Origin of the sequence: Saccharothrix sp. NPDC042600 (genome assembly GCF_040647305.1) — a bacterium.
Classification (GTDB): Bacteria; Actinomycetota; Actinomycetes; order Mycobacteriales; family Pseudonocardiaceae; genus Actinosynnema; species Actinosynnema mutabilis.
On record NZ_JBEZBW010000050.1, the window covers coordinates 1 to 57,671 of the forward strand.

The following is a 57,671-nucleotide window of genomic DNA, read 5'->3' on the forward strand; positions in this document are numbered from 1 at the left end:
CCCCTCGGGCTTTCTTTTTTTTAAGTCAGACCAACCCGCACAACTCCGTTCCCTTTTTATAAACACCCCCCCCCCCCGCGGCGGGGGGGCCGGGGCGCGGCCCCCCGGGCGGGGGCGGGGGGGGTGGCGCGGGCGGGCCGCGCCCGGGGGGGGGCCCCCCTCGTGCACCCCCCCGCGCGGGCCGCCCCCCGCCTCCGCTCTCAGCCGCCGTTCGACGCCCGGTAGGGCTGGGCCGAGTAGGCGCGCGGCTTGGCGGTGGTGATGCGCAGGACCGAGTCGTACAGCGTGCGGCCCAGTGCGGCGCGGGCACGCAGGGCCGGGTGGGTCGCGCTGTAGTTGTCCGCGTTCGCCGCCTGGTCCCCGGCGAACTGCCCCGACGCGAACAGCGCGTACGTCACGACCGCCTTGCCCGACGCGTCGAACACGATCCCCGCCTCGTTGCGACCGTCCGCGAACCACCCGGCCTTGGTCGCCACGTTCAGCCGTTCGGCGGACGACAGGTTCAGCCGGATGCCGTCCGTGAACGACGTCAGCGACCGCAGCACCTTCAGCAGGTGCTCCGTCGACCCGGCCGACAGCAGCTCACCCCGCACCAGCTTCTGCAGCAGCGTGAACGTCTCGCGCGGCGTCGTCGTCCCCAGGAAGAACCGGTTCGGGTTGGCCACCGGCACGACCTGCGTGTGCACGAACCCCTTCGCGCGCAGGATCTCGTTCAGCTCCAGCGCCGGCACGACGAGCCCGCACAGCCGCACCGCCGTGTTGTCCGACACGGTCAGCAGCGCCGCCAGCGCGTGCCCCACGGTCACCGAACTGGGGTACGCCCCGTCCAGCCCGAAGATCCCGTCCGTGTCCTGGATCACGATCGACGCGGTCACGTCCACCCGCTGGTCCAGGGTGATCAACCCCCGGTCGACCTTGTCCAGCACCGCGACGGCCACCGCGATCTTGTTCACGCTGTACGCGTCGACCACCCGGTCGGCGTGGTCCTCGACGGCGGTCTTCACGACGCCGTCCGGGTCGGCCACACCGATGTGGGACGACCACGTCCCGCCCGCGAAGTACGTCTCACGCTGGTACTTCCGCGCGATCTTGCGGCGCGCGAGGTCGGCGGTGGTCGGGATCAGCGCGTCCCACTCGGCGTCGGTCTCCTGCGCCGACGCGGGGCCGGCGGTGCCCAGGACGGCGCCCGCCGCCGCGACCGAGCCCAGACCCAGCGCGAACCTGCGGTTGATGTTCATGTGCCCCCAATCAGATGGTTGTCCGCCACTTAGACGCCATCGGTCGCGGTTTTGTTGCCTCCGGTGGCGCAGCGCGGTGCGCTGATCCAACCAGCAGTAGCCTGCCGACATGGGTGAAGGGGTATTCCTCATCACGGGCGCGTCCCGCGGCATCGGGCTGGCCACCGCGCAGGCCGCCGCCGAGGCCGGGTACCGGCTGGTGCTGACCGCGCGGGACGTGGACAGGCTCGCCGAGCACGCCGCGCGCCTGGGCGGACCCGACCGGGTGTGGGTGGCCGCCTGCGACGTGCGCAAGTGGGAGCAGGTCGCCGCGCTGGTCGGCCGGGTCGAGGAGGAGTGGGGGCGGCTGGACGTCGTGTTCGCCAACGCGGGCACCAGCGTGGTCACCTCCTTCACGTCCTCGCAGGGCGCGCCGCCCGCGCAGTGGGCCGACATGGTCCTGACCAACGTGTGCGGCCCGGCGTACACCGCCCGCGCCGCCCTGCCCGCCCTGATCCGCAGCGGCGGCCACCTGGTGCTGACCGGGTCCGCGGCCGGGCGCGGGGTGCGGCCGGGCAACCTGTACGCGGCGACGAAGTGGGCGGTCACCGGCCTGGCGCAGGCGATCCGGGCGGAGTGCGTCGGCACGGGCGTGCGGGTCACGCTGGTCCAGCCCGGCCTGACCGACACCGGCGGCATCCCGGCCTCCCGGCTGGGCGACCCGAAGCTCGCGCCCGCGGACGTGGCGCGCGCCGTGCTCTACGCCGTGTCCCAGCCGTCCACTGTGGACGTCAACGAGATCCTGGTCCGGCCGGTGGGCCAGGACGCGTACCGGTGAGCCGCGCGCCGACCTCCCGCAACGCCGCCACGACCTCGTCCGACGCCTCCAACGCGTAGTCCGCGCCGCACAGCAGCAGGTCCGCGGCGATCGGCTCGATCGCGTCCGCGCCCAGGTGCACCCGGCAGGTGGTCGCCGACACGGGCTCCACCTTGCCGGGCAGCGCCACCACCAGCCGCGCCTCCACGACCGCCGCCGGCGCCTGGACCAGCGCGGACGCCGTGTACCGGTAGGGCGCGGAGGTCAGCCGGCGCGCCACGAACGCGCCCGGCTCCTCGGGCGGTTCGCGCGGCGGGAACCGGTGCCCGGTGGTGCGCGGCGCCCCGATCCGGTCCACCCGGAACATCCGCCAGTCCCGCTTGGCCGGGTCGAACGCGAGCAGGTACCAGAGCCGGAACAGCGTGACCAGGCTGTGCGGCTCGACCTTGCGGTCCTGCCCCTTGTAGGCGAACCGCACCGCCTCGCGGTCCCGGCACGCCGCCGCCAGCACGCCCAGCGCCCTCGGGTCGGACTCGGGCGTCCCGCCGAACGGGATGCGCGCCACCGTCGAGCCCAGGGCGTCGATCTGGCGGCGCAACCGGTCCGGCAGCACGGGTTCCAGCTTGGCCAGCGCGCGGAAAGCGCTCTCTTCCATCCCGCGCGTGGCCGCCGCCGTCCGGAGCCCGATGGCCACCGCCACCGCCTCGTCGTCGTCCAGCAGCAGCGGCGGCAGGTCGCGGCCGGACTCCAGCCGGTACCCGCCCGTCGTGCCGGTCGCGCCGTGCACGGGGTAACCCAGCTCGCGCAGCCGTTCGACGTCGCGCCGCACCGTCCGGTCGGTCACGCCGAGCCGCTCCGCCAGGTCCGCGCCGGTCCAGTCCCGGCGGCTCTGGAGGAGTGACAAGAGTCGCAACATGCGGGCGGGCATGGTCATTACGGACATCCTATGTCCTAAAGCCGACCTACTGTCGATCACATGACGACATACGTGCTGATCGCGGGCGCATGCCACGGTGGCTGGTACTACGAGCCCATCACCGCCCAGCTGCGCGCCCAGGGCCACCAGGTGCACGCGCCCACGCTGAGCGCCGACGGCAACCTCAAAGAACACGTGGAGCAGGTGCTCGCCCTGCTCGACGGCCTGGACGACGTCGTGCTGGCCGGGCACAGCTACGGCGGCATGGTGATCACGGGGGCGGCGGACCGCGTGCCCGAGAAGATCAAGTCCCTGGTGTACGTGGACGCGCTGGTGCCGCGCGACGGCCAGTCCGCGTGGGACCTGGTGCACGGCTTCTGGCGGGACTGGTACATCGACGGCGTGGCGGCCGACGGCCGGGGCGTGGCCCCGATGCCGTTCTTCGACGACCGGGCGTTCGCGCACCCGATCGCGTCCCTGCTCCAGCGCTCCCGCCTGACCGGCGCGACCGACAACATCACCAACCGCTGGTACCTCTACTGCGAGCAGACCCGGGAAAGCCCCTTCACGCAGTTCCGCGACGCGTTCCAGGACGACCCGACCTGGCAGGTGCGGTCCCTGGACGTCGGCCACGACTTCCTCGACGGCGGCGCGGACGAGTTCCTGGACGTGCTGGCGAAGGCGGGCGCGTAGCCCGTCCGGTTCGGCCACGATGTCCGCGTGGACTTACGCAGGTGGTGGGTGGCCGGTGTGGCCTTCGTCGTGGCTGTCGGCGGAGTGCTGTTGTGGTTGTCGGGCTCCGAGGTCGCGCTGGACAGAGGTGACAAGCTCGCCGGCGTCGCCGGGGCGCTGCTGGCCACCGCCGGGCTCGTCACCAGCGTGGTCGCGGTGGTGGTGGCGATCCGGGGCAACCGGAGCGCCGACCTGCGCCAAGCCGCGAACCACCTGGCCGGCCTGGTCGCCGGGCAGTGGGAGCGGGAGGCCGCCGCGCGCGGGCTGACCCGTCCGCTGGAGGTCGGCTGGGCGTCCACCACCCTCCCGGTCGCGCCCGCCGCCGCCGACGTCCTCGGTGACCACGTGGTCCCGGGTCGTCCCACCCGGCTGAAGCTGCGCGGCGCGGTACCCGACCTGGCCGACGCCTTCCTGCGCCTGCCCGCCCGCCGCCTGGTGCTGATCGGCGCGCCGGGCGCGGGCAAGACCAGCGCCGCCGTCCTGCTGACCGCCGGCCTCGCGCGCCGGCGCACGGCCGACGACCCGGTGCCGGTGCTGGTGTCCCTGTCCTCCTGGGACCCGGAGCGGCAGGGCCTGGAGGAGTGGCTCACCGATCGCATCGCCGTGGACCACCCGGTGTTCGGCAAGCGCGGCACGTACGGCCCGGCGGTGGCGCGGGCGCTGGTGGACAGCGGGACGGTGCTGCCGGTCCTGGACGGCCTGGACGAAGTCGCGCCGGCGGCGCGGAAGGCGGCGGCGGAGGGCATCGCCCACGCCTTCAGCACCGGCCCCCTGCTGTTGACCGCGCGGTCGCGGGAGTACGAGGAGACCGTCCGCGTGCCGCTCGGCCGGGCCGCGGTCGTGGAGCTGGGCTCGGTGACCCCGCGGGCCGCCGCCGCCTACCTGCGCGCGGGACTCGCCGAGGGCGACCGGCGCTGGGACCCGGTGGTCGAGCGGTTGGCCGCGGACCAGGACGGCGCGCTCGCCCAGGCCCTGTCCACCCCGCTCATGGTCTACCTGGCCAGGACGGCGTTCACCGCGGGCGACCCGCGCGACCTGCTCGAACCCGCCACGGCCGCCGAGGTCGAGCAGCTCCTGTTGGACGCCTACCTGCCCGCGCTGTACCCGGCGGGGGAGCGGGTCGCGGTGGCGCGGCGGTCCCTGCGCTTCCTGGCGCGCCGGTCGGCGCTGGGCGCGGACCTGGCGTGGTGGCGGCTGTTCCTGCTGCTGCCCAAGCCGCACGCGGTGGTGGCGGCGACGCGGGGCGCCATCCTGGCCGCCCTGATGAGCGTCGTGTTCATGGTGACGTCGGTCCCGGCCGAGGTGTGGGCGAACGCTCCCCTGGAGCGGTTGCTGCTGGTTCCACTCGCCGTGATGTCACCGGTGACGCTCATCGGCGCGGCGGTCGGCGGCGTGCTCGGTCCGCTCTGGGCGGCGCTGGTCACGCGGGTCGGTCGCGGCGCGGACGCCGTCGTGCCGCTGCCGCGGTACCTGGACGTCCGGGCCGGGCGGGTGGTCGGGTTCGCGGTCGCCGGCGCGGCGGCCGGCGCGGTGACGTTCGCCGGCATGGCCCTCGCGGCGGCGCGGCCCGACGCGCTGGCCGCCGCGGCGCAGGCCGGGGCGGCCCTGGGCAGCGTGTCGTTCATCGGTGGCGAGGTGACCAAACGTTCGGCGCCGGACGTCCCGGTGCGGCCCGGGGACGGCCTCGCCGCGGACCGCTCGACCGCGATCCTGGTGGGTGCGCTGAGCCTCGTCGGCCTCGTCGCCGGCTTCTGGGGCTGGATCGCGGCCGTGGGCGACGTGGGCGAGGACGCGACGTTGTTGCTCGCGGCGTTGACCGGCGTCGTGGTCGTCTTCTTCCGGTACCTGTCGTGCGCCTGGGTGAAGTTCGAGATCGCCCGGTTCTGGTTCCGGGTGTCGCGCAAGACGCCCTGGCGGCTCATGGAGTTCCTGGAGGACGCCCACCGCCGAGGTGTGCTCAGGCAGGTGGGCGGCGGTTACCAGTTCCGGCACCTGCGGATCCAGGAGTTCCTCGCCGGGAGGTGAAGGGGCCGTCGACCGGGCGCTTGGTCGACGGCCCCCGCACCGAACGGTCAGCCCTTGGTGCAGCGCTGGCCGTTGACCGTGAAGTCGGTCGGTTCCGCGTGCGGCGGGGTCGAGGAGGCGTTCAGGCCCACCTGGACCGAGCCGCCCGCCGGGACGTTGCCGTTCCAGCCCACGTTGGTGCCGGTCACGACCTGGCCCGACTGCGACCAGTTCGCCGACCAGCCCTGCGTGATCTTCTGGCTGCCCGGCCACGTGAACTTCAGCGTCCACGACGACCACGGGCTGCCGCTGGTGTTCTGGATGGTGATGTTCGCCGACAGGCCCGTGCCCCACGTCGACTGCCGGTAGGTCACCTTGCAGTACGTCCCGCCGTCCGCCTTCGTGGTGAACGTGCCGATCGGCGACATGGCCGACCGCAGCCCCGCGCCGTTGCGCGCCACCACGGCGAAGCGGTACGCCGTGTCGGGGCGCAGGCCGGTCACCGCGTACGTCGTGCCGGTGACCGTGGCGACCACGCGCAGCGCGTCACCCTCGACCGCCACCACGTCGTAGTCCTTCACGCCGCTCTCCGCGTCCGACGAGGCCGTCCACGTCAGGGTCGCGCCGGTCGTCGTGATGCCGGACGCCACCGGGGTGCCCGGCACGGTCGGGGGAGTGGTGTCGGCCGGGGCCGAGGAGGACTTCTCCGCCGCCCAGTTGGCCACCCACGCGAACGCCGAGTTCCAGTTGACCGTGACCTCGTTGAGCGAGTACGCCTCGATGTGGTCCACGAAGCACTTCTGCGGCTTGCACCCGGGCAGCAGGCGCGCCGCGATCGGGTCCTGCAGGCCGCTGTTCGGGCCACCGGAGAGCACGCCCGGCGGAGCGGTCGGCAACGTGGCGTCGAGCTGGTTCGCCCAGTGCCGGTGGTGGACGTTCTTCACCGGCTGGCTGCCGTAGCCGGTCACGTACGAGTAGCTGACCGGGTTGCGCCCCAACAGGTAGTGCAGGATCTCGAACACGCCCTCGCGGTACTTCGCCGCGCCGGTGAAGTCGTGCGCCAGCGCCAGCACCGACGCGTTGTTCGCGATCAGGCCGTTGGAACCCCACTCGTAGCTGCCGTCGGTCGTGCGGTACGCCGCCGGGTAGGCCATCGACGCGAACTGCGAGAGCAGCCCGTCGGCCGTGGTGGTGAACGCCTGCCGGATGGCCGCGACGTCCGCCGCGGGCAGGCCGTTGGGCACGATCGCCAGCGTGATGTCACCCAGCGGACCCGTGGAGCCCCAGTCGAAACCGCGCTGGTTGAGCGACTGTCCCTTGTAGAGGGCCGAGCCGGTCACGTCGGCGCGGTAGGACGCCTCGCCGGTGGTCGCGAACATCTCCGCCGCGGCCCAGTAGAACTCGTCGGACAGCGTGTTGTCGCTGTACGAACCGCCGCCGGTGCCGTCGTTCGGGTCGGCGATCTTGTTCGGGTTCGCCTTCGCCGCCGCGTACGCCCTGACCGCCGCCGCCTGCGCCTTGGCCGAGAACGCCGGGTCGATCGTCTTCCAGATCCGCGCCGCCTGCGCCGCCACGGCGGCCAGGTTCAGCGTCGCCGCCGTGCTGGTCGCCGACAGCCGCCGTGCCTGCGGGTCCTGGTGCGGCAGCAGCGGCAGGCCGGTCCACGCGGCGTCGTGGATCTTGTGGTGCGCCATGCCGTCGGGCGCCTGCATCTTGAGCAGGAACTCGACCTCCCAGCGGGCCTCGTCCAGGATGTCCGGGACGCCGTTGGCCTTCTCCGGGATGTTCAGCTTGCCGTCGCCCAGCGCGGACGCGTCACCCAGGCGCAGCGCGCGCTCGTAGGTGTTGAGCACCTGCCACGCCGAGATGCCGCCGTTGACCACGTACTTGCCGTGGTCGCCCGCGTCGTACCAGCCGCCGCGCACGTCGAGCGTGTACCCGCAGGCCAGGTCGGACTTGCAGGGCACGTTGTTGTCACCCTGGTTCGGGGCGACGTTGAGGTGCCCGGCCGGGCGCGCGTAGGTCTCGCCGACGTACTGCGCCTGGATCTCGATGCCGCTGCGCTGGTGGTAGAAGAACGCCAGGGCGTCGTAGCGCAGCTGCTTGAAGCGGTCGGCGGAGATGTCGAACGGGAAGCTGGTCTCCGTGCCGACCGACAGGGTGTAGCCGGTGCCGGTGGTGTCGTAGGAGGAGAAGTCGATGACGTGCGTCGAGTCGCCCGACGCCGCGTCGACACCCTTGGGCGTGGTCTGACCGGTGGCGACGGTCGCGCCCGCCGCGTTCTTCAGCGTCCACGTCTGCGGGGTGGTCGCCGTCGAGGTCAGGGTGGCGCGCTTGGGCAGGCCGGGCAGGTAGGCGACCTGGTCGGCGTTGATCTTCTTCGGCGCCGGGCCGACGTCGCCGCCCGGCGGCTTCACGCCGCCGACCAGCGAGATGTTGTCGACGCAGATGGTGTTGTCGGCCGCGTTGCCGCCGAGCTGGAAGGAGATCTGCCCGTTGCCGGCTTCGGGGAAGTCCAGTTCCGGCGTGAAGGTGAAGCTGTAGGTCTGCTTGGTGGTGGTCAGCGTGACGCCGTGGCGCGCGATGCCCCGGTAGGGGGCGACCGCCTCGCCGGCGTTGGCGGCGATGGCCTGCGGCGCGGTGGCGTAGGCGTCGAAGGACATCCGGTAGGACTGGCCTGCCTCGAACGGCACGCCGTTCTGCCCGATCAGGGCGTCCCAGGGGTTCGCGGTGCCGCCGGTGACGGTCGCGCACAGCTCACCGCCGACCACGCGGTTGGTGACCCCGGCGCTGGACCACCACGGGTCCGCCGTGCCGCCGGAGAACGTGCCGTTGACGATCCGCTCGTAGTCGGCCGCGTGCGCGGTGCCGGAGGCCAATGCGCCGGTCAGGGCGGCGACGGCGAGGGAAGCGGTGGCCTGGCGGCGCCACCGGGGAGGGGGAAGCGATCTCATGGACAGGGCTCCTCCGTCTGCTCTGACGGTTGACGACGCTTCTGGGAGCGCTCCCTGGGAGCGCTCCCAGAGACTTTAGGGTGACCCGGCGCACATCCACAAGGGCGAAAGTTGACCTCCACTTAGCTGGAGGTCGCAGGCTGGTCCCACGAGTCGGAACGGCCCATGGGGGACGCGGTGCGCGCGGTGTGGATGAACGGGTTCGGGGGACCTGAGGTGCTGGTCGCGGGGGAGGCGCCGGACCCGGTGGCGGGTCCGGGGCAGGCGTTGGTCGAGGTCGCGTACGCGAACACGACCTTCGTGGAGACGCAGTACCGGCGCACCGGGCAGGGGCCGTTCCGGCTCGAACCGCCCGCGATCCTCGGCAACGGCGTGGGCGGCGTGGTGACCCGGGTCGGCGAGGGCGTGGACCCCGGCCTGGTCGGGCAGCGGGTGATCACCTCGACCGGCGGCCGGGGCGGTTACGCCGAGCGGGTCGCCGTGGACGCGGCGGGCCTGGTGGTCGTGCCCGACGGCGTGCCGCTGGACACCGCGGTCGCGCTGCTGGCCGACGGCCGCACCGCCCTGCTCAACCTGCGCACCGTCGGCGACGTCGCCGGGCGGCGGGTCCTGGTGCTCGCGGCGGCCGGCGGCGTCGGCACGCTGCTGGTCCAGCTCGCCAAGGCCGCTGGCGCGACCGTCGTGGGCGCGGCGGGCGGGGCGGAGAAGGGCGAGGTCGTGCGCGGCCTGGGCGCGGACGAGGTGATCGACTACACCGAGCCGGACTGGGGCGCCGACCCGGTGGACGTCGTGTTCGACGGCGTCGGCGGCCCGACCGCGCGGGCGGCGTTCGAACTGCTGCGCCCCGGCGGCCGGATGCTCAGCTTCGGCCTGGCCGGCGGCGAGTGGGCGGGCATCGACCCGGACCGCGCCGCCGAGCGCGGCGTCACCCTCGTCGAAGGCCGCCGGCCCACGCCGGAGGAGCTGGCCGACCTGGTCGCCACCGTCCTGCGGCACGCCGCCGACGGCACGATCCGGCCGGTGATCGGCCAGCGGTTCCCGCTGGACCGCGCCGCCGACGCGCACGCCGCCATCGAGTCCCGCGCCACCGTCGGCAAGACCCTGCTGGAGGTGCGGTGATGGACGTCGGCACGACCCTGCCCGGCTTCGGCCACGACGTGGTGGCGTTCGCCCAGCACGCCGAGGGCCTCGGGCTGGAGTCGCTGTGGCACGGCGACCACCTGATCCCGGTGAACCCCTTCCTGGACAGCACGCTCGTGCACGCCACGGTCGCCGCCGTCACCACGAAGATCAAGCTCGGCTTCGGCGTCATGGTGCTGCCGCTGCGCCAGCCCGCCTGGACCGCCAAGCAGGTCGCCACCCTGCAACACCTCTCCGGGAACCGCGTCCTGCTCGGCGTGGGCAGCGGCGGCGAGGCGCACGGCGAGGCGGCCTGGCACGCGGTGGACGTGCCGTTCGCCGAACGCGGCAAGCGCACCGACGCCATCCTGGAGGTCCTGCCCGGTCTCGTGCGCGGCGAGCGGGTCTGTTTGCACGGCAGGGAGATCGCCCTCTCGCCCGGCGCCGCCATGCCGCCGGTCCTGGTCGGCGGCGGTGGAAGACCCGCGCTGCGCAGGGCCGCCCGCTTCGGCGACCACTGGTACCCGGCGTTCACCACTCCCCACGCCATTCGAAGGGCGTTGGTGGAGCTGGAGGAACTGGCCGCCCAGCACAACCGTCCCCGCCCCGGTGTCACGGTGGGCGTCAGCGTGGCCCTGGGGGACGTCCCGGCCGCCGTGATCGACCAACGTGTCAAGGGGATGACCGACTACGGGGTGTCCGAGGAGCACGCGCGCGAGGTCATCGTCACCGGCACGCCCGAGCAAGCGGCACAACGGTTCGCGGCCTTCGCGGAGGCGGGCGTGGACCGGCTGGTCGCGATGCCGTTCACCGAAGACCGGTTTCGCCAGACAGAGCTGATCGCGGGGGCTGTGTCGATGGCGTGACTCCGTCACGCGGCTCGGCCGCCCTGCGGGTCGGCTCGTCGCGTCGCGTTTCCCGACGATCGCAAAAGCTGACCGTCGGGAAACGCGACGCGACAAGCCGACGGCGGCCTCGCTACGGTCCTGGTGTGACCGAGGAAGTGTTGCGCGCCAACGGCGTGGACCTCTGCGTGGAGACCTTCGGGGCGCCCGGCGACCCGGCCGTCCTGCTGATCATGGGTGTCACCGGGTCGATGGACCGGTGGGAGGTCGACTTCTGCCGGCCCCTCGCCGACGCCGGCCGGTTCGTCATCCGCTACGACCACCGCGACACCGGGCGTTCGACGTCCTACCCGCCGGGCGAACCCGGGTACGCGTTCCCCGACATGGTCGCCGACGCCGTCGGGGTGCTCGACGCCCTGGGCATCGCGGAGGCGCACGTCGTCGGGCTGTCGATGGGCGGCATGATCGCCCAGCTGCTGACGCTGGACCACCCCGACCGCGTGGCCACGCTGACGTTGATCGCCACCAGCCCGGGCGGTCCCGGCGAACCCGACCTGCCGCCGATGGCCCCGTCCCTGCTGGAGCACTTCGCCGCCGGCGGCACCCCGCCGCCCGACTGGTCCGACCGCGACTCGGTGATCGACCACCTCGTGGCCGCGCAACGGCCCTACCGGGGTTCGCGCCCGGTGGACGAGGTGGCCGAGCGGGCGTTGGCGGGCCGGATCTTCGACCGCTCGACCAGCATCGCGTCCAGCGCCAACCACCTCCAAGTGGTCGGGGGCGAGCCGTGGCGGGCCCGGTTGGGGGAGATCGGGGCCCCGACGCTGGTGGTGCACGGCGACGTCGATCCGTTGTTCCCCTTGGGGCACGCGGAAGCGCTGGTCGCGGAGATCCCGACGGCCGCGCCGCTCGTGGTGCTGCCGGACACCGGGCACGAACTCCCGCGCGGGGTCTGGGACGTCGTGCTCACCCGTCTGGTCGAGCACACGGAGCGTGGACCCGTGACTGCGCAGGGCTGATTCACCCGGACGGCCCGATCAGGGCGCGTTCCCACCGGACGACCCTAGATGGGGTGAACCGAACCGCCATCGCCCTGGTCGTCCTCGGCGCGCTGATCACCTTCCCCGCGCTGGCCCTGGTCCTCGCGCCCGGCGCGCCCGCCGTGGACGTGCGGGAGGTGGCGGTCGGCGCCGTGGAGAGCGCGCGCCGCTCCGCCGACCCGGTCGGGATCGCCGACGAGGTCGCGGCCGTGCTGCCGGCCGGCGCGCGGGCGGTCGTGGTGCGCCCGGCGCGGGGCAACGAGCCGCCGTCCCGGACCGCGACGCCCCGGGTGGCCGTGCTGGTGGGCGCCGTCGACCAGGCGGCCGTGGGGTTGCTGGTCGCGGGCGGCGGGATGGTCGGCGCGCACGCCACGCCCGACGGGTGGTGGGCGTCGGTGGCCGTGCCCGCGACCGTGCCGCCGCCGACCCTGCCCGCGCTGGCCCTGCTGGTCGGGGCTGTGCTGCTGGGCGCGGCGGCGACCGGCGTCAACCGCGGCCGGGCCGCGCCGCCGCCCGCGGCCCGCCAGAAGGACGTGCTGGTGCGCGGCCTGACCGACCTCATGCCCAAGCTGCCCGAGGGCGTGGCGTGGCAGGCGGAGAACCTGCTCGCGGCGGCCGGCGTGCGGGTGGTGGTGCCCGACGGCCGCCCGGTGGACCCGAGCCGGCACCACGTCGTCGCCACCGAGCCGACCGACGACGAGGACGCGGTGGACACCGTGGCGCGCACCGTGCGGCCGGGGTACGCCGACGGCGAGCGGATCGTCGTGTGCCCGTCGGTCGTCGCCTACGTGCGAGAACAGGGGTAGTTCACCCTTGACTGGTGTAGACCAATCCTGTTGAGTGGCCCGAGTCACGTCCGAGGGCGCTCGAACGGGAGAAGAGATCACGTGTCGAGATTCCGCGTTGTGGCGGCCATCGCCACCATCGTGGTCGGGGCGGCACTGACTGTCGCAGCCGCCACGACCTCCGCATCCGCCGCCGCGTGCGCGACGCCGTGGAGCGCGTCCGCCGTCTACACCGGCGGCATGACGGCATCGCACAACGGGCACAACTGGTCCGCGAAGTGGTGGACCCAGAACGAGACGCCGGGCAGTGCCCAGGTCTGGGCCGACCAGGGCGTCTGCGGCGGCGGCACCACCACCACCACGTCCCCGCCGTCGTCCTGCTCCTACCCCGCATGGGTGCAGGGCAAGTTCTACGCCGCCGGCAGCATCGTGAAGTACACCGACGGCAAGCACTACATCGCCGAGCACGACAACCCGGGCTACGACCCGACGATCAGCACCTGGTACTGGGACCCGTACAACTGCGGCACCAGTCCCACGACGACCACGACCTCCACCCCGCCGAACACCGGTGGTTTCGTGGTCTCGGAGGCGCAGTTCAACCAGATGTACCCGAACCGGAACCCCTTCTACACCTACAGCGGTCTCAAGGCCGCGCTGAGCGCGTACCCCGGTTTCGCCAACACCGGCAGCGACACGGTGAAGAAGCAGGAGGCGGCGGCCTTCCTGGCCAACGTCAACCACGAGACCGGCGGCCTGGTGCACATCGTGGAGCAGAACCAGGCCAACTACCCGCACTACTGCGACGCGAGCCAGCCCTACGGCTGCCCTGCGGGGCAGGCGGCGTACTACGGCCGGGGTCCGATCCAGCTGTCGTGGAACTTCAACTACAAGGCCGCCGGTGACGCCCTGGGCCTGCCGTTGCTGACCAACCCGTGGCTGGTGCAGAACGACGCCTCGGTGGCCTGGCGCACGGGCCTCTGGTACTGGAACACCCAGAACGGCCCCGGCACGATGACCCCGCACAACGCGATGGTCAACGGGCACGGCTTCGGCCAGACGATCCGCAGCATCAACGGCGCCCTGGAATGCGACGGCCGCAACCCGGCGCAGGTCCAGAGCCGGGTGGACGCCTACCAGCGCTTCACCGCCATCCTCGGCGTCTCGCCGGGGTCGAACCTGTACTGCTGACACGGAAACGCGGGACCCGCGCACGACACGGCGGGTCCCGCGTCCGTCAGCCCACGACGCGGCGGATCGTGCTGATCGGCCCGATCGAGTCGATGTCCGCGATGCGCACCGGAACGCCCTCGGTGGACGCGTGCACCGCCCGCACCCGACCGCGGCCTGCGTGTAGGTGGTGCGCGGGATCGCCACGGACACGCACGGCTTGCCGTCGGGCGTCTACGGCTGTAGACATACGGCGCGACACCTCGCCGCTGTCGGCGGCCGGCACGTCCAGTGCGCTCAACCGGTTCAGGAAGGCCTGCTGCGAGGTCGCGACCGGGAACGCGGACAGGGTGCCGAAACGTGCTCCCTCGTAGGAGGCTTCCGTGAGCAAGTCCACCCGACCGCGCAAGCGTTCCCGCTCGGTTCGGGCGTCGGCGCCGGTCCGCGTCACCGTCGCCGGCTCCGCCCCGCGTGCGCCCAGGTCGTCCTGGGCCTTGAGAGTTCCTCGTACCGCGCGAGCGCGTCCGTCGGCTGGGCCTGGGCCGGTGCGGCAACTGTGAACGTCGCGACGACCGCTGCCGCCGGCGCTGTCGCACGTTGGACCGGGTGTCGGGGCACATCGGGGGTTACGGGCGGCTGGACCAGTCGGTTCAGATCCTTGACCCGGATGACGTTGCCGATTATGGTCTAGACCACCATCGCCGAGTGTGGCTCTCCCGTCGCGGAGCGCGACCACACCCGGCGGGATCCGGCCGCCGCGGATATGGACCCTGCCCAGGAGACTCCTCGTGGGTCTCCTCCGAAGGAGCTGGACACATGAGCCTGAAACGCAAGCTCGCGGCGGTACTCGCCGGCGTCGGCGTGGCCCCGTTCATCGTCGTGGTGTCGGCGGGAACGGCGAGCGCGCACGGCTACATCTCGTCGCCGCCCAGCCGGCAGGCGAACTGCGCGCAGGGCCGCGTCTCGAACTGCGGCCCGATCGTCTACGAACCGCAGAGTGTCGAGGGCCCGAAGGGCCAGCAGAACTGCCACGCCGGCGACAGCCGCTGGGCTCCGCTGAGCGACGAGAGCAAGGCGTGGCCCGCCGCCTCGGTCGGCAACAACGTGACGTTCACCTGGACCATCACCGCCCGGCACGCCACCACCACGTGGCAGTACTTCATCGGCGGCAGCAAGGTCCACGAGGTGAACGACGGTGGCCGCCAGCCCGGTTCGACCGTGACCCACAACGTCAACCTCGGTGGCCGCACGGGCCGCATCAAGCTGCTCGCGGTGTGGAACATCGCCGACACCCCGATGGCGTTCTACAACTGCGTCGACCTCCAGGTCGGCGGTGGCGGCACCCCGACGACCACCACCACCCCGACCACGACCACCACCCAGCCCACCACGACGACCACGACCCCGCCCGCGGGCGGCACGTGGGCGGCGGGCACGTCCTACGCGGTGGGCGCGCAGGTCACGTACGGCGGCGCGTCGTACAAGTGCATCCAGGCGCACACGTCCCTGGCCGGCTGGGAGCCGCCGAACACGCCGTCCCTGTGGCAGCGGCTCTAGGCGACCTGTGCCAGAAAGCCCGTCCGCGCTGCCCTGTCACAGCGCGGGCGGGCCCCACCCAGGGAGGACGACCTTGCGACGCCTGATGGCGGTACTCGGGGGCCTGCTGCTCCCGGTGCTCCTGCTGACCGGCTGCGGCTCCGGCGGGTCGGGCCTGGTGCCCGCGCCGACCGGCCCCGTGTCGACGGTCGCGGAGACCAACGAGTTCAACCCCGTGGACGTGATGTTCCTGCAGATGGCGGTCTCCCACCACAGGGCCGGCATCGAGATCGTGAAGCTGGCGAAGGACAAGTCGGTCCGAACCGACGTCAAGACCCTGGCCGCGGCCATCGAGGTCACCCAACTGTCCGAAGTGGACTCAATGTTGAAGTGGCTGCGGGACTGGAACCGACCGGAGTCCCCGGGCGCGGACGCGCAACTGCACGCCAACCACGGTGGCGACCACTCCACCAGCCCGGAGGCCATCGCGGCACTGGCCGCAACAGGCCCGGGTGAGTTCGAGAAGGCCTTCCTGAACCTGCTGATCGCCCACCAGCACAACGCGGTGGAGATCGCGAAGTTCGAACGCGAGGGTGGCGTCAACCCCCAATCAAAGGCCTTGGCCGACCGCATCTTCCACTCCCGCACCGGCCAGATCTCCCAAATGCTCGGCTACCTCGACTAAGCCACCCAACCGCACGGAGTGCCCTTCACGGGCTGCCAAGCCACAGGAAGGGCCTCGGTTCGTCCGCCGTACGGAGAACGAACCGACGCCCTTCCACCCCCGAAGGCCTGTCGCGCGGCGAGCGCCGCTTTCAGCTTTTGATCTTCGAAGCGTCAGACCGAAAGCGACAGAGAGCTCACGAACCGCCGAGAAGCCCCAGTGACGGGATCGGTGAACGCCAGAACCTTGGCGAGCAACTGCAACGGGTCGGTGAAGTCGTCCAAGGGCTTCTCGCGCAACACCGGGTAGAAGTCGTCGTTCCGGATCGGCACACCCAACGACGCCATGTGCAACCGAAGCTGATGCGTCCGCCCGGTCAACGGCAACAACCGATACCGCCCCCACCCGCCACGAACGTCGACCCGCTCGACCAGCTCCACCCGCGTCTCCGCGTTCACCGGCCCAGGAACCTCCTGCGCCGTGATCACACCCTTCTCCTTGACGATCCGGCTGCGCACCACCACCGGCGTCGCCAACTCGGCCCGGTACGGCGCGATCGCCTCGTACTCCTTGTGCACCAGGCGATCCTTGAACATCGTCTGGTACTTGCCGCGCAACGCGGGATCGACCACGAACAGCACCAACCCGGCCGTCACCCGGTCCAACCGGTGCGCCGGCGACAGGTGCGGCAGGCCCAACTCGGTCCGCAACCGCACCAACGCCGTCTGCACGACGTGCTTGCCGCGCGGGATCGTCGCCAGGAAGTGGGGCTTGTCCACCACCAGGATCGCGTCGTCCCGGTACACCACCCGGAGGTCGAACGGGACCGGCACCTCCTCGGGCAGGTCGCGGTGGAACCACACCGACGTGCCGGGGGCGAACGCCGCGTCCGGGGCGACCGGGCCGTTCAGGTCGTAGATGCGGCCCTCGGCCAACATCGTGTCGATCCGCTCCGGCGCGACCCTCGGCAGCCGCTCGACCAGGTGGTCGCGCAGCGTCGCCCACGACCCCTCGACGGGCAGTCGCAGGCGGGCGGGGTCCAGGCCGTGGCGCTGGGGCAGCGGCGGCCGAAGCTTGCGTCTCATGGCCCGGTCAGCCTAATCGGACGGGCGCCGGTCGGCCGCGTCCGGCCCTAGTCAGCCGGGCGGAACGTCACCGAGTACCCCAGCGCCTGCAGCATCCCCGTGAGCATCTTGCGGGTGTTCTCCTCGGCCCGGTCGGTCAGGCCGGACTCGCGGGCCGCGTCGGCGATCTTCTGCTCCGCCGCCACGTAGAACGGCTGCTGGTCCCGCGTCTCCACCAACGCCGCCAGCCGGTCCACCAACCCCCGCTCCTGCGCGAACACGTAGCTCCGCTCCTGGTGCAGGTTCGGCTTGTCCAGCACCGGCGCGGGCAGGGTCAGCTCCACGGTCTTGTGCTCCGGCGACACCTTCATCGCGTCCTCGGCCAGCGACCCGAACTCGACGTAGGCGTTCACCGTGCCCGCCGCCACGAACAGCGTCCGCTGCCCGGCCAGCACCGCCGGCACGTACCGCACGTCGTGCTCGATGTCGAGCACCACCTGGTACTCGCCCGCCGCCGCGTGGAACTGGCTCAGGTCCCGCAACGCCTGCAACACCGCGGGGCCGCTCCGGTCGACGGTGTCCGTGCCGAACCTCGGCACCACGACGAACACCCCCACCAACGCCACGACCGCCACCACCACCGCACCGATCACCGCGCCGCGCCACTTCATGCCACGCGGGTACCCCACTCACCCCACCCCGCAACCCGCCCCCGCACCACCTCGCACCCCACCCCGCACCGCCCGAGCGCCGCCACTGACGGTCCGCTACCAGGGAACCCTCCGCCCGTCCCGGAAGAAGCCCCCGGTAGGCCCGTCATCGGGCAACGTCACCCCCCACACCACACTCGCCGCCCCCTCCGCCACCGGCCGCCCACCCGGCCCACCCATGTCCGTAGCCACCCACCCCGGGCAAACGGCGTTGACCAGCACCCGATCCCGCCGCAACTCCGCCGCCAACATCACCGTCAACGCGTTCAACGCCGCCTTGGACGTCCCGTACGCCGGCGTGCCCCCACCCACCCCCCGCGAGCGACGCGAACGACGCCGCCTCGCTCGACACGTTGACGATCCGCCCGTGTGACCCCTCGCGCAGCAACGGCAACAACGCCAACACCATCCGCCAGGGCCCGTAGAAGTTGGTCTCCATCGCCTCGCGCACCACCGCGAGGTCCGCGCCGGCCGCCCGTTGCCAGGAGTCGTAGTGCACGGCGGCGTTGTTGACCAGCACGTCCAGCCGCCCGTACCGCTCCTCCACGTACGCCGCCAAGTCCCGCACCGACTCGTCCGACGTCACGTCCAACCGGCGGTGGTCCACCCCCAGCCGACCGGCGACCTCCTCCGCCGCACCGGCGTCCCGGGAGGTCAACACGACCCGGTACCCCAGGTCGGCCAACTGCCGGCACACCTCCCGCCCGATCCCGCGGTTCCCGCCCGTCACCACCGCCACCGCGTCGGCCACGACCGCCCCCACCGCGTCGGCCACGAACTCCGCCCCCACCGCGTCGGCCACGAACACCACCTCCGCCGCCCATCCTGCCCCGAACCGCCCACCCGACCCCCGACCCGCCTGGTACTACGTCAACCGTGCTCCTGCTGCTGGACGTGGACGGCCCGCTCAACCCGTGGGCCGCCCGCACCCCACCGCCCGGCTACGTCCGCCACGAGTGGCGGCTGTCCCGGTGGCGGCGCGCCACCCGCCACGCCCACCTCAACCCCGCCCACGGCCCCGCCCTCCGGTCCCTCGCCGAGCGCACCGGCGCGGAACTCGTCTGGGCCACCTCCTGGGAGGACCTGGCCAACGACACCGTCGGCCCGGCGCTCGGCCTCCCGCCCCTGCGCGTGATCGGCCTGCGCGCCTACGAGGGCACCCCGGACTGGAAGTACGGCGCGGTCGGGCGGTTCGCCGCCGGTCGGCCGCTGGCGTGGCTGGACGACGACTTCGCCCTCTTCGCCTCGGCCCGCGACGCCTTCCTCCGCCGTCGCCGCGAGACCACCGCCCTGATCCCTGTGGACCCGGCCACCGGCATCACCGACGAGCACCTCGCCGGCGCCGAACGCGCGTTGATGTCACCGGCGTAAGTGTGACGACCGCCGGATTTGCGCGTCGATGACAAGAAAAGCGCAGCTCCTTGACCCCCGGATCGCGCGCGCGGAAAGGTTCGACGCGTTGTCGATTTTCCGCTCGACGAGGAGCACCCATGCGATTCCTCGCGCGCCGCCGGACGACGGCGGCGATGGCCACCCTGCTGGCCACGGGCCTGGTCACCGGTCTGGTGGCCACCGGTCCCGCCCACGCCCAAGGATCGTTCTACGACGTCCCCACCGAACTGCCGGCCCGCAACGGCGACGTCATCCGCAGCGAACCCGCCGATTTCTTCCTCGACCCCCTCAAACTGCTCCGCGCGCCCGCCACCGCGCGCCGCGTCCTCTACCGCAGCACGGACACCCACGGCACCGCCATCGCGGTCTCCGGCACCGTCCTCACCCCGCACACCCCGTGGGCCGGTCCCGGCCCGCGGCCGATCGTCGCCTACGCGCCGGGCACCCAGGGCGTCGGCGACGAGTGCGCGCCGTCCCGCCAGATGGCGATGGGCAGCGAGTACGAGGGCCCGTTCCTGTCCGGGCTGCTGCTGCGCGGGTTCGGCGTGGTCGTCACCGACTACGAGGGCCTGGGCACGCCCGGCGTGCACACCTACGTCAACCGGGCCGCCGAGGCGCACGCCGTCCTCGACTCGATCCGCGCCGCCCAGCGGCTGCCCGAGGCGGACCTGCCCGACGCCGGACCGGTGGCGATCTCGGGCTACTCGCAGGGCGGCGGGGCCAGCGCGGCGGCCGTCGAGCTGTACCGGACCTACGCGCCGGAACTCGACCTCAGGGGCGCGTACGCGGGCGCGCCGCCCGCCGACCTGGGCGCGGTGGCCGAGAACCTCGACGGCCACTACGCCGCCGGGTTCCTCGGGTACGCCCTGCTCAGCCTGAACGCCGCCTACCCCGAGCTGGACATCCCGGCGCTGCTCAACGACCAGGGCAAGCGGCTCATGACCGAGGTCGAGCACCAGTGCACGATCGAGGCGGTGGCCGCGCACGCGTTCCGCCAGTCCAAGGACCTCACCAAGGACGGCCGCCCACTGGAGGCCTACCTGACCGAGGAGCCCTACGCCTCCCGCGTGGAGGAGCAGCGGATCGGGGTGCGCAAGCCCGGCGCGCCGGTGCTGGTGGTGCACAGCGTGCTGGACGACATCGTCCCGTACGGGCAGGCCGCGGAGATGGTCCGGAAGTGGTGCGCGCAGGGCGCGAACGTGAGGTTCAGCCCGAGCCTGGCGCCGACGCACGTGGGCGGCGCGATCGCGGCCTACCCGGAGGCGTTCGCGTGGCTGGAGGCCCGGTTCGCGGGCGTCCCGGCCCACGGCAACTGCTAGCCGGCACCGCCGAAGGGCCACTGCAAGGCAGTCACCGCGGAAGCGACACCGCGGAGGGGCGTCGCGAGGGGCGCGGCGGGGCGGAGGCGCCGCGCCCGGAGCGGGAACGCCCCCGTCAGGCGGGGCGTTTCGCCGGGGTGGTGCTCGCCCGGGCGAGCAGGCGGCGGGCCCGGAGCGCGATCTCCAGGGTCAGCCGCTCGTCCGGGTCGGCGAGCCGGTCGCCGAGCAGTTCTTCGAGCTGGTGCATCCGGTAGCGGACGGTCTGCGGGTGCACGTCGAGCCGGTTCGCGATCTCGCCGATGCCGCCCCGCGTCTCCAGCCACGCCAGCAGCGTCGTCTCCAGGCGTTCCCGCTGCTTCACGGTCAGCCCGTCGAACGCGACCAGCGCCCGGGAGGTCAGCTGGCCGACCAGGAACTCGTCGGACAGCAGCGCCAGCGTGGCCAGGTGGTCGTCGCACCAGGTCAGCGGCGTGGCGGGGAGCAGGCCCCGGCGCACGAACGCCAGCGCGCGGCGGGCGCACGCGAGCGACTGCCGGGCCTCGGCCAGCGGGACGGTCGGCCCGACGGCCGCGCGCCGCCCGCGCAGGTCCAGGTGCGGCCGGCCCTTCGGGTTGGCCACCACCAGGCACGGCGTGGAGCTCTCCAGGTCCACCAGGACGTCGCGGCCCAGCTGGACCGACGGGAGCTGGTGCTGGTCCTCCCGGTACTCCAGGGCCACCACGGCGACCCGGTCGGGCAGCGTCCAGTCCGTGGTGCCGGCGAGGTCCGCGATGGACCGCGCCGACGCGGGCTGTTCGGCCAGCACCAGCTTGAGCAACTGCCGACGGCGGCGCTCCAGCGCTCCGTTGGCGTTGCTCTGCGCCTCGGTGTAGCCCTCGATGGCCGCGCGGCACAGCTCGTCCACCCACGCGAAGATCGCGTCGGCGACCACGAACAGGGTGTCGTTGGAGACCCCCATCTCCTTGCCGTGCTGGCTCAGGTGCCGCCACACGACGCGGGCGCCGACCCGCACGGCGGTCTGCAACGAGTCCATCGTCCGGCCTTCGAGGTATTCCATCCGCCCGCTGTAGCGCAGCACGGCCTGCCAGTCGGCCTGCGGCGCGTCGGGGTCGCAGATGTTCTCGAAGCACTTGACGATGGCCATTTCGACCGCGCCGACGAGGACTTCGCGGAACTTGCCCTCCAGCGGTTGCGCGTACGCGGGCACCGCGCGCCGGATCTCGCGGACCGCGTCGCGGACCAGCACACCGGCCAGGGGTCGCATCTTCTCCGCGAGTTCCACCGGGATCGTCCCCCAAAGCTGTCTCGCGGCGCTGTACTCCGCGGTGGTCCGGGGAGCTGTCGTGGGTCGTGGGATCGTTCGCTGCCGCACCAACCCGCCGTTCAGTGAGATCGTCATTGGCCGCCTCCGCAGCGAAGCACCGCCCTGGGGCTTCGCCCGGTTGACGATAAATTCACACCCAAGGTGTGTCAAACAGTCTTTCTGTAACCCTGATGGTTCACTCATTCGGGTGACGAGGGGTTCTTGTCCGGATCTCACAACTTCGGTTTTCGGAACCCGTGCGCGCATGACAAGTCATTACCCCGTCCTGGACTGCGCGCGCGCCGGTAATGCAGTGTGCATTGTCCGATGTCCATTTTGGGAGGTACCGGTTTGCGAAAGATCTTCTCATTGTCTCTGGCCGTCGCCGCCCTGGCCACGGCCGTGGCCGCCCACGTCCCGGCCACCGCGGGGCCCGCCGAGGACGCCTTCTTCACCCCGCCGGACCCGCTGCCGGCGGGCGCGCCGGGGGACGTCGTGCGGGTCCGCGCCTCGGAAGCGGGCGCCATCACCTCAACGGTGCGCGCTTGGCAGGTGATGTACCACTCGACCAGCGCACTGGGTCAACCCAACGTGGTCACCGGGATGATTCTCATCCCCCGATCGGTGGATCCCGCGACTGCTCCGATCGTCTCCTTCGCCTCCGGCACGTACGGGCCCGCGTTCCGCTGCACGCCCTCGGAGATGGAACGCATCGGCGCTTCCTACGAGCAGCCCGCGATCAACGACATGCTGCGCGCGGGCTACGCCGTCGTCATGACCGACTACGAGGGCTACCACCCCGACCCGAAGACCACCTACATCACGGGCCGGTCCGAGGGGCACGCGGTCATCGACATCGTCCGGGCCGCCCAGCGGATGCCCGAGACCGGCCTGTCCCGGGACGCGAAAGTGGTGTTCCGGGGCTATTCGCAGGGCGGCGGCGCCTCGCTGTGGGCCGCGCAGCTCCAGCCGGGGTACGCGCCGGAGCTGAACCTGGTCGGCGCGGTCGGCGGCGGCGTGCCGGCCGACCTGGTGCAGGTGTCGTTGCAGCTCGACGGCAAGCTCGGCTTCGGGTTCCTGGCCTACTCGCTGATCGGCCTGGACAACGCCTACCCCGAGCTGGACCTGGAGAACTACCTCAACGAGACCGGCCGGACCGAGTTCGCCCGGATGCGGCGCGAGGCGTGCACCCTCGAACTGCTGCTGGACTACCGCGGCAAGCGGCTGTCCGAGTACACGACCTCCAGCCCCGTGCTCACGCCCCCGTGGCTGGCCCGGGTGCAGGAGAACAAGCTGGGCGGCACGGCGGTCCGCGTGCCGGTGCACCAGTACCACGGGACCCGGGACGACGTGGTGGACTTCGCGCAGCACAAGGCACTGCGCGACACCTACTGCAAGGCCGGCGTGGCGGTGGACTGGAAGACGTACGACACCGACCACATCACGGGCGTCTACCTGGGCAACGCGGGCGCGGCGGCCTTCATCGCCGACCGGTTCGCCGGCCGCCCGGCCACTTCCAACTGCTGACCCCGCACGCTCCGCGTGCGGAGGTGACCAAAAAGGAGACCGCCGCGGTCGGACGCGGCGGTCTCCAGCGCTTTGTACGAGGTGCGTCAGGAGGTCTTGGCGGTCAGGTTCATGTCGATCGTGTTGCCGGTGCCGGCGGTGAACGCGCTGATGAAGTCGTTGAACGAGCCGCAGCCCTTCAGCGCCGAGATCGCGTACTCGCCGGTCAGCTTGCCGCCCTTGAGCGGGTCGAAGCCGGGCGTGGAGGCCAGGTTGATGTCCGACGGGGTGACCGTCTGGCAGGTGGCCTCGGCGCTGATCGGGATCCCGTAGACGGTGATCTGCGGCAGCTTGATGGTGACCTTCGAGTTCGACTTGATGGCGCCGGACACCAGGGTGCCGGTGGTCTTGCCCTCGCTGACGAACTCGACCTTCGACTCCACCGGCACGAACCCGAACAGCGTGAACTTGCCCGAGGTCGGGTTGAGCGCCAGGTCGGCGGTGAACTTGCCGGACGCCAGCTCCAGGTCGGCGGTCAGGCTGCCGGCCAGGGCCACCGAGCCGCCCAGGTTCTTCAGGTTCGACGAGCCCGCCAGCGAGTAGGAGTACTTGATCCCGCCGGGCGGCGCGGTCGTCGTGGTCGTGGTCGGCTTGGTGGTGGTCGTCGTCGTGGTCGTGCTGGTCGTGGTCGTGGTGGTGGTCGGGCCGCCACCGCCGACGTCGAAGCGCACCAGCTCGGGGTTCTGGCCCGGGTCCAGGACGCAGTTCGAGGTGAACGTGCCCAGGCCGGTCTCGGTGCCGTCGGCCTTGCGCGGGGTCAGGGTGGTGGAGTAGTTCCCCACGGTCACCGTGGTCGTGCCCGCCTTCGGGATCACCGCGGTGGGCACCGCGCCGCTCGCGACCACGTCGAACGAGCCCTCGGCCGGGACGTTCGTCTTCGGCACGGTCAGGCCGGGGATCTTGATGTCGATCTTGCTGCCGGCGTTGTCCAGCGTCACGCCCGCCTCGGCGGAGCCCTCCACCGTCGCCGCGCCGACCAGGGACAGGCCCTGGGTGGCGGTCGGCGGCACGGTCACCGTGGCGGAGAAGTTCGTGGTCTTCAGCTCGCCGCCGACCGTGGTCGGGGTGTCGATCGTGGCGCGGATCCGGGTCGAGAGGACCTGGTTGCCGATCAGGGGGAACGGACACGTGAACGTGAGCGTCTTGTCCACCTGGACCGGCGCGGCCGAGCCCGTGCCGACGGTCGTCAGCAGGCCGGCCACGACGAGCCCGGTGGTCACGCCCGCGCCCAGCATTGTCTTCAACTTCACGGGTGTTCCTTCCTCGAAATCTGCCGGAAATATGCCGACCCGGCGGAAGTTAACGAGCGGCGCAGATCACGTGCAAGAGGTCTCCACAAATACCGCGAAATCCGCTAAACAAGCCGATCGGGATTGTGCCGGTGGTCGGCGCGGTACTCACATCGTGACAAGAATCGAGGTCGTAACACTCGTCTTCGGGCGAATTTTCCAACCGACCTTGACCCCCTCGCGCGGGCGGCCATAACTTCGGCCCGGTCCGGGCGGGAAACACCTGTGAGGCGGCATGGAATTCCGGGGCAAAGCCGTGGTCGTCACGGGTGCGGGGCGCGGCATCGGCGCGGCGATGGCGCTGCGGTTCGCGGCCGAGGGGCCGCGCGGGCTGGTCGTGGCCGACCTCGACGGCGCGGCCGCCGCGCGGGTCGCCGCGCAGGTGCGGGCGCTGGGCGTGGACGCCGTGGACGTGTGCGCGGACGTGGGCGACAAGGAGCAGTCCCGGGCGCTGGTGTCCGTGGCGGAGCGGGAGTTCGGGCCGCTGGACGTGGTGTGCTCCAACGCCGGTGTCGCGACCGGGGCGGGTGTCCACGCCGGCGACCAGGACTGGGCGCGGTCGTGGGCGGTGAACGTGATGGCGCACGTGTACCTGGCCCAGGCGGTGCTGCCCGGGATGGCGCGGCGGCACGGCGGGCGCCTGCTGATCACGGCGTCCGCCGTGGGACTGCTGGGGCTGCCCGGCGACGCGCCGTACTCGGTGACCAAGCACGCGGCGGTCGGGCTGGCCGAGTGGCTGGCGTTCACCTACGGGCACCTGGGCGTGCGGGTGTCGGCGCTGTGCCCGCTCGGGGTGCGCACCGACCTGCTGATGCCCGGGGTCGCGGCCGGTCACCCGGCGGCGCGGGCGGTGCTGGCCTACGCGCCGCTGCTGACCGCGGAGGAGGTGGCGGAGGCGGCGGTCGAGGGGCTGGCCGACGACCGCTTCCTGATCCTGCCGCACCCGGAGGTGGGCGAGCTGCACGCCCGCAAGGCCGCCGACCCGGACGGCTGGGTGTGGCGGCGCGCGAAGCGGGAGGCGTGATGCCGGTTTTCTCTGGTTGGGAGGCGTGATGGGCACGCGGGACGAACTGGTCATCGGCCTCACCACCGGGCCGGACGCCGGGTTGTGCGCGGCGGTCAGCGGTGCGGGTGGGTTGGGCGTGCTCGACCTCGGGCCGGGCGACCACCGCACCCGGGACGCCCTCGCGCAACTGCCCTCCGGGGTCTCGTTCGGCGTGCGGGTGCCCGCCGGCTGCGCGCTGACCGTGGACGAGGTGCTCGACCTGCTCGGCGAACGCGCCGCGCGGCTGGACGTCGTGCTGCTGGGCGCGGGCACGCCGTGGTCGGTCGCCGACATCCCCAACCGGCACTTCGTGCTGGCCGAGGTGACGTCCCCGGCGCAGGCGCTGGAGACCGGCGCGGACGGCGTGGTGGCGTGCGGCGACGACGGGTCGCTGAGCACGTTCGTCCTGCTCCAACAGCTCCTCGGCACGCCGGACCTGTCCGTTCCGGTGTGGGCGCGCGGCGGGATCGGGCCGCGCACCGCGGCGGCGGCCGTCGTGGGCGGCGCGGCCGGGGTGGTGCTGGACGCGGAGCTGACCGGGCTGCCGGAGTCCTCGGCGGCGGCGACGGGGTTCCTCGCGCCCCGGTTCGCCGCCCGCTACGGCAGCGTGCCGCGGTTCGTCCGGGCGGTGCGGTCGGCGGTCGAGGAGGCGGTGCGGACCGACCTGCGGCCGGTGCTCGGCCGCGGTTCGCTGCTGGCGACGGCGTTGGGCGTGGACCTGCCCGTGGCGCAGGGGCCGATGACGCGGGTCAGCGACCAGCCGGCGTTCGCGGACGCGGTGGCGCGCGAGGGCGGCCTGCCGTTCCTGGCGCTGGCCCTCGCCTCGGGCGAGACGACCCGGGAGATGATGACCCGGACCCGGGAGGTGCTGGGCGACCGGCCGTGGGGCGTCGGGGTGCTCGGGTTCGCCGACGAGGCCGTGCGGGCCGCGCAGCTGGACGTGATCCGCGAACTGCGCCCGCCGGCGGCGATCATCTCCGGCGGGCTGCCCGACCAGGCGGCGGAGTTGGAGGCCCTGGGCGTCGCGGCGTTCCTGCACGTGCCGTCGCCGGACCTGCTCCGCGGGTTCCTCGCGGCGGGCGCGCGGCGGTTCGTGTTCGAGGGCGCGGAGTGCGGCGGGCACGTGGGTCCGCTGGGCAGCTTCCCGTTGTGGGAGGCGCAGGTCGGCGTGCTGGAGGAGTTCCTGGACTCCGGGTCGGACGGCGTGCAGGTGCTGTTCGCGGGCGGGGTGCACGACGCGCGGTCGGCGGCGGCGGTGGCGGCGCTGGCCGAGCCGTTGGCGCGGCGCGGGGTCGGGGTGGGCGTGCTGATGGGCACGTCGTACCTGTTCACCGCCGAGGCCGTGACGTGCGGCGCGGTGCTGCCCGGGTTCCAGCGGCAGGTGGTGGCGGCGTCGGCGACCGAGTTGCTGGAGACCGCGCCCGGCCACGTCACGCGGTGCGTGCCCAGCCCGTACACGGCGGAGTTCCGGGCGGTGGCGGCCGGGCTGTCCGGCGACCGGGAGGCGTGGGCGCGGCTGGAGCGGCTCAACGCCGGGCGGCTGCGGGTGGCCAGCAAGGGGTTGCGGCGCACCGGGTCCGGGCTCGAAGCGGTGTCGGACGAGGAGCAGGTGGCGTCCGGGTTGTTCATGGCCGGGCAGGTCGCGGTGCTGCGGTCGTCGGTGACCACGGTCGCGGAGCTGCACGCGTCGGTGACCGCGGCGGCGGAGGAGTTCCGCGCGACGCGGGCCGCGCGGGTGCGGCACGAACTGGGGCTCACCGAGCGGCCGGCGCGGCGCGGCGGGCCGGTGGACGTGGCGATCGTGGGCATGGCGTGCGTGTTCCCCGGCGCGCCGGACCTGGAGTCGTTCTGGGCCAACGTGGTCGGCGGGGTGGACTCGGTCGGCGAGGTGCCCGAGCGGCGCTGGGACACCGCGACCTACTTCGGCGAGGGCGCGGACCGGACGCCGTCGAAGTGGGGCGGTTTCCTGCCCGAGGTGCCGTTCGACCCGTTGAAGTACGGCATCCCGCCGGCGTCGCTGGCGGCGATCGAGCCCGTGCAGCTGCTGGCGCTGGAGGTCGCGCAGCGCGCGTTGACCGACGCCGGGTACGGCGGCGGCGGGTTCGACCGGTCGCGGGCGAGCGTGGTGTTCGGGGCGGAGGCCGGGAGCGACCTGTCCAACGCGACGACGTTGCGGATGGTCCTCCCGTCCTATGTGGATGGTGTGCCCGCGGCGCTGGCGGCGCAGTTGCCCGCGTTGACCGAGGACTCCTTCCCGGGGCGGCTGGCCAACGTGATCGCCGGGCGGATCGCCAACCGGCTCGACCTGGGCGGGGCGAACTTCACCGTGGACGCGGCGTGCGCGTCGTCGCTGGCGGCGGTGGACGTGGCGTGCAAGGAGCTGGTCGGCGGGTCGAGCGACCTGGTGCTGGCCGGGGGCGCGGACCTGCACAACGCCATCGACGACTACCTGCTGTTCGCGTCGGTCGGGGCGCTGTCGCCGACCGGGCGGTGCCGGACGTTCGACTCCTCGGCCGACGGGATCGCGCTGGGCGAGGGCGTGGCGTGCGTGGTGCTCAAGCGGCTGGCCGACGCCGAACGGGACGGCGACCGGGTGTACGCGGTGATCCGGGGCGTGGGCAGCGCGTCCGACGGCCGGGCGCTGGGGCTGACCGCGCCGCGTGCGGACGGGCAGCGGCGGGCGTTGGAGCGGGCCTACGCGTCGGCCGGGATCTCGCCGGCCGCGGTGGGGCTGGTGGAGGCGCACGGGACCGGGACCGTGGTGGGCGACCGGACCGAGCTGGCGACGTTGACCGAGGTGTTCACCGAGGCGGGCGCGGCGCCCGGGTCGTGCGCGCTGGGGTCGGTGAAGTCGCAGATCGGGCACACCAAGTGCGCGGCCGGCCTGGCGGGGTTGATCAAGTCGGCGCTGGCGGTGCGGGCGGGGGTCCGGCCGCCGACGCTGTTCGTGGAGCGGCCGAACGCGGCCTGGCTGCCGGACCGCTCGCCGTTCGTGTTCCACCGGGCGGCGACGCCCTGGCCGCGGCCGGCGGCGGAGCGGGTGGCCGGGGTGAGCGCGTTCGGGTTCGGGGGGACGAACTTCCACGTCGTCCTGGGCGGTCACGCTTCGGCGGCGGCGGTGCGGCACGGGTTGGTCCAGTGGCCCGCGGAGGTGTTCCTGTTCGCGTCGGACCGGGACGTGGCGCGGGTGTTGGCGTTGGCCGAGACCGGGGCGTGGTCGTTGCGGGACCTGGCTTTCACGGCGTTGTCGGCCGGGCCGGTGGCGGTGGCCGTGGTGGCGTCGTCGGTCGGGGAGCTGGTCGGGTCGTTGCGGGCGGTGCTGGCCGGTGGCGAGGCCGACGGCGTGTACCGGGGCGGGGTCGGCGGGAAGCTGGCGGTGCTGTTCCCGGGGCAGGGGAGCCAGCGGGCGGGGATGCTGTCGGAGCTGTTCTGCGCCTTCCCGGAGTTGCAGCGGTTCGCGCGCATGGCGCCGGACTGCGTGTTCCCGCCGGCGTTGTTCTCGCCGGAGGACGTGCGCGCGGCCGCCGCGCGGGTGCGGGACACGCGGGTCGCGCAGCCGGCGTTGGGGGCCGTGGGGTTGGCGGTGCACGAGCTGTTGCGGCGGCTCGGGGTCGAGGCGGACATGCTCGGCGGGCACAGCTACGGCGAGCTGGTCGCGTTGGCGGCGGCGGGGGCGTTCGACGCGGCGACGTTGCTGTCGGTGAGCGAGGCGCGGGCGGCGGCCGTCGTGGCGGCGGCGGGGGCCGATCCCGGTGGGATGGCCGCGGTGTCCGGGTCGCTGGAGGCGGTGACCGCGGCGGTGGCCGGGTTGGACGTCGTGGTGGCCAACCACAACGCGCCCCGGCAGGTGGTCGTCTCGGGGCGGGACGTCGAGGGTGCGCTGGCGGCTCTGCGGGCGGTGGGGATCGCGGGGAAGCGGATCCCCGTGGCGTGCGCGTTCCACAGCCCGGTGGTGGCTCCCGCTGTTGACACCTTCGCCGCTGTGCTGGCCGGCCACCGGATCGGCGCGCCCGACCGCCCGGTGTGGGGCAACCGCGGGGCGCGGCCGTACGGCTCGGACGTGCGGGGTGAGCTGGCGGCCCAGGTCGGTGCGCCGGTGCGGTTCGTGGACCAGGTGCTCGGCATGTACGAGGCCGGGGCGCGGGTGTTCGTGGAGGCCGGGCCGGGGACGGTGCTGAGCGGGTTGGTGCGCGAGATCCTGGCCGACCGGCCGCACACGGTGGTGGCGGTGGAGGAGCGGCCGGGGTTGGTGGGGTTGCTGCACGCGGTGGCGCGGTTGGCGGTGGCCGGGGTGCCGGTGCGGGGGGAGTGGCTGTTCGGCGGGCGGGGCGCGCGGGACGTGTCGGGGCTGCCGGCGCCCCGGACGCCGGGGTGGGTGGTCGACGGGCAGACCGTGCGAACGGCGGACGGCGCGGTGGTGCCGGGCGGCCTGGCACCACCTGAACAGGTGCCACTGGCTGCGGCTCGGACGGTGCCGGACCGGGAGGCCCTGGTGGAGGACTTCCTGCGCACGAGCCGGGAGTTCGTGGCGGTGCAACGCGACGTGATGCTCTCCTACCTGGGCTCACCCACGACTCCGCCCGCCGCTCCCGACAGCACCCTTGCCACTGGGACGGCCGCCGCCGGTGTAGCGCCCGCCGCCGGGGTTGCTGCCGGGTCCGCTGTCGCCGCGGGTGCCGCCTCCGCTGGGGTCGTCCCTGCCGCCGGACCCGCCCCCGTCACCGCGCCCGCGGGTCCCGCCGGTCCTGCCGACGTGCTGACCACTGTCGTCGAGGTGATCGCGCGGCGCACCGGTTATCCGGCCGACCTCATCGACCCCGGTCTCGACCTCGAAGCCGACCTCAGCATCGACTCCATCAAGCGCACCGAGATCGCGACCGAGTTGACCGGCCACCTCGACGCCCGGGACCGCCTGACCGCCGTGGTCAAGTCCCGCACCGCCGCCGCGATGGCCGAGGCCCTCTCCCACCAGCCGACCGGTCAACTATCCACGGACCTCAAGTTGACCGGTCATCTACCAGCGTCGCCCGCCAAGAGGGTGGCCGCGCCGCGGCGGTTCGGGTTCGAGGAGGTGCCGGTGCCGGCCGCGGAATCGCCGATGACCGCCCTGGTCGGCGTGCACCTCGTGGTCGCGGGTGGGCCGGCGGAGTTGGCCGAGGAGGTCGCCGGGCAGTTGTCCGCGCGGGGCGCGGTGGCGGTGGTCGTGAGCGGGCGGGGCCGGGTGGACCACCTCGACCGGGTGGACGGGGTCGTGTCCCTGCACGCCTTCGAGGACGAGCCGGTCCTGCCCACCGCCTTCGACCTGTTCCGCTCCGCCCTGCCCCGCGCCTCCCGCGTCCTCGCCCTCACCCCCGGCCGGTCGCGCGACGGGCTGCGCGGCTTCTTCCGCTCCCTGCACCGCGAGCACCCGGACACCACCTGCCGCCTGGTCGAACTCCCCCCGACCGCCGACCCCGACACCATCGCCCGCACCGCCGCCACCGAAGCCGCCACCCCGCGCGACGAACCGGTGATCATCACGGGGGACGACAACGCGAGGCGCGCCCTCCGCCTGGCCCCGCGCGACCTGCCCACGACAGAGGAGGCACCCGACCGCGGCCGGCGGGTGCTCGACCCGGACGCCGTCGTCCTGCTCATCGGCGGCGCGCGCGGCATCACGGCGGAGGTGGCCAAGGCGTTCGGGTGCCGGCTCGTCCTCGTCGGTCGCACCGCCCCCGCCACCGGCGCCGAACCCGAGGGCGACCTCCCGACCCTGCGCGCCCACTTCGCCCGCACCGGCACCCCACCCCAGCACATCGACCGCGAGGCCCGCCGCGTCCTGGCCGCCCGGGAGGTCCGGGCCACCCTCGACCACCTCGGCGACCGCGCCACCCACCACCGGCTCGACGTCCGCGACACCGCCGCCCTGCGCCGCCTGGTCAAGGAGGTCCACGCCGAGCACGGCCGCCTCGACGGCGTCGTGTACGCGGCCGGTGTCATCGAGGACCGGTTGGCCGTCGACAAGGACCCCGAGTCGTTCGCCCGCGTCCACGCCACCAAGGTCGAAGGCGCGAAGGCTCTCCTCGACGAACTCCGCGACCTGCCCACCCCGCCCCGCTTCACCGTCTTCTTCGGCAGCATCTCCGCCGCCGCCGGCAACCGGGGCCAGACCGACTACGCCGCCGCCAACGACGCCCTGGAAGCACTCGGCGGCACCGGTGCCCTGACCGTCCACTGGGGACCGTGGTCGCCGGATACCGGCATGGTCACCGAAGAACTCGCCAACGCCTACGCCGAACGCGGCATCGCCGTCATCGACCCGGCCGCCGGCGTCCGCGCCCTGCTGGCGGAACTGCACAACGGCACGACCGGCGCGGTCGTCCTCACCGCCTCGGAGTGGTCATGACCGGTGTCGTCCTGCGCGAGTACGGGGCCACCGGCCGCCTCGGCGTCGTCAACCCCACGCCCGAACGCCTCCAGCGCGCCGAGGAGGTCGCCCGCCGGGGACGGCCGTGGCGGGGCCGCGACGACATCTGGTTCAGCCCGGAACCGCTGCGCGGCGGGGTCGTCTTCCTGTTCCCCGGCCTGGAGGCGGAGTTCAAGCCGCGCGTCGAGGACCTGACCGACCACCCCCTCGACCCGCGCACCGACACCGTCGGGCGGCACGCGGCGGCCGTGCTGACCGTGAACAGGATCATCGACGAAGCGCTGCGGCGCACCGGCATCCGACCCGACGCCGTCGCCGGGCACAGCGTCGGCGAGTGGAGCGCGATGGCGTCCGGCGGCCTGTTCGACAACGCCGAGCTGCACGAGCTGCTGGGGCACGCCGACCTGGACGCCCTGCGCGTCCCCGGCGTCGAGTTCGCGGTGCTGGGCTGCCCGCTGCCCCAGGTCGAACTGCGCTGGCCCAACGTCGTCGTCTCGCACGAGAACTCCGCCAACCAGACCGTGGTGTGCGGACCGGCCGACGAGATCGCCGAACTGACCGAGCACCACCGGCGCAAGGCCGTCATCTGCCAGGTCCTGCCGTTCCGCTCCGGCTTCCACACACCCGTGCTGGAGCCGTACCTGGAGCAGTTCCCCATCCCCAAGCTGCCCCTGCACCCGCCGCACACCCCGGTCTGGTCGGCCACCACGGCGAGCCCGTTCCCCGCCGCCGAACCCGCCGTGCGCGACCTGTGCCGCCGCCACCTGCTCGAACCGGTCCGCTTCGCCACCCTGCTGCGCGCCCTGCACGACGCCGGGTTCCGCGCGTTCGTCCAGGCCGGGCCCGGCACGCTCACCTCGCTGGTCGCCGACACCCTGCGCGACCGCGACCACCTCGCCGTCGCCGCCAACTCGCCGCACCGGTCCGGGGTCGAGCAGCTCCGCCGGGTCGCCACCGCGCTGTGGGTGGAAGGCCACCACCCGGACTTCAGTGCCCTGGACCCGGCCCCGCGACCCCGCGGCGCGCTGGCCGAGTTCCAGGCGGTGCTGCGCGAAGCGGAGGCGGCCGTCGCCGCCGTGCTCGACGCCCAGCGGAAGATCGAGGTGTCCACCGCGGCCATGCCGCACCTGCTCGACCACTGCTTCGCCCACCAGCGCCCCGGCTGGCCGGACGAGTCGGACCTGCGGCCCGTCATGCCCGCGACGACCATGATCGCGCACCTGGTCGACGCGGCGGGACGGGCCGCACCCGGCCGGGTCGTCACCGACCTGCGGGACGTCCGCTTCCACCGCTGGCTGGTCGCCGCACCCGGCCACCGCGTTCGGCTGTCCACAACGGACGGACACGCCAAGCTCGGCGACCACGCCGACGCCGCCGTCACCACGGCCCACCGCCACCCGCCCGCCCCGCGCCCGTGGGACATCCCGCACGACGAGCAGGAACCGGTCCTGCCCGCGCACCGCCTCTACGACGAGCGCTGGCTGTTCCACGGCCCGTCCTACCGCGGCCTGACCCGCACGGTCGCCCTCGGCGAACGCTCGATCCGCGGCCGGATCACGGTGCCCGGCGCGCCCGGCGCGCTGCTGGACAACGTCGGCCAACTCCTCGGCCACTGGCTGGTCGAACGCCACCCGGCCCGCTGGATCGCGTTCCCCCGGGGCATCGACCACATCCGCTGGCACACCACCGAACCACCCGTCGGGTCCACAGTGGACTGCATGGTCCGGGTCACCGAGCTGACCGAGGACACCGTCCGCGCCGACGCCCAGGTCATCCGGGACGGCGAACTGGTCATCGCGATCACCGGCTGGACCGACCACCGCTTCGACGGCGGCGCGGACGGCGGCGCGGTGCACCGGTTCCCCGAGAACAGCACGCTGTCGCGGCCCACCGGGGACGGCTGGTGGCTGTTCGTGGACCGCTGGAGCCTGGCCTCCCGCGAGTTCTACCTCCACAAGTACTGCGGCGCGGCCGAACGCGCCGAGTACGAGCGGTGCCCGCCCACCCACCGCCGCGACTGGCTGGCCGCCCGCGTCGCGGTGAAGGACGCCGTGCGCGGAGCGCTGTGGCGGGACGGCGCGCCGCCGCTGTTCCCGGCCGAGATCCGCGTCCGGCGGGACGGCGACCGGTTCACCGCGCACGGCCTGCACGGCCTGGCCCTGCCGCCGGTGGCGGTCACCGTCCTGCGCTCACCCGCCGGCGCGGTCGCCTGGAGCGCGTGCGCCGAGCTCGTTCACCAGCAGGGGAAGGACATCGCATGACCACGACCACCGTCCTGGACGAGCTGCGTTCGATGCTGGTCCGGGTGCTCGACCAGTACGGGCTCGACGACCTGGAGATCACCCGCGAGACGAGCTTCCACGACGACCTCGGCCTGGAGAGCATCGACCTGGTGACGCTGGGGTCGTTGCTGGTCGAGCGCTACGGCGAGCACGTCAACCTGGCCGCCTACCTGGCCGAGCTGGACCTCGACGGCGTGATCGCGCTGACCGTGGGCGACCTGGCCGACTTCGTGATCGCGCGGGTGGGCTAGGTGGCCGTCCTCGACGTCAACGGGCTGCGCACGCACTACCAGCGCATGGCCGCCAAGGACCCGGTCGGCGAGCCGCCGGTCGCGGTGTTCGTGCACGGCCTGGGCTACGACAGCCTCGCCAGCTTCTACCTCACGCTCGCCGCGCCGGTGTCCGCGGCCGGCATCGACGTGCTCACCTACGACCTGCGCGCGCACGGCCGCACCGAACGCCCGCCCACCGGCTACACGGTGGAGGACTTCGTGTCCGACCTCGGCGCGCTGCTCGACGGCCTGGGCGTGGACCGGCCGGTGCACCTGGTGGGCAACAGCTTCGGCGGCACGATCGCGTTCAGCTTCGCCGCCGCCCACCCGCACCGGGTGCGCAGCATCGTGTCCATCGAGGCCGAGCCCGCGACCGGGCCGTGGGCGGACAAGATGGGGCGCACGCTGGTCAACGTGGTGGACGAGATGGGCAAGGAGGAGAACCTGCGCTGGCTCGCCGAGACCTTCGGCAACCACCACGCCAAGCTAGCGCGCGCCGCGCACGGCATCATCCGGTCCACCACCATCGTGGAAGAGGTGCCGACCGGGCCGTTGCTCTCGCCCGAGGACCTCAGGGGCATCCGGTGCCCGGTCCTGTCCATCGTGGGCAGTGAGGGGTTCCAACAAGACGACCTGACCGCCGTCCAGGACGCGTTGCCGAACTGCCGCACGGTCGTCATCGAGGGCCAGAACCACTCGGTGCTGGTCGAACGGCACCGCACGGTCCGCGAGCTGGTGCTGGACTGGGTCGCGGAGCACGACGGGGAGCGCAGGGCGGCGTGAGCGGGTTCCTGTTCGTCGTGCCGCCGTTCGTCGGCCACGTGCACCCGGTGATCGGCGTGGCGGACGAGCTGCGCCGCCGCGGTCACCCGGTCGCGTGGACCGGCGACGAGGGGCTGCTGGGCCGGCTGCTGCCGTCGGACGCGGCGATCCACCCGTGCGGGCCCGCGCCGCTGCCGCCCCGGCCCGACTCGTTGCGCGGGTTCGCCGCGATGCGGTTCCTGTGGGAGGAGGTGCTGGTGCCGCTGGCCGTGTCGATGGCGCCGGGGGTCGCGCGGGCGGTGCGCAGCGCGCACCCGGACGTGCTGGTGGTGGACCAGCAAGCGTTTGCGGGGGCGTTCGTGGCCGAGCGGGAGGGGCTGCCGTGGGCGACGGCGGCGACGACGTCCGCCGAGTTCACCGACCCGCTGGCCGGGCTGCCCGCGGTGCGCGGGTGGCTGGCCGAGCAGGTGGCGCGGGTGCGCGGCGCGGTCGGCGTGCCCGGGGTGACCGACCCCCGGTTCTCGCCGCACCTGGTCATCGGGTTCACCAGCGGGCTGCTCGCCGGGGACGTGGGGGAGCCGGTGCACCTGGTCGGGCCGGTGCGGGGCACGCGGTCGGGGCTGGTGCAGTTCCCGTGGGACTGGCTGGACCCGTTGTGCCCGCTGGTGTTCGTCAGCCTCGGCACGGTCAGCACCGGGTCGCGGTTCCTGCGCGGGTGCGTCGAGGCGATGCGGCCGCGGCCGTGGTTGCAGGCCGTGGTGGTGGACCGCGGCGGTGAGCTGCGCGGGGACGTGCCGGCGAACGTGCTGGTCCGCGAGGAGGTCCCGCAACTGCCGTTGCTGGAGCGGGCGAGCCTGGTGGTGTGCCACGCCGGCCACAACACGGTGTGCGAGTCGCTGGCCCAGGGCGTCCCGCTGGTGGTCGCGCCGATCCGGGACGACCAGCCGATCGTCGCCGACCAGGTGGTGGCGGCCGGCGCGGGCATCCGGTTGCGGTTCAACCGGGCCACGGCCGCGCACATCGGCGACGCGGTGGACACCGTGCTGCGCGAGCCCTCGTACTGGGCCGGCGCCGAGCGGGTGCGGGAGTCGTTCCAGCGGGCCGGCGGCGCGCGGGAGGCGGCCGACCGGCTGGAGTCACTGCTGTCCGCGTGACCGGCGGACGTTGCGCGCCGCCGCGTACCCGCCGACGACGGCCATCAGGGCGGCCGTGCCGAGCGCGGCGGCCACGGGTCCGGCGGCGGGCCGGCCGAGGGCGAGGGCGCGGGCCGCGTCCACCGCGTACGTCACGGGGTTGGCGGTCGAGAACACCCGCAGCCACGCGGGCATCGCCTCCACCGGCAGGTACGCGCTGGAGCCGAACATCAGCGGGAACATGACCACGAACGACACCGCCTGCAGCGTCTCCGGCTTGCCCTGCCAGGTCGCCAGCGCCAGGAACAGCCACGACGCCGCCCACCCCAGCACCACCGTCACCGCCAGCGCCGCCACGAGCCCGGTCACCCCGGCCGGGCGGAAGCCCAGGAGCGGCACGGCGGCCAGCGTCGCCACGAGCAGTTGGGTGGACAGGCGGGTCGCGTCGGCGAGGGTGCGGGCGACCAAGGGCGACAACGGGTGCACGGGCAGGGCGCGCAGCCGTGCCGCGAAGCCGGAGTAGATCTCGCCCAGCGCGCCGACGCCCGTGCCGACGGCGGTCGTGAGCGCGATGTTGACCAGGGTGGCGGGCAGGAGGTAGTTGACGTACCCGTGGTAGGCGTGGAGCGCGGGCAGCGCGCCGACCGCGTCGAAGACCTGGCTGAACAGCAACAGCATGACGACGGGTTGCAGCAGCCCGAAGAACACGAGCCTCGGGTCGGCGAACGCGGTGCGCAGGGAACGCCCGGTGAGCACCCGGACCTGCGTGACGACCCCGGCGCCCCGCCGGCAGTGTCGGCCCATCGCCTGACTGTACTGAGTGGACAGCCGTCGTTTCTTGGCTCCGCGGGGCAATAGTGCGGCCGGTTTTCGTCGGTGGGGGACAAGAAAGCTGTTGCTACTCTTGGTGTTGTGCGCAGGACGATCCTGATCACCGGTGCCAGCGCCGGTCTGGGCGCGGAGATGGCCCGGCAGTTCTCCGCGCTGGGCCGGACGCTCGCGCTGTGCGCCCGTCGGGCGGAGGAGCTGGAGCGGCTGCGGTCGGCCTTGCCCGGTCCGGCTTCCGTCCGCACGCTCGACGTGACCGACCACGACGCGGTGTTCGCGGTGTTCGGGGCGTTCGCCGAGGAGTTCGGGACGCTGGACCGGGTGGTCGTGAACGCGGGCATCGGCAAGGGCCGCCCGATCGGCACCGGCGGCTTCGCCGCCAACCGCCGCACGGCGGAGACCAACTTCGTCGCGGCGCCGGCCCAGGCGGAGGCGGCGATGGAGATCTTCCGCCGCCAGGGCCACGGGCACCTGGTCCTCGTGTCGTCGGTGAGCGCCCTGCGCGGCCTGCCGGGGTCCGCCACGACCTACGCGGCGACCAAGGCCGGGGTGTCGGCGCTGGCGGAGGGCATCCGGGCGGACGTCCTGGGGACGCCGATCAAGGTCAGCGCCATCCTGCCGGGGTACATCCGGACGGAGATGAACGCCGGGCTGCGCGCGCCGTTGATGGTGGACCCGGTCGTGGGCGTGCGGGCGATGGTGCGGGCTGTCGAGCGCGAGGTGCCTTGCGCGTTGGTGCCGGGGTGGCCGTGGCGGGTGTTGGGGCCGGCGGTGCGACACGTGCCGTTGCGGGTGTTGCGGTGGGTGCTCTGACCTGCCGAAAGCAACAGATCGGCGGTTCGTGACCTTCTAGTGGCGTTCGGTGGCGGCCGGTTGGGTGCTGCCACGTTACTGGGGAGTGTGCATGAGCCGCAGATCCAGGCGGTTGTGGGCGGTCGCGTTGGCCGTCGGCGGGGTGGTCGCCGCCGCGCCGGCCACGTCGGCGGTGCCCGAGGGGTGGCCTCCGGCCCCCGGTTCGATTCTCGCACGGGGGACCGACAGTGCCCGGTACTCGTGGGTGGGCGGCGGGGTCGGGATGGTGCCGGGTGTCGGAGGGGGCGACGGCGAGGTCACGTTGGTGACCGGGGACCGGGTCGGCGTGCGCGGCGGGCGGGTGTCCGTGGTGCCGGGGGTCGGGCGGGACGGGGTCGGGTTCGCGGTGCGGACCGACCTCGACGGCAGCGTGCACGTGACGCCGCACGACGTGGTGGCCGACATCGCCGCCGACCGGATCGACCCCCGGCTCTTCGACGTCGGCGCGCTGATCCGGTACGGCTTCGACGACGCCCGCACCGACAGGACGCCGCTGATCGTGACGTCCGAGGACGGCTCGTTCCGGGCCGCCGGCGGTCGGGCGCTGGCCAGCGTGCGGGGCGTGGCGTTCGAAGCGGACAAGAAGACGCCGTTCTGGACCGACCGCGCGGCCGGCGTGCGCTCGGTGTGGCTGGACGCGCCGGTGGAGGCGACCCTCGACCGCAGCGTCGCGCAGGTCGGCGCGCCGTCGGCGTGGCAGGCCGGGCACACCGGGGCCGGCGCGACGGTGGCCGTGCTGGACAGCGGCATCGACGTCACGCACCCCGACCTGGCCGACGCCGTCGTGGACTCCGCGTTGTTCGCCGACAGCGACAGCACCGACGACCGCGCCGGCCACGGCACGCACGTCGCCGCCACCATCACCGGTTCCGGCCGCTACCAGGGCGTCGCCCCGGACGCGAAGCTGCTCAACGTCAAGGTGCTCAGCGACAGCGGTCGCGGCCGGACCTCCGACGCCATCGCGGGCATGGAGTGGGCCGTCGCGGCCGGGGCCGACGTCGTCAACATGAGCTTCGGGTCCTCCTCGGCCGGCGACGGCGAGGACCCGCTGTCCCAGGCGGTCAACCGGCTCACCGCCGAGAGCGGCGCGCTGTTCGTCGCGTCCTCGGGCAACAGCGGCCCGCGCGAGCAGTCCCTCGGCACGCCCGCCGCCGCCGACGCGGCGCTGACCGTCGGCGCGGTGGACCGGGACGACGCGCTCGCCGAGTTCTCCTCCCGCGGCCCGCGCCTCGGCGACGGCGCGATCAAGCCCGACATCACCGCGCCCGGCGTGGACATCGTCGCGGCCAAGGCCCGCAACGGCAGCATGGGCACCCCGGTCGGGGACGCCCACGTCGCGCTCTCCGGCACGTCCATGGCCGCGCCGCACGTCGCCGGCGCGGCGGCGGTCCTGGCCGCGCGGCACCCGGACTGGAAGGCCGATCGGATCAAGGCCGCGCTGACCGCGAGCGCCACGCCCAACCCGGCCGTCGCCACCCACCACCAGGGCACCGGACGGCTCGACCTGGCCCGCGCCGACCGCCAGACCACCACCGTGGACCAGGCGAACCTCGCCCTCGGCGTCGCCCGCTGGCCGCACCACGACGACGCGCCGATCACCAGGACCCTCACCTACACCAACGACGGCGCCACCCCGGTCACCCTGCGCTTCACCCCGGACGTGCGGGGCGCGGACGGCGCGCCGGCCCCCGCGGGCCTGGTCACCGTCACCCCGGCGGAGGTTACCGTCCCCGCGGGCGGGCGGAGCGAGGTCGTCGTCACGGCCACCACGTCCCTCGACGCGCCCGACGGCGGGTACAGCGGGGTCGTCCTGGCCGCCGGTGACGGCGTCGAGCTGCGCACCGCGCTGTCGTTCACCAAGGAGGTCGAGAGTTACGACGTCAAGCTGACCACGACCGACCACAGTGGACAGCCGTCGCCGTACTTCTACCACCGGTTCGTGGACCTCGACCAGCGCCGGCAGTTCTCCGGCTTCGGCGCGGACGAGGTCGTCGTGCGGCTGCCGAAGGGCCGGTACTTCTTCGACTCCTCGCTCATCACCAACATCGACGGCCTGTGGTGGAGCACCCGGTACGCTGAGCCGGCGCTGATCGTGGACCGGGACCACCACCTGCCACTGGACGCCGCGCTGGGTCGCGAGAACTCCGTCACCCTCGACCGCCCCGACGCCCGGTCGGGCCACACGGTGATGCTGCTGGAGATCAAGACCGCCTGGGGCTACACCAACTCCGGCGACTACGGCCGGGACTTCGACCGCCTGCTGTGGGTGCCGTCGCGCACCTCGCTGCCGGGGTCGGCCCGGTACGCGGTCACGACGACGCTCGCCCGGCCCGACGGCCAGGGCGGTTTCGAGGGGAGCCCGTACCAGTACAACGTGTTCTGGACCCACGACGGCGGCGTGCCGGAGGACCTGCACCACGCCTTCGCCGACCGCGACCTGGCCCGCGTGAACACCGTCTCGGCCGCGCAGGCCCCCGACAAGCGGGGCTACCGCGAGTTCCTCGCCGGCGGGCCGCTGCCGTTGCGCGTGGCGGAGTACTTCTCGCCCGAGGCCGCGTGGCCCACCCACTTCGCCCAGATGCGGATGGCCGAGGGGTACCGCGAGACCAGCCTGTACGAGACGCGGCACCGGCGGTTCGAGGCGGGCACCACGACCAACGAGCGGTGGAACGCGGCGGTCTTCGGCCCGGCCCTGCCCGCCGTCGACCGGCCCGACGGCTGGGCGGGGCGGCGCGGTGACGTGATGGCGTTCGACATCCCGATGTACACCGACCAGGGCGAGACCCGTTACGGCTACTCCGAGGTGACCAAGGCGTACACGGAGCTGTTCAAGGACGGGGTGCGGATCGGCGGCATCGACACCGACGGCAGCGGCCTGGCCAACGTGCCCGCCGAGCCGGGGACGTACGAGCTGACCGTGCGGGCGAGCCGGTCGGGGGTGGCGGAGCTGTCCACGGAGATCGACGCGAAGTGGACGTTCGGCTCGCAGCACGTCCCGGGCGAGCCGGTGGCGCTGCCGCTGTTCGTGGTCCGCTTCGCGCCGGTGCTGGACGACCGGAACCGGGCCAAGGCCGGCACGCCGTTCGTCATCCCGATCTACGCCCAACGCAACGGTGGCGCGTCCACGGACGGCGTGGACACCACGGAGGTGCAGGTGTCGTACGACGACGGCAAGACGTGGCGGGTCGCGCGGGTGGCGAAGATCGGCAAGCGCTGGCTGGCCTTCGTCAACCACCCCGCCGACGCCCGGTTCGTGTCGTTGAGGACCAAGGCCCGTGACGCGGCCGGCAACGCGTTCGAGCAGACGGTCATCCGGGCCTACGGCCTGAGGTGACCGGGGGAGGGGGCGGGGTGCTCAGTCGATCTCGGGAACCTCGCCCCGGTCCTCCTTGTCCTCGCCGCGGCGGCGGAGGAACGCGAAGCCGGGGATGCCCAGGATGGCCTGGCGCACGTCGTTGGTGACTTCGAGGAGCTGGTGGATGTCCGGCCCGACGCGGTCCAAAGTGGACAGCATGGGGAGGACGTCGTTGATCAGGTGCTTGGTGAGCACGGGAAGCTGGTCGACCAGCTCGATCGCCGCGTCCACTTCGTGGGCGGACAATTCGTCGACGAACCGCGATGCGAGGGGGTGGGCGCGCTGGGCGAGCGGGGCGTAGTCGTCCATCAGCTCGCGGGAGGCGCGGGCGGTGTGCCCGGCGTCGGTGGTGACCCGCTCGGCCGCCGCCGTGACCACCTCGGCCCGAGCCATGAGCGCCTCGGTCCCCCGAACCGCCGCCCCGGCCCGGTCCACCAGCGCCTCGGTCTCGTCCAACACGCGCTCGGTGCGCGACACCAACCCGTCAGCCCGCCGAACCACCTGCTCAGCGGCCTCCAACAACCCCAACACCCGCCCCGGCACCGAGACGGCCGTCTCGACAGTCGTCCGAGCCAGATCCAGCAGTCCTCGCGGCGTCAACTCCATACACCCACTCTGCCGCACTCTCCCCTCCCACGCCCACGCGAAACGTGACCGAGCCCTTCAGGGGCTTGAACGGCAAAGTAAGGATCCTTTACAATTGTCGGGCCACCGCCTTGGTTCGAGCCCCACCCGCATGGGGCGACCAGGAGGTAGACCCGTGATTGCACGGCACCTGACACCAGTAGCCGCCCTCATCACGCTTCTCGCTCTCGCCACACCCGCGCAAGCGCAAGTAGAGTCCGGGCCCTGGACCGCCTACTCCCCGTCCTTCACCGTCCAGGAACGCGGCTGCGGTGACGTCACAGACCTCACCTTCCGCCTCACCTGCTCCACCGCCTCCGGCGACCAACGCGCCGAGCGCCGCTACGCCACCCACACCGGCGGGACCAGGCAGTTCGAAGGGTCCTTCCGCATCACCAGCATGGGTGGCACGCGGATCAGCCTCAAACAGACCTTCCGGGACGGCTCCGACGCCGGCCCCTACTTCATGCTGGCCGTCGAACGCGGCGGACGGCTCTACGCGGTGCACGGCGGCACCACCATCGCCAGTGGGGCGACCGTCGGCACCACCGTGCGCGTCAACACCGTCCACGCCATCGGCAACGCGCACCGCACCTACATCAACGGCTCACTCCGGCACACCGTGTCCAGCCCGAGCGGCAGCTACTACGACAAGTTCGGGGCCTACCGCACCGCGAGCGGGCAGGGTCCGGTCACCGTCGTCTGGAGCGGCGTGAGGTTCTGGCGCAAGTGAAACGACTGCTCCTCCCGCTGGCGCTCCTGGCGTCCTGCACAACCCAATCAACCCACGCAACCCAGGAGCCCAGCGGCCTCACCGCACCCCTCACCCCACCCCTCACGGCCACCCTCACCTCACCCACCGACATCCACCTGGCCTGGCACCCCTCCCCGAACACCGCCGGTCAAGTCGTCGAGTACGCCCACGAACCCGACGGCGACCACACCGTGCTCCAGTTCGCCCCACCCGACACGGCCACCCACGACCACCCCGACCTGATCCCGGAAACGACCTTCCACTACCGGATCAGGCCGTACTACGGCCCCACCACCGCCGAAACGACGATCACCCTGCCACCCGGCGACGAAGTGTCCACAGAGGACGGGCACGAGTGGGCGGCGCCGAAGACCTCGCCGACCGGCACCCACCCGATCCGCACCCCCGCCGCCGCACCCACCAACCTCATGGCAACCGTCAAGCACGCCAACGGAATCCTGTTCACCTGGACCGACAACGCCCGGGACGAACAGGGCTACCTCCTCGAAGTCCGCACCCACCACCACTTCACGGTCGCGGCGGCACTGGACCCCGACACGACCTCGTTCGGCCTGATCACCCTGCCGACCGAGAAACACGCCACCTACCGCGTCCGGGCCTACTACTACGGCACCCCCACCAACACCGCCCACCAGAGGACCGGCCGCTAACCCAACGCCAACTCCACCGCGGCCTCAACGTGGCTGCGCGTCGAGTCCACCAACGGCACGGCACAGTCGGACTGGTCCACCAACAACGTGATCTCCGTGCACCCCAAGACCACCGCCTCGGCACCACGCTCGACCAACCGCGCCATCACCTCGCGATAACGCGCCCGCGAAGCCTCGACCACCCTGTTGCGCGTCAACTCCTGGTAGATCACGTCGTGCACCACCGTCCGGTCCGGCTCGTCGGGCACGATCACCTCGATCCCGTGCCGGGCCATGCGTTCCCGGTAGAAGTCCTGCTCCATCGTGAACCGCGTCCCCAGCAACCCGACCCGACGGCTGGTCAACCGCTGCGCCGTCGCGTCCACGATGTGCACGAAGGGCACCCCCACCGCACCCGAAACGACCGAAGCCACCTTGTGCATCGTGTTCGTGCACAACAGGACCAGCTCCGCGCCCGCCTTCTCCAACGTCCGCGCGGCGTCGGCGAGCAGCGCCCCCGCCCGGTCCCACTGCCCGGTCCGCTGCAACTGCTCGACCTCCGCGAAGTCCACGGTCAGCAACAGGCTGGGCGCGCAGTGGTGCCCGCCCAGCCTGCGCCGTGTCTCCTCGTTGAGCAGCCGGTAGTACTCCGCCGACGACTCCCAGCTCATGCCGCCGATCAGGCCGATGGTGCGCATGCGGCCCACTGTGACCGGCCCGCCCACCCGCGGCAACCGGATAGACCCTCTCCATCGGGAGGTACCGCACGGCTGAGACCCGCGTCACGGTCGTGCATCCGACCGACCCGGGAGCAGCCCATGAAACTGGCCAAGATCATCGCGGTGAGCAGTTCCGGCTCCGCCATCGAGTGGTACGACTTCTTCATCTACGGCACGGCGGCGGCGCTGATCTTCAACAAGCTGTTCTTCCCGACCGCCGACCCGCTGGCCGGCACGCTGCTCGCGTTCAGCACGTTCGCGGTCGGCTTCGCGGCGCGGCCGTTGGGCGGGATGGTGTTCGGGCACCTCGGCGACAAGGTCGGGCGCAAGGCCGCGCTGGTCACGGCCCTGTTCCTGATGGGCGGCTCGACGACGTTGATCGGGCTGCTGCCCACGTACGCCACCGTCGGCGTGCTGGCCCCGATCGCCCTGGTGGTGCTCCGGCTCGCGCAGGGCGTCGCCGTGGGTGGGCAGTGGGGCGGCGCGGTGCTCATCGCGACCGAGAACGCCCCGCCGCACCGGCGCGGCCTGTACGGCAGCTTCGCGCAGCTCGGGGTGCCGGTCGGGCTGGTGCTGTCCACACTGGTGTTCCTGGGGACCTCGGCGTGGCTGACCGAGGCGCAGTTCGCGGCGTGGGGCTGGCGGTTGCCGTTCCTGTTCTCCATCGCGTTGATCATGGTCGCCCTCTACGCGCAGTTCCGGCTGGAGGAGACGGTCGCGATGCGCGAGGTCAAGGCGTCCGGGACCGCGTCGTCGCCGGTGCTGGAGGTGCTGCGCCGCCACCCCGGCAACATCGCCCTCGCGGCCGGCGCGGTGATCGTCGTCGGGGCCGGGTTCTACCTGTTCGCGACCTACCTGCTGTCCTACGGCACGACCGTGCTGGGCATGCCCCGCTCGACCATGCTCAACGCCGTGATGTGGGGCGCGGTGGCGCAGGTGCCGGCGCTGCTCGCGTTCGCGCACCTGTCCGACCGGATCGGGCGGCGGCCGGTGTACCTGTTCGGGGCGGTGACCACCGGGCTGTGGGTGTTCCCGGCGTTCCTGCTGGTCAACACCCGTTCGCCGGGGCTGGTGGTGCTGGCGGTGGTGGTCGCGCTGGTGCTGTTCGCGGCCATGTACGGGCCGCAGGCGGCGTTCTTCTCGGAGCTGTTCACGGCCCGCCTGCGCTACTCGGGGGCGTCGCTGGGCTACCAGGTGGGCGTCATGCTGGGCGGGGCGTTCACGCCGATCATCGCCACCTGGCTGTACTCCCAGTACCGCACGTTCGTGCCGGTCGCGGTGTTCCTGCTGGTCACGGCCCTGGTGTCGTGCGCGTGCGTGGTGCGGCTGACGGCGGCCGGCCGGGCGGAGTTGGTGCCGCGACCCGCGTGACCCGCGGGTACCGTGTCGCCCAACCGGAGGCCCACGTGGACGATGACGTTTTCGAGCTGCTCGCCGAGCTGGACGCCCTCGAACGAGCGCGTGCCGAGCGGGTCAGCCTGCTCGACACGCGGGCCGTGCTGCGTCGGCTGGCCGACCGGATCCGGGCGCAGTTCGGGTTCGACGTCAGCCTCATCGGCCTGGTCGAGGGGCGGGACCTGGTGCTGCGGCTGTGGTCGGGCACCCGCGACTCCCGCCTGCACGACCTGCCGGTGCCGATCGGGCTCGGGGTCGGCGGGCGGGTCGCGGCGGCGGGCAGCCCGATCGTCGTGCCCAACTACTACCGCTCCGACCGGATCACGCACGACTTCGACGCGCACGTCCGGGCCGAGGGCCTGGGCAGCATGGCCGCCGTGCCCGTCCGGACCGGGGAGGTCCGGGGCGTGCTGTACGGGGCGGTGCGGGGGGAGGCCGAGGTGGGGGACGACGCGGTCGACGGGTTGCGCGGGCTCGCGCGGCTCGCCGGCCTCGCGGTGGACGTGGCCGACGGCGCGGTGACGCTCGCCGACACGGCCGTGGTGGAGGAGCGGCGGCGGCTGGCGGCGTCGCTGCACGACAGCGTGGGCGCGATGCTGTTCGGTGTCGGCTCGTCGGTGCGCAAGCTGCGCGAACAGGCCGTGCCCGGCGTGGACGACCAGTTGGAGCGCATCGAGCGGCAGTTGGCGGCGGCGGGCATGGCGTTGCGCGAGTCGATCTCGCGGTTGCGCGTCGGGTCCGACCGGGACCCGGTGCGGCTGACCGCCGACATCGCCGAGTCCGTGCACGCGTTCACCCAGCGCGCGGGCGTCGCCGCGAGCTTCGTGCCGGTCGGCGGCACGCCCAGGCTGGACCCGGCCCGCGCCGCCCTGGTCAAGCGGGTGGTGGACGAGGGCCTGCTCAACGTGGAGAAGCACGCCCGCGCCCGCTCGGTCGTGGTCACCCTGGCGGTGTCGGACCGCGTCACGGTCGCCGTCCTGGACGACGGCGTGGGCGTCGAGGAACCCCTCGGCGGCACCGGCGCGGGGCTGCCCGCGCTGCGCCGCCAGGTCGAGCGCGCGGGCGGCGCGTTGAGCCTGCTCACCACCGAGGAAGGCGGCGCGGTGCTGCGCTGCGAGCTGCCGGCGCCCTCTCCATCCGGAGAGGTCGGGATCGTGTGACCTGGGGTACGTTCCGGTGATGGCGCAGCTGAGCTACTCGTCGGGCACCTCGGACGTGCCGCTGCTGGGCGACACCATCGCGGCCAACCTCGACCGCGCCGTGGCCGCGCACGGCGACCGGGAGGCCCTGGTCGACCGGACCACGGGCCGGCGGTGGACCTACCGGCAGCTCGGCGCGGAGGTGGACGCCGTCGCCGCGGGCCTGCACCACCGCGGGGTGCGCGCCGGCGACCGGGTCGGCATCTGGTCGCCCAACCGGGCCGAGTGGGTGGTGGTCCAGTACGCGACCGCCCGCATCGGCGCGATCCTGGTCACCATCAACCCGGCCTACCGGGTGCACGAGCTGGAGTACGTGCTCAACCAGTCCGGCGCCCGCACCCTGGTCGCGGCCCGGTCCTTCAAGACCTCCGACTACGCCGGGATGATCGAGCAGGTGCGGCCGAACTGCCCCGGCCTGCGGGACGTCGTCCTGCTCGACACTCCACAGTGGACCGAGCTGCGCTCCGACGACCACCCGGAGTGGCCGGAGCTGTCCGCCGACGACCCGATCAACATCCAGTACACGTCCGGCACGACGGGGTTCCCCAAGGGCGCCACCCTGTCCCACCACAACATCCTCAACAACGGCTTCTTCGTCGGGGAGCTGCTGGGGTACACCGAGAACGACCGCATCTGCGTGCCGGTCCCGTTCTACCACTGCTTCGGCATGGTCATGGGCAACCTGGCCGCCACCTCGCACGGCGCGTGCGTGGTCATCCCCGCGCCCGCGTTCGACCCGGCGGCGACGCTGCGCGCGGTGGCCGAGGAGCGGTGCACCTCGCTCTACGGCGTGCCGACGATGTTCATCGCCGAACTGGCCGAGCCGGACTTCGACAGCCACGACCTCTCGTCGCTGCGGACCGGGATCATGGCGGGCTCGCCGTGCCCGGTGGAGGTGATGAAGCAGGTCGTGGAGCGGATGGGCATGCGGGAGGTGTCCATCGCCTACGGCATGACCGAGACCTCGCCGGTGTCCACCCAGACCCGCCGCGACGACTCGCTGGACCGCCGGGTCGCCACGGTCGGCCGCGTGCTGCCGCACCTGGAGGTCAAGGTGGTGGACCCGGAGACCGGTCGCACCGTGCCCCGCGGCACGCCGGGCGAGCTGTGCACCCGCGGCTACTCGGTGATGCTGGGCTACTGGGAGCAGCCGGACAAGACCGCCGAGGCCGTCGACGCGGCGCGGTGGATGCACACCGGTGACCTGGCCGTCATGGACGACGAGGGGTACGTCAACATCACCGGCCGGATCAAGGACATGGTGATCCGCGGTGGCGAGAACCTGTACCCGCGCGAGATCGAGGAGTTCCTCCACACCCACCCGGACGTCCTGGACGCGCAGGTGATCGGCGTGCCGGACGTCCGGTACGGCGAGGAGCTGATGGCCTGGGTCCGCCTGCGCCCGGGAGCGGAGCCGTTGACGCCCGAGGCGCTCAGGGAGTTCTGCACGGGCAAGCTGGCCCACCACAAGATCCCGCGGTACGTCCACGTGGTCGAGGACTTCCCGATGACCGTCACCGGCAAGGTCCGCAAGGTGGAGATGCGCAGGCAGGCCGTGGCGATCCTGGGCCTGGCCGACGCGGACGCGGTGGAGCACGGTTGAGGATCCTGGTGGTGGACGACCACCCCGTCGTGTGCGACGGGGTGCGGTCGCTGGTGGCCTCGACCCCGGACATCGAGGTCGTCGGCTCGGCGCGGACGGCCCGCGACGCCGTCACCCGGGCCCGCGCCCTGCTGCCCGACCTGGTGCTGCTGGACCTGCGCCTGCCGGACATGCTCGGCAGCGAGGCCCTGCCGCGGATCACGGCCGCCGCGCCCGCCGCGAAGGTCGTCATCTTCACCGCCTACGACGACCACGCGGCCCTGTCGGCGGCCCTCGCCGGCGGCGCGCACGGCTGCCTGCTCAAGGACGTGACCGACACGGACCTGGTGGCCCAGTTGCGCCGGATCGCCGCCGGGGTCCGGGTGATCGACCCGCGGCTGCGGGAGTCGAGCGGGACGCTGTTGCAGGCCAGGCTGTTCCGGCTGTCGCTGAGCCGCCGGGAGTACGAGGTGGTCCGCCTCGCGGCGACCGGCCGGACCAACCCGGAGATCGCCGAGGAGCTGGGCCTGACCCGCAACACCGTGAAGACCTACCTCCAGACGGCCATGCAGAAGCTGGGCGCGCGCAACCGGGTGGAAGCCGTGCGCCGGGCGCAAGAAGAACAACTGCTCTGACCCCGTGGCGGGGTCGTGCCGGCGGCACTGGACGGCCACCGGGCGGCGTCCGCTCTGGTAGACCCGGATCCCCTTGCACCCTGCGCGAAAGGGATCACATGATCCGGCACCTGCTGCGAGGCGTCCTGCCTCCCACAGCCCTGCTCGCCGCCGTCCTCTCCGCCGCCACCTCCGCCGAAGCGGCACCCGCCCCCTGCACGCCGTTCGAGGGCGCGGGGGAGTGGCGGGGCTGCCTCGACGTCTCCGTCCGGCTGGCCGACGCGCCCGCCCTGGGCTCGGAAACCCGGCTCGACATCGACGTGCGCACCACCTCCGCCCGGTCCGACGTCGAGCTGGTCGTGTCCCTGCCCGCCGGCCTCGAATGGGTGCGGGCGCCCGCCGGGCTGAGCACCCGCACCGTCGCCTCCGCCGCGCCCGCCGACCGGGGCCGGGCGCACCACGCGACCGGCACGTCCCGCGTCGAGCACGACCGTCCCGTGCGGCTGTCCGGCACGGTCCGGGCGGTCGCCGAAGGGACCGCGCAGATCCAGGTCGTCGCGCGGGCCGGGGTCGAGTCGGACCGGGGCAGCGCGTTCCTCACCGTCGGCGCGCAGCGGTCGCGGCACGGGATCGCCGTGTCCGAGGTGAACCGGGCGGTCCGCGCGGACGTCGTCCCCACCTCCGCCCACCCGAGGTCGCGGCACAAGCCGGCCGGGGAGGCGTCCGCCGCGCTCGGCACCGCCTGCGCCACCGGGACCTGGGGCTACGTCGACCACGACGGCGTCGCCCGCACCTCGCCCAACGCCCGCGTGTGGGCCTACGACGACGACGCGAGCGGCCAGGACGACCTGCTCGCCACCGGGCTCACCGACGCCACCGGCCGGTTCCGCCTGTGCTACGAGAACACCGACGAGGACGGCACCGCCCAGGACGTCTACGTCCGGACCGCCACCGAGAACGCCCACTGGACCATCCGCAACGGCCGCAGCCGCCGGTCCTACTCCTTCTACACCGACGTCGTCCCCAACGCGGGCGCGGCCGTGGACTTCGGCACCGTCCACCCGGCCGACCCGGCGATGATGCGGGGCGTGGCGGCGTTCGACACCATGAACGCGGCCTGGAACTGGACGCCCGGCGCGTGCTGGGACGCCCGCGACACCACGTGCCGCCAGGGCAGGATCAACTGGTCGCCCGACTCCACCGACGGCACCTACTACTCGTTGCAGGAGAACGCCGTCCACCTCGCCGCCGAGGACCCGGACTCCGACATCCTGGTGCTGCACGAGTTCGGCCACGCGATCATGGACGACGTCTACGAGGACGACTTCCCGCCCGCGCCGAACTGCTCGCCGCACTACATCACCAAGACCAGCTCCACGGGTTGCGCCTGGACCGAGGGCTTCGCCACCTGGTACGGCGTGGCGGTGCTGGGCGACCCGACGTTCCGCTGGCCCGACGGCCGCACGCTGGACGTGGAAGGCCCGACGTGGGGCACCGCGAACTGGGACGACGGGGACGCTGTCGAAGGCCGCGTGCTGGGCGCGATGATCGACCTCCACGACAGCGCCGACGAGCCCGGTGACACGTGCGCGGAGGACCCGGCCGGTCCGCTGTGGACGACGTTCCTGGGCCACGTCTCGGACACGTTCCGCCAGTTCTGGGCGCACCGGGCGGCCGACGGCCACGACGTCGGCGGCAACGCGTTGAGCTGCCTGTACCACAACACGATCGACTACTAGGTGCAACGGGTGGGCGGGCACGTCGCGCGGGCGGCGTGCCCGCTGTTAACTTCGCACGTCATGGCGAACGCCAAGGTCGGTGAAGCCCTGCGGCGGCTGGGGATGAGCGTCGACGCGGTCGCCGTCTACCTCGAACTGCTGGACACCGGCCCGGTGCCGCTGCGCCGGCTGGACCGCGCCGCCTACGCCGAGCTGGTCGACGCGGGCCTCGCGTGCGCCGCGTCCGACGACGCCGACACCGCCGCGCCGCTGCCGCCCGCGACCGGCCTGGAGATCCTGCGCCGCCACCGCGCCGCCGAGCTGGACGAGGCGCGGGTGGCGGTGGCGGGCGCGTTCGAGGCGTTCCGGCGGTCGCGGCTGGCCCGGTACAACGACGACCTGGTGGAGGTGGTGACCGGCGAGGCGATCGGGCCCCGGCTGCGGCAGGCGTGGGTCAGCGCGCGGGCCGAGATCCGGCAGTTCGACTCGCCGCCGTACTTCCCGATCGCCACCGCCACCGAGGACTCGCTGGCCACGCTCCGGCGTGGCGTCAAGCAGCGGGTCGTGTACTCGCGGGAGTCGTTGCGCCACCCCGGGTACCTCGCCGAGTGCGTCGAACCGTGCGTGCGGGCGGGCGAGCAGGCCCGGGTGCTGCCGTCGGTGCCGGTCAAGCTGGTGGTCGTGGACGACGCGTGCGCGCTGGTGTCGTTGTCCATCAAGGAAGCCGACGTGCACAACACCATGCTGGTCGTGCGGCCGTGCGGGTTGTTCTCGGCGCTGGTGGCGTTGTTCGAGCAGGCCTGGCGGGAGGCGTTGCCGGTCCTGTCGACCGACCCGCCGCCGCCGCGCCTGCCGCCCGCCGACCGCCGGCTGCTGGCGCTGCTCGCGGCCGGGGTGCCGGACGGGGACGTGGCGCGGGAGCTGGGGATCAGCCGCCGCACGCTGTTCCGCCGCGTCGAGGTGCTGATGACCCGGCTGGGCGCGGCCACCCGGTTCCAGCTCGCCCTGCACGCCCAGCGGCGCGGGTGGCTGTGACCCGGCACGATGGGGTGCGTGGACCTCGACGAGTTCCTTGCCCTGGCCGACGACCTCCTGCGCATCCCCTCGACCGCCGACCGGCCCGCCGACCTGCTGCGCGCCCTGGACTTCGTGCTCGACCTGCTCGGACCCGACCTCACGGTGGAGCGGTTCGAGTCGCGCGGCAAACCCAGCGCGCTGGTGTACCGGGGGAGCGCGCGGCCGGAGTTCCGGGTGCTGTTCAACGCCCACCTCGACGTGGTCCCGGCCCCGCCCGAGCAGTTCACGCCGGTGCGCGACGGGAACCGGCTGCACGCGCGCGGCGCGCAGGACATGAAGCTGTCCGCGCTGGTGCTGGCGCTGGTGTTCCGGGACGTGCCGACGCCGTTCCCGGTGGGGCTGCAACTGGTCACCGACGAGGAGGTCGGCGGCCGGGACGGCACGCTGCACCAGTTGGAGCAAGGCGTCACCGGGCGGTTCGTGGTGATCGGCGAGCACAGCGCGTTGCGGCTGGTCACCGAGTCCAAAGGGCTGGTCAACGCGCGGCTGTCGGTCACCGGCCGGGCCGCGCACAGCGCCTACCCGTGGCTGGGCGACAACGCCGTGGTGGGGCTCATGCGGTCGCTGGACGCCCTGCTCAAGGCCTACCCGACCCCCACCGGGGAGGCCTGGCGGACCACCGTCAACGTCGCCCGCGTCGAGACCGCCAACACCGCGCTCAACCAGATCCCGGCCGACGCGTCGGCGTGGCTGGACATCCGGTTCCCGCCCGAGGACGCCGACTTCCGCGACCCGGCGCGGGTCGCCGCGCACCTCAAGGCGCTGACCGGCGCGGACGTCGAGGTGTCCCACGTCGAGCCGCCGCACCGGGCCGACCCCGACAGCCCCGACGTGCGAGCGCTCCGGAAGGCCGCCCGCGACCAGGGGTTCAGCGGCGACCTGCTGCGCAAGCACGGCGCGGCGGACTCGCGGTTCTACCACCAGCGCGGCATCGACGCGGTGATCTTCGGCATCGGCGGCGACGGGCAGCACGGTCCCGACGAGTACGCCGACCTGACCACCGTCCTGCCCTACCACGCCGCGTTGACGGCATATCTGAAAGCGCTGCCGGACCGGTGACGATCGTGGCTACGCTGGGGTCGCGAGACGAGAGATGAGGACGGCATGACCCCGTTACCGAGCGCCACCCTGGTCCCGACGCCCACCGGTGTGGACCTGGTGCTGACCCGCACGTTCCGCGCCCACGTCGAGGACGTGTGGGCGAGCGTGACCGACCCCGAGCGCACCGCGGCCTGGTTCGGCCCCTGGGAGGGCGACGCCGCGCCGGGCCGCCGGATCAAGGTGCAGATGGCCTTCGAGGAGGGCCAACCCTGGATGGAGGCCCGCATCGACGCGTGCGCCGCGCCGCTGCGCCTGGCCGTGTCCACCATCGACTCCTACGGCGTGTGGAAGCTCGAACTCCTGCTGTCCGAAGTGGACGGCGAGACCGAGCTGAAGCTGGTGCACCACCTGAAGTCGGTCGAGGGCCTCGGCGAGATCGGGCCGGGTTGGGAGTACTACCTCGACCGGCTGGCCGCCGTCCGGGCCGGTGGGCCCGCCCCCTCCTTCGACGACTACTACCCGTCGCAGAAGGCGTACTTCGAGGGCCTGGCTTGACCGACCGGATCACCGCGTTCGGCCACCAGCTCGTGCGGACCCACGTCGCGCTGCGCGAGCAGCTCGCCGACCTGCGCGACGACCTGGACGCGTGGCTCGACGGGGACCGGCTGGTGGACCTGCGCGCGCACTGCCTGGCGTTCTGCGGCGCGCTCACCCACCACCACACCGCCGAGGACGGCCGGGGCTTCCCGGTGCTCGCGGCGCACCACCCCGGGCTCACGCCGGTCATCGAGGAGCTGGTGGCCGACCACCGGATCATCGTGGACGCGATGAACCGGCTCGCGGCGGTCCTGGCGGACCCGGACCCGGAGACCGTCGAGTCCGAAGTAGACACCCTGGCGGCGTTGCTGGAGACCCACTTCACCTACGAGGAGCGCAAGATCGTCAACGCGCTCAACGCCCTGGACGTCGCCGGCGCGCAGGCCGACGACCTGCGCGCCGCGACGACCCTCCCGGCTCAGGACACCGGGGCCTCCTCGGCGAACTGAGTCCGGTACAGCTCCTCGTACCGGCCGCCGGCCGCGAGCAGGTCGGTGTGCGTGCCGCGCTCCACGATCCGCCCGCCCTCGACCACCAGGATCTGGTCGGCGGCGCGGATCGTGGACAGCCGGTGCGCGATGACCACGGCGGTGCGGCCGGCCAGCGCCTCACCCAGCGCCGCCTGCACCGCCGCCTCGGACGTCGAGTCCAGGTGGGCGGTGGCCTCGTCCAGGATGACCACGCGCGGGCGGGCCAGCAGCAGCCGGGCGATGGTCAGCCGCTGCCGCTCGCCGCCGGAGAGCCGGTAGCCGCGCTCGCCCACGACCGTGTCCAGCCCGTCGGGCAGCGACTCGACCAGGTCGGCCAGCCGCGCGCGGCGCAGCACGTCCCACACCTCCTCCTCGGTCGCCTCCGGCCGCGCGAGCAGCAGGTTCTCCCGGATCGACTCGTGGAACAGGTGCCCGTCCTGGGTGACCATGCCCAGCGCGTCCCGGATCGCCGACAGCTTGAGGTCGCGAACGTCCACTCCGGACAGTCGCACCGCGCCGCGGTCCACGTCGTACAGGCGCGGCAGCAGGGACGCGATGGTCGACTTGCCCGCGCCCGACGACCCGACCAGCGCCACCAGTTGCCCCGGTTCGGCGCGGAAGGACACGTCGTGCAGCACGTCCACGCCACCCCGCGTGTCCAGCGCCGCGACCTCCTCCAGGGAGGCCAGCGACACCTTGTCCGCCGACGGGTAGGCGAACCCGACCCCGTCGAACTCCACCGACACCGGCCCGTCCGGCACGGTCCGCGCGTCCGGCTTCTCCTCGATCAGCGGCTTGAGGTCGAGCACCTCGAACACCCGCTCGAAGCTGACCAGCGCGCTCATCACCTCGACCCGCGCGCTGGCCAGGGCGGTCAGCGGCGCGTACAGGCGGGTGAGCAGCAGCGCCAGCGCCACCACCGAGCCCGGGTCCAGCTCGCCGCGCAGCGCGTAGAACCCGCCCAACCCGTAGACCAGCGCCAACGCCAGCGCGGAGACCAGCGTCAACGCGGTGAGGAACACGGTCTGCACCATCGCCGAGCGCACCCCGATGTCGCGCACCCGCCGCGCCCGCACCGCGAACTCCGCCGACTCCCGGCTGGGCCGCCCGAACAGCTTCACCAGCGTCGCGCCCGGCGCGGAGAACCGCTCGGTCATCTGCGTGCTCATGGTGGCGTTGTGGTTGGCGGCCTCGCGCTCCAGCCGGGCCAGGCGCGTGCCCATCCGGCGGGCCGGCAGCACGAACACCGGCAGCAACACCAGCGCCAGCAACGTGATCTGCCACGACAGGCCGATCATCACGACGAACGTCAGGACCAGCGTGACCAGGTTGCCCACGACGCTGGACAGCGTGTCGCTGAACGCCCGCTGCGCGCCGATCACGTCGTTGTTCAGCCGGGACACCAGCGCGCCGGTGCGGGTGCGCGTGAAGAACGCGACCGGCATGCGTTGGACGTGGTCGAACACGGTCGTGCGCAGGTCGAGGATGAGGTCTTCGCCGATGCTCGCCGACAGCCACCGGGCGAACAGCCCCAGCGCCGCCTCCGCGATCGCGATGCCCGCGATGAGCCCGGCCAGGCCCAGCACCACCTCGTAGGACGAGCCGTTGACGATCGCGTCCACGATCCGCCCGGCCAGCACGGGCGTCGCGACCGCGAGCACCGCCACGACGACGCTGACCACGAGGTACTGCGTGAGCCGGGCCTTGCGGGGCCGGGCGAACGACCAGATGCGCTTGAGGGTCGCCTTGGAGAAGGGCTTCTTGTCGTTCTGCGCGTTGGTCATGTGGTACAGCGACATCCACGCGGTGACTTCCATGTCCATGGCCGAAACGTAAGACCTGGAGTTGGGTGGAGGTCAAGGAGAAATGCGCACGCCGCGGTAATCGGGGAGCGCCACGGTGTTGGCGATCTTCTGCAGGTCGCCGAAGATCCTGGCGCCACCGGGGATGTGCGGCACGATCCGCAGCGTGAGGTCCCGCATGCGGATGAACATCCGGCTCTTGGGCAGCAGCCCGTCCACGCCGCCGAGCGCGAACTTCTGGCACTTGTCGACGTACTCGCGCATCCGCTGCTCGTAACGGCGGAACGCGGTGCGGTGGTCGGGCGCGGTGGCCAGTTCGCCGGCCAGCAGGTACGCGCCGACCAGCGCCATGCTGGTGCCGTTGCCCGCGAGCGGGGAGGCGCAGAACGCGGCGTCGCCGAGCAGGGCGACCCGGCCGCGGCTCCAGGAGTCCAGGCGGACCTGGCAGAGGCGGTCGAAGTAGAAGTCGTCGGCGGTGCGCAAGTCCTCCAGCAGCCGCGGGACCTCCCAGCCGTCGTGCGCGTAGGTCCGGGCGATCAGGTCGCGCTGGAAGGCGTCGTCGTGGCGGTCGTGCGGGACGACGGGGGACTTGAAGGTGAACATGGCCTTCGCGCGGCCGTCCGGCGTCGGGTAGATGCCCGCCGCGCGGCCGGGGACGGTGTGCAGGAGCATCCAGCCGTCGGAGTCGGTTCGTCGAGTGGTGCTGAAGATCGCGGTGTAGGCGCCCATGTCGTGGGTGAAGTCCGCTTCGGGGCCGAAGGCGAGCGACCGGACCTTCGAGTGCAGGCCGTCCGCGCCGACGACCAGGTCGAACGTGCGGGTCGGCGACTTCTCGAAGGTGACCTCGACGCCGTGGGGGGTCTCGGTGAGGGACGTGATGGTGTCGTCGAACAGGTGCTCGACGTCGTCGGCGGTCCGGTCGTGGAGGATGCGGACGAGGTCGCCGCGCAGGATCTCGATCTCGGCGATCGCGCCGCCGGAGTCGCCGAGCGTGTCCGCGGCCATGGTCGAGGTGCGCTTGCCCTCGGCGTTGACGAACGCCATGCCCCGCGCCCCGGTGTGCGCGGCGCGGACCTGGTCCAGCACGCCCATGCGCGCCACGACCTCGCGGGCGGTGCCGCGGATGTCCACCGCCTGGCCGCCGGGGCGGGGCGCGGGGGCGCGTTCGACGACGGTCGGGGTGAGGCCGTGGTGGCGCAGCCAGTGGGCGAGGGCGGGGCCGGCGATGCTCGCGCCGGAGATCAATACGGTGTTCATGCGTACACCGTACATGAGTGCACTAGCAGTTCAATTGCTATTCAGTGCACTAGTGCACTACCGTAGTGCACTAGTGCGGAGGTGGTCATGGTCTACGAACGGATCGCGGGCGAGATCCGGCAGCGCATCGCACGGGGCGAGCTGCGCCCCGGCGACCGGGTGCCGTCCACGCGGGAGATCACCGCGCGGTGGGGCGTGGCGATGGCGACGGCGACCAAGGTGCTGGCGGCGTTGCGCGAGGAGGGGTTGGTGCACGCGGTGGCCGGTGTCGGCACGGTCGTGTCGTCCCCCGCGCCCGCGGCGCCGCCCGTGGTGAAGGACGACCTCACCGCCGACGCGGTGGTGCGCACCGCGCTCGCCATCGCCGACACCGAGGGCCTGGCCGCGCTGTCCATGCGCCGCGTCGCCGGGCAGCTCGGGGTGGCGGCGATGTCGCTGTACCGGCACGTTCCCGGCAAGGACGAACTGGTGGTGCGCATGATCGACACCGCGTTCGGCGCGTCCCCGCCGCCGGTCGGTTCCGGCGGGTGGCGGGAGCGGCTGGAGGCGGTCGCGCGGCTCCAGTGGGACCTGTTCAGCCGGCACCCGTGGCTGGCCGGCGCGATCTCGATGACCCGGCCGACGATGCTGCCCAACGCGGTCGCGCACACCGAGTGGATCATGCAGGCGCTGGACGGGCACGGCCTGACCGCCGAGGAGGCGCTGCACGCGGCCGTGACGCTGTTCGGGTTCGTGCGGGGCATCGCGGTGAACCTGGAGCACGAGGCGGACCAGCGGCACCAGACCGGCATCACC

At 73.0% G+C, this 57,671-nt stretch carries 47 protein-coding genes and 1 pseudogene (1 of these 48 running past the window's edge); 33 read left to right on the forward strand and 15 right to left on the reverse strand.

Annotation, left to right across the window (positions count from 1 at the left end):
• Nucleotides 1-200: 200 nt before the first annotated feature.
• Nucleotides 201-1,238 (reverse strand): serine hydrolase, encoded by a 1,038-nt coding sequence (locus tag AB0A74_RS26115; RefSeq protein ID WP_358253361.1) that lies wholly within the window; start codon nt 1,236-1,238, stop codon nt 201-203.
• 109 nt (nt 1,239-1,347) lie between these two features.
• Between AB0A74_RS26115 and AB0A74_RS26120 the strand changes: the two genes are divergently transcribed.
• Complete coding sequence (locus tag AB0A74_RS26120) at nt 1,348-2,055, forward strand: SDR family oxidoreductase (protein WP_358253363.1); 708 nt, start codon at nt 1,348-1,350, stop codon at nt 2,053-2,055.
• Here AB0A74_RS26120 and AB0A74_RS26125 read toward each other — a convergent pair.
• Nucleotides 2,009-2,950 (reverse strand): WYL domain-containing protein, encoded by a 942-nt coding sequence (locus tag AB0A74_RS26125; protein ID WP_358253365.1) that lies wholly within the window; start codon nt 2,948-2,950, stop codon nt 2,009-2,011. The genes AB0A74_RS26120 and AB0A74_RS26125 overlap by 47 nt on opposite strands.
• A gap of 60 nt (nt 2,951-3,010) precedes the next feature.
• On the opposite strand from AB0A74_RS26125, the gene AB0A74_RS26130 reads away from it, so the two are divergent.
• Nucleotides 3,011-3,643, forward strand: coding sequence for an alpha/beta fold hydrolase (locus tag AB0A74_RS26130; RefSeq protein WP_358253367.1), 633 nt, complete (start codon nt 3,011-3,013; stop codon nt 3,641-3,643).
• A 27-nt stretch (nt 3,644-3,670) separates the two neighbouring features.
• A complete protein-coding gene (locus tag AB0A74_RS26135) occupies nt 3,671-5,707 on the forward strand; it encodes a hypothetical protein (protein WP_358253369.1) in 2,037 nt (678 codons plus the stop codon).
• Nucleotides 5,708-5,754: 47 nt separating this feature from the next.
• Here AB0A74_RS26135 and AB0A74_RS26140 read toward each other — a convergent pair whose 3' ends face one another.
• Nucleotides 5,755-8,640, reverse strand: coding sequence for a glycoside hydrolase family 9 protein (locus AB0A74_RS26140; protein ID WP_358253370.1), 2,886 nt, complete (start codon nt 8,638-8,640; stop codon nt 5,755-5,757).
• A gap of 177 nt (nt 8,641-8,817) precedes the next feature.
• On the opposite strand from AB0A74_RS26140, the gene AB0A74_RS26145 reads away from it, so the two are divergent.
• From AB0A74_RS26145 to AB0A74_RS26165, 5 genes are all read left to right on the forward strand, one after another.
• Nucleotides 8,818-9,759 carry a zinc-binding dehydrogenase gene (locus tag AB0A74_RS26145; RefSeq protein WP_358253443.1) on the forward strand — a complete coding sequence of 314 codons (942 nt, stop codon included), beginning with the start codon at nt 8,818-8,820 and terminating at the stop codon, nt 9,757-9,759.
• On the forward strand, nt 9,759-10,625 hold the full coding sequence (locus AB0A74_RS26150; RefSeq protein WP_358253372.1) for an LLM class flavin-dependent oxidoreductase: 867 nt from the start codon (nt 9,759-9,761) through the stop codon (nt 10,623-10,625). Before AB0A74_RS26145 ends, AB0A74_RS26150 begins: the two co-directional genes overlap by 1 nt.
• A gap of 125 nt (nt 10,626-10,750) precedes the next feature.
• Entirely contained in the window at nt 10,751-11,623 is an 873-nt protein-coding gene (locus tag AB0A74_RS26155; protein WP_358253374.1) for an alpha/beta hydrolase, read from the forward strand.
• 53 nt (nt 11,624-11,676) lie between these two features.
• A complete protein-coding gene (gene grpE / locus AB0A74_RS26160; protein WP_358253376.1) occupies nt 11,677-12,450 on the forward strand; it encodes a nucleotide exchange factor GrpE in 774 nt (257 codons plus the stop codon).
• Nucleotides 12,451-12,549: 99 nt separating this feature from the next.
• Nucleotides 12,550-13,620, forward strand: coding sequence for a glycoside hydrolase family 19 protein (locus tag AB0A74_RS26165; protein WP_358253444.1), 1,071 nt, complete (start codon nt 12,550-12,552; stop codon nt 13,618-13,620).
• Between the two features lie 46 nt (nt 13,621-13,666).
• Here the strand turns inward: AB0A74_RS26165 and AB0A74_RS26170 are convergent, their stop codons facing one another.
• Nucleotides 13,667-14,050, reverse strand: a complete 384-nt coding sequence (locus AB0A74_RS26170; RefSeq protein WP_358253378.1) for a hypothetical protein — start codon at nt 14,048-14,050, stop codon at nt 13,667-13,669.
• Nucleotides 14,051-14,415: 365 nt separating this feature from the next.
• Here AB0A74_RS26170 and AB0A74_RS26175 point away from each other — a divergent pair, with 365 nt between their 5' ends.
• Nucleotides 14,416-15,156: a lytic polysaccharide monooxygenase gene (locus AB0A74_RS26175; protein WP_358253380.1), complete on the forward strand. Its 741-nt coding sequence runs from the start codon at nt 14,416-14,418 to the stop codon at nt 15,154-15,156.
• A gap of 85 nt (nt 15,157-15,241) precedes the next feature.
• Nucleotides 15,242-15,820: a DUF305 domain-containing protein gene (locus tag AB0A74_RS26180; RefSeq protein WP_358253382.1), complete on the forward strand. Its 579-nt coding sequence runs from the start codon at nt 15,242-15,244 to the stop codon at nt 15,818-15,820.
• A 152-nt stretch (nt 15,821-15,972) separates the two neighbouring features.
• On the opposite strand, the gene AB0A74_RS26185 is transcribed toward AB0A74_RS26180, so the two are convergent.
• The 4 genes and pseudogenes from AB0A74_RS26185 to AB0A74_RS26200 all read right to left on the reverse strand — a co-directional run.
• Nucleotides 15,973-16,884, reverse strand: a complete 912-nt coding sequence (locus tag AB0A74_RS26185) for a pseudouridine synthase (RefSeq protein ID WP_358253384.1) — start codon at nt 16,882-16,884, stop codon at nt 15,973-15,975.
• Between the two features lie 47 nt (nt 16,885-16,931).
• Nucleotides 16,932-17,552, reverse strand: coding sequence for a DUF4230 domain-containing protein (locus AB0A74_RS26190; RefSeq protein ID WP_358253385.1), 621 nt, complete (start codon nt 17,550-17,552; stop codon nt 16,932-16,934).
• 78 nt (nt 17,553-17,630) lie between these two features.
• On the reverse strand, nt 17,631-17,825 hold the full coding sequence (locus tag AB0A74_RS26195; RefSeq protein ID WP_358253387.1) for a hypothetical protein: 195 nt from the start codon (nt 17,823-17,825) through the stop codon (nt 17,631-17,633).
• Between the two features lie 136 nt (nt 17,826-17,961).
• Nucleotides 17,962-18,384: pseudogene (locus AB0A74_RS26200) on the reverse strand (SDR family NAD(P)-dependent oxidoreductase); the annotation flags it as partial.
• 65 nt (nt 18,385-18,449) lie between these two features.
• Here AB0A74_RS26200 and AB0A74_RS26205 point away from each other — a divergent pair.
• Together AB0A74_RS26205 and AB0A74_RS26210 are read left to right on the forward strand one after the other, a co-directional pair.
• Nucleotides 18,450-18,944 (forward strand): HAD domain-containing protein, encoded by a 495-nt coding sequence (locus tag AB0A74_RS26205; RefSeq protein ID WP_358253389.1) that lies wholly within the window; start codon nt 18,450-18,452, stop codon nt 18,942-18,944.
• 119 nt (nt 18,945-19,063) lie between these two features.
• Nucleotides 19,064-20,284 carry a lipase family protein gene (locus AB0A74_RS26210; RefSeq protein WP_358253391.1) on the forward strand — a complete coding sequence of 407 codons (1,221 nt, stop codon included), beginning with the start codon at nt 19,064-19,066 and terminating at the stop codon, nt 20,282-20,284.
• 115 nt (nt 20,285-20,399) lie between these two features.
• On the opposite strand, the gene AB0A74_RS26215 is transcribed toward AB0A74_RS26210, so the two are convergent.
• A complete protein-coding gene (locus tag AB0A74_RS26215; RefSeq protein ID WP_358253393.1) occupies nt 20,400-21,683 on the reverse strand; it encodes a helix-turn-helix domain-containing protein in 1,284 nt (427 codons plus the stop codon).
• Nucleotides 21,684-21,956: 273 nt separating this feature from the next.
• Here AB0A74_RS26215 and AB0A74_RS26220 point away from each other — a divergent pair, with 273 nt between their 5' ends.
• Nucleotides 21,957-23,114 (forward strand): lipase family protein, encoded by a 1,158-nt coding sequence (locus tag AB0A74_RS26220; RefSeq protein ID WP_358253395.1) that lies wholly within the window; start codon nt 21,957-21,959, stop codon nt 23,112-23,114.
• A gap of 86 nt (nt 23,115-23,200) precedes the next feature.
• Here AB0A74_RS26220 and AB0A74_RS26225 read toward each other — a convergent pair whose 3' ends face one another.
• Nucleotides 23,201-24,403, reverse strand: coding sequence for a DUF6801 domain-containing protein (locus tag AB0A74_RS26225; protein ID WP_358253397.1), 1,203 nt, complete (start codon nt 24,401-24,403; stop codon nt 23,201-23,203).
• 274 nt (nt 24,404-24,677) lie between these two features.
• Here AB0A74_RS26225 and AB0A74_RS26230 point away from each other — a divergent pair, with 274 nt between their 5' ends.
• The 6 genes from AB0A74_RS26230 to AB0A74_RS26255 are packed head-to-tail and all read left to right on the forward strand — an operon-like array spanning nt 24,678 to nt 36,363.
• The gene (locus AB0A74_RS26230; RefSeq protein ID WP_358253399.1) at nt 24,678-25,466 is read left to right on the forward strand and encodes an SDR family oxidoreductase; all 789 of its coding nucleotides are present in this window, start codon (nt 24,678-24,680) and stop codon (nt 25,464-25,466) included.
• A 28-nt stretch (nt 25,467-25,494) separates the two neighbouring features.
• Nucleotides 25,495-31,872 (forward strand): SDR family oxidoreductase, encoded by a 6,378-nt coding sequence (locus tag AB0A74_RS26235; RefSeq protein WP_358253400.1) that lies wholly within the window; start codon nt 25,495-25,497, stop codon nt 31,870-31,872.
• Nucleotides 31,869-34,154 (forward strand): acyltransferase domain-containing protein, encoded by a 2,286-nt coding sequence (locus tag AB0A74_RS26240; protein ID WP_358253401.1) that lies wholly within the window; start codon nt 31,869-31,871, stop codon nt 34,152-34,154. The genes AB0A74_RS26235 and AB0A74_RS26240 overlap by 4 nt, the downstream gene beginning before the upstream one ends.
• Complete coding sequence (locus AB0A74_RS26245) at nt 34,151-34,426, forward strand: phosphopantetheine-binding protein (protein WP_343935024.1); 276 nt, start codon at nt 34,151-34,153, stop codon at nt 34,424-34,426. The genes AB0A74_RS26240 and AB0A74_RS26245 overlap by 4 nt, the downstream gene beginning before the upstream one ends.
• Nucleotides 34,427-35,230, forward strand: coding sequence for an alpha/beta hydrolase (locus AB0A74_RS26250; protein ID WP_358253403.1), 804 nt, complete (start codon nt 34,427-34,429; stop codon nt 35,228-35,230).
• Nucleotides 35,227-36,363, forward strand: a complete 1,137-nt coding sequence (locus AB0A74_RS26255) for a nucleotide disphospho-sugar-binding domain-containing protein (protein ID WP_358253405.1) — start codon at nt 35,227-35,229, stop codon at nt 36,361-36,363. Before AB0A74_RS26250 ends, AB0A74_RS26255 begins: the two co-directional genes overlap by 4 nt.
• Here the strand turns inward: AB0A74_RS26255 and AB0A74_RS26260 are convergent.
• Nucleotides 36,346-37,146: an ABC transporter permease gene (locus AB0A74_RS26260; RefSeq protein ID WP_358253407.1), complete on the reverse strand. Its 801-nt coding sequence runs from the start codon at nt 37,144-37,146 to the stop codon at nt 36,346-36,348. The two genes, AB0A74_RS26255 and AB0A74_RS26260, sit on opposite strands and share 18 nt — an antisense overlap.
• A 108-nt stretch (nt 37,147-37,254) precedes the next feature.
• Between AB0A74_RS26260 and AB0A74_RS26265 the strand changes: the two genes are divergently transcribed.
• Together AB0A74_RS26265 and AB0A74_RS26270 are read left to right on the forward strand one after the other, a co-directional pair.
• Nucleotides 37,255-37,983, forward strand: coding sequence for an SDR family oxidoreductase (locus AB0A74_RS26265; RefSeq protein ID WP_358253409.1), 729 nt, complete (start codon nt 37,255-37,257; stop codon nt 37,981-37,983).
• 91 nt (nt 37,984-38,074) lie between these two features.
• Nucleotides 38,075-41,356 (forward strand): S8 family serine peptidase, encoded by a 3,282-nt coding sequence (locus tag AB0A74_RS26270; RefSeq protein ID WP_358253411.1) that lies wholly within the window; start codon nt 38,075-38,077, stop codon nt 41,354-41,356.
• A 21-nt stretch (nt 41,357-41,377) separates the two neighbouring features.
• Here AB0A74_RS26270 and AB0A74_RS26275 read toward each other — a convergent pair whose 3' ends face one another.
• Entirely contained in the window at nt 41,378-41,983 is a 606-nt protein-coding gene (locus AB0A74_RS26275) for a hypothetical protein (protein WP_358253413.1), read from the reverse strand.
• A gap of 154 nt (nt 41,984-42,137) precedes the next feature.
• Between AB0A74_RS26275 and AB0A74_RS26280 the strand changes: the two genes are divergently transcribed.
• Together AB0A74_RS26280 and AB0A74_RS26285 are read left to right on the forward strand one after the other, a co-directional pair.
• Nucleotides 42,138-42,734: a hypothetical protein gene (locus tag AB0A74_RS26280; RefSeq protein WP_358253415.1), complete on the forward strand. Its 597-nt coding sequence runs from the start codon at nt 42,138-42,140 to the stop codon at nt 42,732-42,734.
• On the forward strand, nt 42,731-43,426 hold the full coding sequence (locus AB0A74_RS26285; RefSeq protein WP_358253417.1) for a fibronectin type III domain-containing protein: 696 nt from the start codon (nt 42,731-42,733) through the stop codon (nt 43,424-43,426). The genes AB0A74_RS26280 and AB0A74_RS26285 overlap by 4 nt, the downstream gene beginning before the upstream one ends.
• Here the strand turns inward: AB0A74_RS26285 and AB0A74_RS26290 are convergent.
• The gene (locus AB0A74_RS26290) at nt 43,423-44,103 is read right to left on the reverse strand and encodes an aspartate/glutamate racemase family protein (RefSeq protein WP_358253419.1); all 681 of its coding nucleotides are present in this window, start codon (nt 44,101-44,103) and stop codon (nt 43,423-43,425) included. The genes AB0A74_RS26285 and AB0A74_RS26290 overlap by 4 nt on opposite strands.
• A 120-nt stretch (nt 44,104-44,223) precedes the next feature.
• Between AB0A74_RS26290 and AB0A74_RS26295 the strand changes: the two genes are divergently transcribed.
• The 9 genes from AB0A74_RS26295 (at nt 44,224) to AB0A74_RS26335 (ending at nt 53,796) form a co-directional block, all read left to right on the forward strand.
• The gene (locus tag AB0A74_RS26295; RefSeq protein WP_358253421.1) at nt 44,224-45,495 is read left to right on the forward strand and encodes an MFS transporter; all 1,272 of its coding nucleotides are present in this window, start codon (nt 44,224-44,226) and stop codon (nt 45,493-45,495) included.
• 35 nt (nt 45,496-45,530) lie between these two features.
• Entirely contained in the window at nt 45,531-46,679 is a 1,149-nt protein-coding gene (locus tag AB0A74_RS26300) for a GAF domain-containing protein (protein WP_358253423.1), read from the forward strand.
• Nucleotides 46,680-46,698: 19 nt separating this feature from the next.
• Entirely contained in the window at nt 46,699-48,321 is a 1,623-nt protein-coding gene (locus AB0A74_RS26305) for an AMP-binding protein (RefSeq protein ID WP_358253424.1), read from the forward strand.
• A complete protein-coding gene (locus AB0A74_RS26310) occupies nt 48,318-48,935 on the forward strand; it encodes a response regulator transcription factor (protein WP_358253426.1) in 618 nt (205 codons plus the stop codon). Before AB0A74_RS26305 ends, AB0A74_RS26310 begins: the two co-directional genes overlap by 4 nt.
• Nucleotides 48,936-49,033: 98 nt before the next feature.
• Nucleotides 49,034-50,653, forward strand: a complete 1,620-nt coding sequence (locus tag AB0A74_RS26315) for a hypothetical protein (RefSeq protein ID WP_358253428.1) — start codon at nt 49,034-49,036, stop codon at nt 50,651-50,653.
• A 60-nt stretch (nt 50,654-50,713) separates the two neighbouring features.
• Entirely contained in the window at nt 50,714-51,667 is a 954-nt protein-coding gene (locus AB0A74_RS26320) for a transcriptional regulator TrmB (protein WP_358253430.1), read from the forward strand.
• A 9-nt stretch (nt 51,668-51,676) separates the two neighbouring features.
• Nucleotides 51,677-52,768, forward strand: a complete 1,092-nt coding sequence (locus tag AB0A74_RS26325; protein WP_358253432.1) for a M20/M25/M40 family metallo-hydrolase — start codon at nt 51,677-51,679, stop codon at nt 52,766-52,768.
• A gap of 45 nt (nt 52,769-52,813) precedes the next feature.
• Nucleotides 52,814-53,305 carry an SRPBCC family protein gene (locus AB0A74_RS26330; protein ID WP_358253434.1) on the forward strand — a complete coding sequence of 164 codons (492 nt, stop codon included), beginning with the start codon at nt 52,814-52,816 and terminating at the stop codon, nt 53,303-53,305.
• The gene (locus tag AB0A74_RS26335) at nt 53,302-53,796 is read left to right on the forward strand and encodes a hemerythrin domain-containing protein (RefSeq protein ID WP_358253436.1); all 495 of its coding nucleotides are present in this window, start codon (nt 53,302-53,304) and stop codon (nt 53,794-53,796) included. Before AB0A74_RS26330 ends, AB0A74_RS26335 begins: the two co-directional genes overlap by 4 nt.
• Here AB0A74_RS26335 and AB0A74_RS26340 read toward each other — a convergent pair.
• Both AB0A74_RS26340 and AB0A74_RS26345 read right to left on the reverse strand, forming a co-directional pair.
• On the reverse strand, nt 53,766-55,634 hold the full coding sequence (locus tag AB0A74_RS26340) for an ABC transporter ATP-binding protein (protein WP_358253446.1): 1,869 nt from the start codon (nt 55,632-55,634) through the stop codon (nt 53,766-53,768). The genes AB0A74_RS26335 and AB0A74_RS26340 overlap by 31 nt on opposite strands.
• A gap of 39 nt (nt 55,635-55,673) precedes the next feature.
• Entirely contained in the window at nt 55,674-56,876 is a 1,203-nt protein-coding gene (locus AB0A74_RS26345) for an FAD-dependent monooxygenase (protein ID WP_358253437.1), read from the reverse strand.
• Between the two features lie 87 nt (nt 56,877-56,963).
• Here AB0A74_RS26345 and AB0A74_RS26350 point away from each other — a divergent pair, with 87 nt between their 5' ends.
• Nucleotides 56,964-57,671, forward strand: partial view of a TetR/AcrR family transcriptional regulator C-terminal domain-containing protein gene (locus tag AB0A74_RS26350; protein WP_358253439.1) — the 5' portion only. It continues 207 nt past the right edge of the window; 708 of the gene's 915 nt are visible here — the first part of the coding sequence; the start codon lies at nt 56,964-56,966; its stop codon lies beyond the right edge, outside the window.

Excerpts from the sequence above, each read along its gene's own strand:
- AB0A74_RS26305 (WP_358253424.1), top strand. The coding sequence starts at position 46,699 with ATGGCGCAGCTGAGCTACTCGTCGGGCACCTCGGACGTGCCGCTGCTG.
- AB0A74_RS26115 (WP_358253361.1), bottom strand. The coding sequence starts at position 1,238 with ATGAACATCAACCGCAGGTTCGCGCTGGGTCTGGGCTCGGTCGCGGCG.
- AB0A74_RS26210 (WP_358253391.1), top strand. The coding sequence starts at position 19,064 with ATGCGATTCCTCGCGCGCCGCCGGACGACGGCGGCGATGGCCACCCTG.
- AB0A74_RS26130 (WP_358253367.1), top strand. The coding sequence starts at position 3,011 with ATGACGACATACGTGCTGATCGCGGGCGCATGCCACGGTGGCTGGTAC.
- AB0A74_RS26325 (WP_358253432.1), top strand. The coding sequence starts at position 51,677 with ATGGGGTGCGTGGACCTCGACGAGTTCCTTGCCCTGGCCGACGACCTC.
- AB0A74_RS26175 (WP_358253380.1), top strand. The coding sequence starts at position 14,416 with ATGAGCCTGAAACGCAAGCTCGCGGCGGTACTCGCCGGCGTCGGCGTG.
- AB0A74_RS26295 (WP_358253421.1), top strand. The coding sequence starts at position 44,224 with ATGAAACTGGCCAAGATCATCGCGGTGAGCAGTTCCGGCTCCGCCATC.
- AB0A74_RS26195 (WP_358253387.1), bottom strand. The coding sequence starts at position 17,825 with ATGTTGGCGGCGGAGTTGCGGCGGGATCGGGTGCTGGTCAACGCCGTT.
- AB0A74_RS26270 (WP_358253411.1), top strand. The coding sequence starts at position 38,075 with ATGAGCCGCAGATCCAGGCGGTTGTGGGCGGTCGCGTTGGCCGTCGGC.
- AB0A74_RS26230 (WP_358253399.1), top strand. The coding sequence starts at position 24,678 with ATGGAATTCCGGGGCAAAGCCGTGGTCGTCACGGGTGCGGGGCGCGGC.
- AB0A74_RS26320 (WP_358253430.1), top strand. The coding sequence starts at position 50,714 with ATGGCGAACGCCAAGGTCGGTGAAGCCCTGCGGCGGCTGGGGATGAGC.
- AB0A74_RS26240 (WP_358253401.1), top strand. The coding sequence starts at position 31,869 with ATGACCGGTGTCGTCCTGCGCGAGTACGGGGCCACCGGCCGCCTCGGC.
- AB0A74_RS26245 (WP_343935024.1), top strand. The coding sequence starts at position 34,151 with ATGACCACGACCACCGTCCTGGACGAGCTGCGTTCGATGCTGGTCCGG.
- AB0A74_RS26275 (WP_358253413.1), bottom strand. The coding sequence starts at position 41,983 with ATGGAGTTGACGCCGCGAGGACTGCTGGATCTGGCTCGGACGACTGTC.
- AB0A74_RS26150 (WP_358253372.1), top strand. The coding sequence starts at position 9,759 with ATGGACGTCGGCACGACCCTGCCCGGCTTCGGCCACGACGTGGTGGCG.
- AB0A74_RS26140 (WP_358253370.1), bottom strand. The coding sequence starts at position 8,640 with ATGAGATCGCTTCCCCCTCCCCGGTGGCGCCGCCAGGCCACCGCTTCC.
- AB0A74_RS26340 (WP_358253446.1), bottom strand. The coding sequence starts at position 55,634 with ATGGAAGTCACCGCGTGGATGTCGCTGTACCACATGACCAACGCGCAG.
- AB0A74_RS26235 (WP_358253400.1), top strand. The coding sequence starts at position 25,495 with ATGGGCACGCGGGACGAACTGGTCATCGGCCTCACCACCGGGCCGGAC.
- AB0A74_RS26125 (WP_358253365.1), bottom strand. The coding sequence starts at position 2,950 with ATGTTGCGACTCTTGTCACTCCTCCAGAGCCGCCGGGACTGGACCGGC.
- AB0A74_RS26120 (WP_358253363.1), top strand. The coding sequence starts at position 1,348 with ATGGGTGAAGGGGTATTCCTCATCACGGGCGCGTCCCGCGGCATCGGG.
- AB0A74_RS26290 (WP_358253419.1), bottom strand. The coding sequence starts at position 44,103 with ATGCGCACCATCGGCCTGATCGGCGGCATGAGCTGGGAGTCGTCGGCG.
- AB0A74_RS26260 (WP_358253407.1), bottom strand. The coding sequence starts at position 37,146 with ATGGGCCGACACTGCCGGCGGGGCGCCGGGGTCGTCACGCAGGTCCGG.
- AB0A74_RS26345 (WP_358253437.1), bottom strand. The coding sequence starts at position 56,876 with ATGAACACCGTATTGATCTCCGGCGCGAGCATCGCCGGCCCCGCCCTC.
- AB0A74_RS26215 (WP_358253393.1), bottom strand. The coding sequence starts at position 21,683 with ATGACGATCTCACTGAACGGCGGGTTGGTGCGGCAGCGAACGATCCCA.
- AB0A74_RS26180 (WP_358253382.1), top strand. The coding sequence starts at position 15,242 with ATGGCGGTACTCGGGGGCCTGCTGCTCCCGGTGCTCCTGCTGACCGGC.
- AB0A74_RS26315 (WP_358253428.1), top strand. The coding sequence starts at position 49,034 with ATGATCCGGCACCTGCTGCGAGGCGTCCTGCCTCCCACAGCCCTGCTC.
- AB0A74_RS26185 (WP_358253384.1), bottom strand. The coding sequence starts at position 16,884 with ATGAGACGCAAGCTTCGGCCGCCGCTGCCCCAGCGCCACGGCCTGGAC.
- AB0A74_RS26330 (WP_358253434.1), top strand. The coding sequence starts at position 52,814 with ATGACCCCGTTACCGAGCGCCACCCTGGTCCCGACGCCCACCGGTGTG.